At 35.3% G+C, this 57,671-nt stretch carries 55 protein-coding genes, 5 tRNA genes, 3 pseudogenes and 2 riboswitches (1 of these 65 running past the window's edge); of the genes and pseudogenes, 40 read left to right on the plus strand and 23 right to left on the minus strand.

Annotated elements, in window-relative coordinates:
* The first annotated feature begins 5 nt into the window (after positions 1-5).
* The 14 genes from COL05_RS14885 (at position 6) to COL05_RS14950 (ending at position 11,871) form a co-directional block, all read left to right on the plus strand.
* Positions 6-89: transfer RNA gene (locus COL05_RS14885), tRNA-Tyr, on the plus strand.
* 65 nt (positions 90-154) lie between these two features.
* Positions 155-229 (plus strand) — tRNA-Gln (locus tag COL05_RS14890).
* A gap of 5 nt (positions 230-234) precedes the next feature.
* Positions 235-310: transfer RNA gene (locus COL05_RS14895), tRNA-Lys, on the plus strand.
* Between the two features lie 5 nt (positions 311-315).
* Positions 316-387, plus strand: a tRNA-Gly gene (locus tag COL05_RS14900).
* A 10-nt stretch (positions 388-397) separates the two neighbouring features.
* A tRNA-Ala gene (locus COL05_RS14905) sits at positions 398-470 on the plus strand.
* Positions 471-585: 115 nt separating this feature from the next.
* The gene (locus COL05_RS14910; RefSeq protein ID WP_098669182.1) at positions 586-1,731 is read left to right on the plus strand and encodes a glycerate kinase; all 1,146 of its coding nucleotides are present in this window, start codon (positions 586-588) and stop codon (positions 1,729-1,731) included.
* A gap of 209 nt (positions 1,732-1,940) precedes the next feature.
* Positions 1,941-2,834 carry an arginase gene (gene rocF, locus COL05_RS14915; protein ID WP_048528663.1) on the plus strand — a complete coding sequence of 298 codons (894 nt, stop codon included), beginning with the start codon at positions 1,941-1,943 and terminating at the stop codon, positions 2,832-2,834.
* Between the two features lie 253 nt (positions 2,835-3,087).
* Positions 3,088-3,909 carry a diadenylate cyclase CdaA gene (gene cdaA, locus COL05_RS14920; protein WP_098669183.1) on the plus strand — a complete coding sequence of 274 codons (822 nt, stop codon included), beginning with the start codon at positions 3,088-3,090 and terminating at the stop codon, positions 3,907-3,909.
* Entirely contained in the window at positions 3,902-5,377 is a 1,476-nt protein-coding gene (locus COL05_RS14925; protein ID WP_098669184.1) for a CdaR family protein, read from the plus strand. The genes cdaA and COL05_RS14925 overlap by 8 nt, the downstream gene beginning before the upstream one ends.
* Entirely contained in the window at positions 5,370-6,716 is a 1,347-nt protein-coding gene (glmM, locus tag COL05_RS14930) for a phosphoglucosamine mutase (protein ID WP_098669185.1), read from the plus strand. The genes COL05_RS14925 and glmM overlap by 8 nt, the downstream gene beginning before the upstream one ends.
* A 286-nt stretch (positions 6,717-7,002) precedes the next feature.
* Positions 7,003-7,188, plus strand: a complete 186-nt coding sequence (locus tag COL05_RS14935; protein WP_001208183.1) for a hypothetical protein — start codon at positions 7,003-7,005, stop codon at positions 7,186-7,188.
* A 12-nt stretch (positions 7,189-7,200) separates the two neighbouring features.
* A complete protein-coding gene (gene glmS, locus COL05_RS14940; RefSeq protein WP_029439137.1) occupies positions 7,201-9,003 on the plus strand; it encodes a glutamine--fructose-6-phosphate transaminase (isomerizing) in 1,803 nt (600 codons plus the stop codon).
* Positions 9,004-9,269: 266 nt separating this feature from the next.
* Entirely contained in the window at positions 9,270-11,201 is a 1,932-nt protein-coding gene (locus COL05_RS14945; protein ID WP_098669186.1) for a S9 family peptidase, read from the plus strand.
* 103 nt (positions 11,202-11,304) lie between these two features.
* Positions 11,305-11,871 carry a DUF4256 domain-containing protein gene (locus COL05_RS14950; protein ID WP_098669187.1) on the plus strand — a complete coding sequence of 189 codons (567 nt, stop codon included), beginning with the start codon at positions 11,305-11,307 and terminating at the stop codon, positions 11,869-11,871.
* A 72-nt stretch (positions 11,872-11,943) separates the two neighbouring features.
* On the opposite strand, the gene COL05_RS14955 is transcribed toward COL05_RS14950, so the two are convergent.
* Together COL05_RS14955 and COL05_RS14960 are read right to left on the minus strand one after the other, a co-directional pair.
* Entirely contained in the window at positions 11,944-12,450 is a 507-nt protein-coding gene (locus tag COL05_RS14955; RefSeq protein WP_098669188.1) for a DoxX family membrane protein, read from the minus strand.
* A 158-nt stretch (positions 12,451-12,608) separates the two neighbouring features.
* Positions 12,609-13,910, minus strand: a complete 1,302-nt coding sequence (locus COL05_RS14960; protein ID WP_098669189.1) for a DUF5068 domain-containing protein — start codon at positions 13,908-13,910, stop codon at positions 12,609-12,611.
* A gap of 405 nt (positions 13,911-14,315) precedes the next feature.
* Between COL05_RS14960 and COL05_RS14965 the strand changes: the two genes are divergently transcribed.
* Positions 14,316-15,119: an SDR family oxidoreductase gene (locus COL05_RS14965; RefSeq protein WP_098669190.1), complete on the plus strand. Its 804-nt coding sequence runs from the start codon at positions 14,316-14,318 to the stop codon at positions 15,117-15,119.
* Between the two features lie 169 nt (positions 15,120-15,288).
* Here the strand turns inward: COL05_RS14965 and COL05_RS14970 are convergent, their stop codons facing one another.
* From COL05_RS14970 to COL05_RS14985, 4 genes are all read right to left on the minus strand, one after another.
* Positions 15,289-15,957 (minus strand): methionine ABC transporter permease, encoded by a 669-nt coding sequence (locus tag COL05_RS14970; protein ID WP_098669191.1) that lies wholly within the window; start codon positions 15,955-15,957, stop codon positions 15,289-15,291.
* Positions 15,932-16,972 (minus strand): methionine ABC transporter ATP-binding protein, encoded by a 1,041-nt coding sequence (locus COL05_RS14975; protein WP_098669192.1) that lies wholly within the window; start codon positions 16,970-16,972, stop codon positions 15,932-15,934. Before COL05_RS14975 ends, COL05_RS14970 begins: the two co-directional genes overlap by 26 nt.
* A 12-nt stretch (positions 16,973-16,984) precedes the next feature.
* Positions 16,985-17,797 carry a MetQ/NlpA family ABC transporter substrate-binding protein gene (locus COL05_RS14980; protein WP_098669193.1) on the minus strand — a complete coding sequence of 271 codons (813 nt, stop codon included), beginning with the start codon at positions 17,795-17,797 and terminating at the stop codon, positions 16,985-16,987.
* 85 nt (positions 17,798-17,882) lie between these two features.
* Positions 17,883-17,997, minus strand: a riboswitch (SAM riboswitch).
* 80 nt (positions 17,998-18,077) lie between these two features.
* The gene (locus tag COL05_RS14985; RefSeq protein WP_098669194.1) at positions 18,078-18,986 is read right to left on the minus strand and encodes an NAD(P)-dependent alcohol dehydrogenase; all 909 of its coding nucleotides are present in this window, start codon (positions 18,984-18,986) and stop codon (positions 18,078-18,080) included.
* A 145-nt stretch (positions 18,987-19,131) separates the two neighbouring features.
* On the opposite strand from COL05_RS14985, the gene COL05_RS14990 reads away from it, so the two are divergent.
* From COL05_RS14990 to COL05_RS15010, 5 genes are all read left to right on the plus strand, one after another.
* Positions 19,132-19,896, plus strand: a complete 765-nt coding sequence (locus COL05_RS14990; protein ID WP_098669195.1) for a DUF6612 family protein — start codon at positions 19,132-19,134, stop codon at positions 19,894-19,896.
* 110 nt (positions 19,897-20,006) lie between these two features.
* Positions 20,007-21,443, plus strand: a complete 1,437-nt coding sequence (locus COL05_RS14995; protein ID WP_142337510.1) for an FAD-binding oxidoreductase — start codon at positions 20,007-20,009, stop codon at positions 21,441-21,443.
* Positions 21,440-21,973 carry an MFS transporter gene (locus COL05_RS15000; RefSeq protein ID WP_098669196.1) on the plus strand — a complete coding sequence of 178 codons (534 nt, stop codon included), beginning with the start codon at positions 21,440-21,442 and terminating at the stop codon, positions 21,971-21,973. Before COL05_RS14995 ends, COL05_RS15000 begins: the two co-directional genes overlap by 4 nt.
* A gap of 78 nt (positions 21,974-22,051) precedes the next feature.
* Positions 22,052-23,773 (plus strand): DUF3981 domain-containing protein, encoded by a 1,722-nt coding sequence (locus COL05_RS15005; protein ID WP_098669197.1) that lies wholly within the window; start codon positions 22,052-22,054, stop codon positions 23,771-23,773.
* A 129-nt stretch (positions 23,774-23,902) separates the two neighbouring features.
* Entirely contained in the window at positions 23,903-25,153 is a 1,251-nt protein-coding gene (locus tag COL05_RS15010) for a multidrug effflux MFS transporter (RefSeq protein ID WP_098669198.1), read from the plus strand.
* A 33-nt stretch (positions 25,154-25,186) separates the two neighbouring features.
* On the opposite strand, the gene COL05_RS15015 is transcribed toward COL05_RS15010, so the two are convergent.
* Positions 25,187-25,633: a hypothetical protein gene (locus tag COL05_RS15015; RefSeq protein ID WP_098669199.1), complete on the minus strand. Its 447-nt coding sequence runs from the start codon at positions 25,631-25,633 to the stop codon at positions 25,187-25,189.
* A gap of 274 nt (positions 25,634-25,907) precedes the next feature.
* Here COL05_RS15015 and COL05_RS15020 point away from each other — a divergent pair, with 274 nt between their 5' ends.
* Positions 25,908-26,411 (plus strand): hypothetical protein, encoded by a 504-nt coding sequence (locus COL05_RS15020; protein WP_098669200.1) that lies wholly within the window; start codon positions 25,908-25,910, stop codon positions 26,409-26,411.
* A gap of 86 nt (positions 26,412-26,497) precedes the next feature.
* Here the strand turns inward: COL05_RS15020 and COL05_RS15025 are convergent, their stop codons facing one another.
* A complete protein-coding gene (locus COL05_RS15025) occupies positions 26,498-26,965 on the minus strand; it encodes a YusW family protein (RefSeq protein ID WP_098669201.1) in 468 nt (155 codons plus the stop codon).
* Between the two features lie 172 nt (positions 26,966-27,137).
* On the opposite strand from COL05_RS15025, the pseudogene COL05_RS15030 reads away from it, so the two are divergent.
* The 3 genes and pseudogenes from COL05_RS15030 to COL05_RS15040 all read left to right on the plus strand — a co-directional run.
* Positions 27,138-27,603, plus strand: a pseudogene (locus COL05_RS15030) (helix-turn-helix domain-containing protein); the annotation flags it as partial.
* A gap of 184 nt (positions 27,604-27,787) precedes the next feature.
* Positions 27,788-28,369 carry a TetR/AcrR family transcriptional regulator gene (locus COL05_RS15035; protein WP_098669202.1) on the plus strand — a complete coding sequence of 194 codons (582 nt, stop codon included), beginning with the start codon at positions 27,788-27,790 and terminating at the stop codon, positions 28,367-28,369.
* A gap of 58 nt (positions 28,370-28,427) precedes the next feature.
* A complete protein-coding gene (locus tag COL05_RS15040; RefSeq protein WP_142337513.1) occupies positions 28,428-29,567 on the plus strand; it encodes a YhgE/Pip domain-containing protein in 1,140 nt (379 codons plus the stop codon).
* A gap of 45 nt (positions 29,568-29,612) precedes the next feature.
* Here the strand turns inward: COL05_RS15040 and COL05_RS15045 are convergent.
* The 4 genes and pseudogenes from COL05_RS15045 to proC all read right to left on the minus strand — a co-directional run.
* Positions 29,613-30,773: pseudogene (locus COL05_RS15045) on the minus strand (peptide ABC transporter substrate-binding protein); the annotation flags it as partial.
* 341 nt (positions 30,774-31,114) lie between these two features.
* Positions 31,115-32,755: a peptide ABC transporter substrate-binding protein gene (locus tag COL05_RS15050; RefSeq protein WP_098669203.1), complete on the minus strand. Its 1,641-nt coding sequence runs from the start codon at positions 32,753-32,755 to the stop codon at positions 31,115-31,117.
* A gap of 132 nt (positions 32,756-32,887) precedes the next feature.
* Positions 32,888-32,992, minus strand: a riboswitch (SAM riboswitch).
* A 152-nt stretch (positions 32,993-33,144) separates the two neighbouring features.
* Entirely contained in the window at positions 33,145-33,978 is an 834-nt protein-coding gene (locus tag COL05_RS15055; protein ID WP_098669204.1) for an aldo/keto reductase, read from the minus strand.
* A 1-nt stretch (position 33,979) separates the two neighbouring features.
* Positions 33,980-34,783 carry a pyrroline-5-carboxylate reductase gene (gene proC / locus COL05_RS15060; RefSeq protein ID WP_098669205.1) on the minus strand — a complete coding sequence of 268 codons (804 nt, stop codon included), beginning with the start codon at positions 34,781-34,783 and terminating at the stop codon, positions 33,980-33,982.
* Between the two features lie 187 nt (positions 34,784-34,970).
* On the opposite strand from proC, the gene pnuC reads away from it, so the two are divergent.
* A complete protein-coding gene (pnuC, locus tag COL05_RS15070) occupies positions 34,971-35,597 on the plus strand; it encodes a nicotinamide riboside transporter PnuC (protein WP_098669206.1) in 627 nt (208 codons plus the stop codon).
* A 90-nt stretch (positions 35,598-35,687) separates the two neighbouring features.
* Here pnuC and COL05_RS15075 read toward each other — a convergent pair whose 3' ends face one another.
* From COL05_RS15075 to modA, 3 genes are all read right to left on the minus strand, one after another.
* Positions 35,688-36,539, minus strand: a complete 852-nt coding sequence (locus COL05_RS15075) for a GRP family sugar transporter (RefSeq protein WP_000353544.1) — start codon at positions 36,537-36,539, stop codon at positions 35,688-35,690.
* Positions 36,540-36,846: 307 nt separating this feature from the next.
* Positions 36,847-37,518, minus strand: a complete 672-nt coding sequence (gene modB, locus COL05_RS15080; protein WP_098669207.1) for a molybdate ABC transporter permease subunit — start codon at positions 37,516-37,518, stop codon at positions 36,847-36,849.
* A 5-nt stretch (positions 37,519-37,523) separates the two neighbouring features.
* Complete coding sequence (modA, locus tag COL05_RS15085; protein ID WP_098669208.1) at positions 37,524-38,330, minus strand: molybdate ABC transporter substrate-binding protein; 807 nt, start codon at positions 38,328-38,330, stop codon at positions 37,524-37,526.
* Between the two features lie 134 nt (positions 38,331-38,464).
* Here modA and COL05_RS15090 point away from each other — a divergent pair, with 134 nt between their 5' ends.
* The gene (locus COL05_RS15090; RefSeq protein ID WP_098669209.1) at positions 38,465-39,412 is read left to right on the plus strand and encodes a helix-turn-helix transcriptional regulator; all 948 of its coding nucleotides are present in this window, start codon (positions 38,465-38,467) and stop codon (positions 39,410-39,412) included.
* A 150-nt stretch (positions 39,413-39,562) separates the two neighbouring features.
* On the opposite strand, the gene COL05_RS15095 is transcribed toward COL05_RS15090, so the two are convergent.
* A complete protein-coding gene (locus tag COL05_RS15095) occupies positions 39,563-39,664 on the minus strand; it encodes a DUF3948 family protein (protein ID WP_001060013.1) in 102 nt (33 codons plus the stop codon).
* 255 nt (positions 39,665-39,919) lie between these two features.
* Positions 39,920-40,786 carry a LysR family transcriptional regulator gene (locus COL05_RS15105; protein ID WP_098669210.1) on the minus strand — a complete coding sequence of 289 codons (867 nt, stop codon included), beginning with the start codon at positions 40,784-40,786 and terminating at the stop codon, positions 39,920-39,922.
* Between the two features lie 127 nt (positions 40,787-40,913).
* Between COL05_RS15105 and COL05_RS15110 the strand changes: the two genes are divergently transcribed.
* Together COL05_RS15110 and COL05_RS15115 are read left to right on the plus strand one after the other, a co-directional pair.
* Entirely contained in the window at positions 40,914-41,882 is a 969-nt protein-coding gene (locus COL05_RS15110; RefSeq protein ID WP_098669211.1) for a DMT family transporter, read from the plus strand.
* A 21-nt stretch (positions 41,883-41,903) separates the two neighbouring features.
* Positions 41,904-42,044 (plus strand): YrzO family protein, encoded by a 141-nt coding sequence (locus tag COL05_RS15115; RefSeq protein WP_098669212.1) that lies wholly within the window; start codon positions 41,904-41,906, stop codon positions 42,042-42,044.
* A gap of 60 nt (positions 42,045-42,104) precedes the next feature.
* Here the strand turns inward: COL05_RS15115 and COL05_RS15120 are convergent, their stop codons facing one another.
* Positions 42,105-42,200 carry a DUF3948 family protein gene (locus COL05_RS15120; protein ID WP_001060007.1) on the minus strand — a complete coding sequence of 32 codons (96 nt, stop codon included), beginning with the start codon at positions 42,198-42,200 and terminating at the stop codon, positions 42,105-42,107.
* A gap of 336 nt (positions 42,201-42,536) precedes the next feature.
* Here COL05_RS15120 and COL05_RS15130 point away from each other — a divergent pair, with 336 nt between their 5' ends.
* On the plus strand, positions 42,537-43,142 hold the full coding sequence (locus tag COL05_RS15130; protein ID WP_098669214.1) for a lysophospholipid acyltransferase family protein: 606 nt from the start codon (positions 42,537-42,539) through the stop codon (positions 43,140-43,142).
* Between the two features lie 73 nt (positions 43,143-43,215).
* Here the strand turns inward: COL05_RS15130 and COL05_RS15135 are convergent, their stop codons facing one another.
* Positions 43,216-43,311 carry a DUF3948 family protein gene (locus COL05_RS15135; RefSeq protein WP_001060010.1) on the minus strand — a complete coding sequence of 32 codons (96 nt, stop codon included), beginning with the start codon at positions 43,309-43,311 and terminating at the stop codon, positions 43,216-43,218.
* A gap of 305 nt (positions 43,312-43,616) precedes the next feature.
* Here COL05_RS15135 and COL05_RS15140 point away from each other — a divergent pair, with 305 nt between their 5' ends.
* The 5 genes from COL05_RS15140 to COL05_RS15165 all read left to right on the plus strand — a co-directional run bounded on the left by COL05_RS15140 (position 43,617) and on the right by COL05_RS15165 (position 48,070).
* Positions 43,617-44,594, plus strand: a complete 978-nt coding sequence (locus COL05_RS15140) for a LacI family DNA-binding transcriptional regulator (protein ID WP_098669215.1) — start codon at positions 43,617-43,619, stop codon at positions 44,592-44,594.
* A 148-nt stretch (positions 44,595-44,742) separates the two neighbouring features.
* Positions 44,743-45,072: a PH domain-containing protein gene (locus COL05_RS15145; RefSeq protein WP_098669216.1), complete on the plus strand. Its 330-nt coding sequence runs from the start codon at positions 44,743-44,745 to the stop codon at positions 45,070-45,072.
* Between the two features lie 117 nt (positions 45,073-45,189).
* Positions 45,190-46,026 carry a YitT family protein gene (locus COL05_RS15150; protein ID WP_044790585.1) on the plus strand — a complete coding sequence of 279 codons (837 nt, stop codon included), beginning with the start codon at positions 45,190-45,192 and terminating at the stop codon, positions 46,024-46,026.
* 139 nt (positions 46,027-46,165) lie between these two features.
* The gene (locus tag COL05_RS15155; protein ID WP_098669217.1) at positions 46,166-46,522 is read left to right on the plus strand and encodes a YxeA family protein; all 357 of its coding nucleotides are present in this window, start codon (positions 46,166-46,168) and stop codon (positions 46,520-46,522) included.
* Between the two features lie 747 nt (positions 46,523-47,269).
* Complete coding sequence (locus COL05_RS15165) at positions 47,270-48,070, plus strand: TatD family hydrolase (RefSeq protein WP_098669218.1); 801 nt, start codon at positions 47,270-47,272, stop codon at positions 48,068-48,070.
* A gap of 105 nt (positions 48,071-48,175) precedes the next feature.
* Here COL05_RS15165 and COL05_RS15170 read toward each other — a convergent pair whose 3' ends face one another.
* Positions 48,176-49,825 (minus strand): DUF2334 domain-containing protein, encoded by a 1,650-nt coding sequence (locus tag COL05_RS15170; protein WP_098669219.1) that lies wholly within the window; start codon positions 49,823-49,825, stop codon positions 48,176-48,178.
* 250 nt (positions 49,826-50,075) lie between these two features.
* On the opposite strand from COL05_RS15170, the gene COL05_RS15175 reads away from it, so the two are divergent.
* A complete protein-coding gene (locus COL05_RS15175; protein ID WP_098669246.1) occupies positions 50,076-50,609 on the plus strand; it encodes a transglycosylase SLT domain-containing protein in 534 nt (177 codons plus the stop codon).
* Positions 50,610-50,620: 11 nt separating this feature from the next.
* Here COL05_RS15175 and COL05_RS15180 read toward each other — a convergent pair whose 3' ends face one another.
* On the minus strand, positions 50,621-51,409 hold the full coding sequence (locus COL05_RS15180) for a DUF4931 domain-containing protein (RefSeq protein ID WP_098669220.1): 789 nt from the start codon (positions 51,407-51,409) through the stop codon (positions 50,621-50,623).
* Between the two features lie 134 nt (positions 51,410-51,543).
* Entirely contained in the window at positions 51,544-51,666 is a 123-nt protein-coding gene (locus COL05_RS30960; protein ID WP_000709145.1) for a hypothetical protein, read from the minus strand.
* A 426-nt stretch (positions 51,667-52,092) separates the two neighbouring features.
* Here COL05_RS30960 and COL05_RS31390 point away from each other — a divergent pair, with 426 nt between their 5' ends.
* Positions 52,093-52,227, plus strand: coding sequence for an RAxF-45 family protein (locus COL05_RS31390; RefSeq protein ID WP_306475316.1), 135 nt, complete (start codon positions 52,093-52,095; stop codon positions 52,225-52,227).
* Positions 52,228-52,351: 124 nt separating this feature from the next.
* Entirely contained in the window at positions 52,352-54,232 is a 1,881-nt protein-coding gene (abc-f, locus tag COL05_RS15195) for a ribosomal protection-like ABC-F family protein (protein WP_098669222.1), read from the plus strand.
* Positions 54,233-54,483: 251 nt separating this feature from the next.
* Here abc-f and COL05_RS15200 read toward each other — a convergent pair whose 3' ends face one another.
* Entirely contained in the window at positions 54,484-54,681 is a 198-nt protein-coding gene (locus tag COL05_RS15200) for a hypothetical protein (protein ID WP_142337516.1), read from the minus strand.
* Between the two features lie 102 nt (positions 54,682-54,783).
* Here COL05_RS15200 and COL05_RS31880 point away from each other — a divergent pair.
* The 3 genes and pseudogenes from COL05_RS31880 to COL05_RS15215 all read left to right on the plus strand — a co-directional run.
* Positions 54,784-55,003, plus strand: a pseudogene (locus COL05_RS31880) (ABC transporter substrate-binding protein); the annotation flags it as partial.
* A 304-nt stretch (positions 55,004-55,307) separates the two neighbouring features.
* Positions 55,308-57,035 (plus strand): ABC transporter substrate-binding protein, encoded by a 1,728-nt coding sequence (locus COL05_RS15210; protein ID WP_142337520.1) that lies wholly within the window; start codon positions 55,308-55,310, stop codon positions 57,033-57,035.
* Positions 57,036-57,143: 108 nt separating this feature from the next.
* Positions 57,144-57,671: the 5' portion of an ABC transporter permease gene (locus tag COL05_RS15215; RefSeq protein ID WP_000860691.1), read on the plus strand. 429 nt of this gene lie beyond the right edge of the window; 528 of the gene's 957 nt are visible here — the first part of the coding sequence; it begins with the start codon at positions 57,144-57,146; the stop codon falls past the right edge of the window.

The following is a 57,671-nucleotide window of genomic DNA, read 5'->3' on the forward strand; positions in this document are numbered from 1 at the left end:
ATGTCGGAGGGGTAGCGAAGTGGCTAAACGCGGCGGACTGTAAATCCGCTCCTTCGGGTTCGGCAGTTCGAATCTGCCCCCCTCCACCATTTTCTTTAAAATAACCTGAGAGGGTTTATTTTTTTGAAAAGATAACCATACTAGTAAATATTAATGGGCTATAGCCAAGCGGTAAGGCAACGGACTTTGACTCCGTCATGCGCTGGTTCGAATCCAGCTAGCCCAGCCATTTACGAGCCATTAGCTCAGTTGGTAGAGCATCTGACTTTTAATCAGAGGGTCGAAGGTTCGAGTCCTTCATGGCTCACCATTTTCGCGGAAGTAGTTCAGTGGTAGAATACAACCTTGCCAAGGTTGGGGTCGCGGGTTCGAATCCCGTCTTCCGCTTAATTACTAAGGGGCCTTAGCTCAGCTGGGAGAGCGCCTGCCTTGCACGCAGGAGGTCAGCGGTTCGATCCCGCTAGGCTCCATCTAATAGAAAAGCTTACATCATATGATGTAAGCTTTTTTTGTGTTTGAAAAGACAACCTTCATACTTGTCGTTTAAAATGAAGAAAACATAAGAGTAAAGGGTGGGGGATAATTGTGAAAGTTGTTATTGCATCTGATTCATATAAAGAAAGCTTAAAAGCTATAGAAGTATGTGAAGCTATAGAAAGAGGTTTTGGGGCAATTTTCCCTAATGCAGAATATGTAAAGATACCGATTGGAGATGGAGGGGAAGGAACGGTTGATTCCCTTGTTGATGCTACAGGAGGGGGAATTATATCACTTCATGTGACAGGGCCGCTTAGAGAGAGTGTACAAGCCTTTTATGGTATGTCTAAAGATAAAAAGACAGCGTTTATTGAAATGGCAGCAGCATCAGGATTACAACATGTTCCGGTAGAAAAACGAAACCCACTTATTACAACGACGAAAGGAACAGGAGAACTTATACTACATGCGCTAGACGAAGGAGCTGAGCACATTATTTTAGGACTTGGAGGAAGTGCTACAAATGATGGTGGAGCGGGTATGTTGTCGGTTTTAGGAGTCAGATTTATAGATGGAGAAGGGGAAGTCATAGATCCATCTGGAGGGACGTTACATTCTATTGTCGCTATTGATTTTTCCCAAATGGATTCCCGTTTAGCGCATATAAAGATAGAAGCAGCATGTGATGTAGATAATCCGTTAGTTGGAATAAGAGGAGCATCTTTCGTATTTGGACGGCAAAAGGGTGCGGATGCAGAGATGATGAAAGAGCTGGATGAGAATTTAAAGCATTATGCGTATATTCTTAAACAGTTCTTATCTTGTGACGTATCTCAAATGTCTGGTGCAGGAGCTGCAGGAGGAATGGGAGCAGCTGTTATTGCAGTGTTAAGGGGAAACTTGCGGAGAGGAATTGAAATTGTATTAGATTATACAAATTTTGATAAGCATATAGAAGGAGCAGATTTAATTATAACTGGTGAAGGTAGAATAGATGAACAAACAGCATATGGAAAGGCCCCTGTAGGTGTTGCGGAGCGTGCAAAGCGTTTTTATATTCCTGTTATTGCTATTGGAGGATCTGTATCTCCGAATTATCCGGCTGTTCATGAAAAAGGAATTGATGCAGTATTTAGTATTACAGCGAGTCCGATGACATTAGAAGAGGCATATAAAGTAGCAGAAGAGAATGTTGAAATGACAGCAAAGAATATTGCATCAGTGTGGAAAATAGCATCGGAAAAACACTTCTAAATGCAGGAGTGTTTTTTATTATTATCTAATAATAATGATGGTAGTTGTTTCATTAAGTTAACTTTATACATAGAATAGTCTTAACATTTGGATTTTAAAGCAAATATAAGTGAATAATTTGTATATCCATACAGAAAAATGTCGAGTTGAGTCAGACTATATAAAAGATTTAAAATATTTAGTGAAGGCACAAAAGGGGGATACTATCTATGAAAAAAGAAATCTCAGTTATTGGAGTTCCAATGGACTTAGGACAAATGCGTCGTGGAGTTGATATGGGGCCGAGCGCAATCCGTTATGCAGGTGTAATTGAAAGAATTGAAGGAATTGGATATGACGTTAAAGATATGGGAGATATATGTATAGAGAGAGAAAAAGAAGTAGATGTAAATACAAGCTTAAGAAACCTTACACAAGTTGCAACTGTATGTAACGAATTAGCAAGTAAGGTGGATCATATTATAGAAGAAGGACGTTTTCCACTTGTATTAGGTGGCGACCATAGTATCGCTATTGGTACATTAGCTGGTGTTGCAAAACATTATAAAAACTTAGGTGTTATTTGGTATGATGCACATGGTGATTTAAATACAGAGGAAACTTCACCATCTGGAAATATTCACGGTATGTCACTTGCTGCAAGTTTAGGGTATGGACATCCCGCGCTTGTAGATTTATACGGGGCATATCCAAAGGTGAAAAAAGAAAACGTTGTAATTATCGGTGCACGTGCACTAGATGAGGGAGAAAAAGACTTTATTCGTAATGAAGGCATTAAAGTATTCTCAATGCACGAGATTGATCGTATGGGTATGACGGCTGTTATGGAAGAAACAATTGCTTATTTATCTCATACTGATGGTGTACATTTATCATTAGATTTAGATGGCCTTGATCCTCACGATGCACCAGGAGTTGGAACACCTGTAATTGGTGGTTTATCTTATCGTGAAAGCCACTTAGCAATGGAAATGTTAGCGGAAGCTGATATTGTTACATCTGCTGAGTTTGTTGAGGTAAATACGATTTTAGATGAGCGAAATAGAACAGCAACAACAGCGGTTGCTTTAATGGGTTCTTTATTCGGTGAAAAACTAAAATAAATGTAAGAAAAGCAACTGAGAAGTTGCTTTTTTTATTTGAAAATAGGCGTATAATAATGATTTATATTATACTGTACTGTACGATAAGAATGTTTGACATCTTACCAATTTAGATTAAAGGAGGTTGTTTGTAATTGTTGTTTGTTTCATGTATGGTATAATTAACTAGTTGTTGGAAATACATACAGATAGAGCATAAAACAATATTTCAATATATGGATAGAATTGCTCGTAAGTAGGAGGAAGGGTTAGCATGCCTTTTGAAGATACGACCATTTTGAAATATCTTAGTACGGCATTAGATATTGCCGTTGTATGGTTTATTATATATAAGCTAATTCTCATAATCCGAGGGACGAAAGCTGTTCAACTTTTAAAAGGGATTACAGTTATTATTGTCGTTCGGATGATCAGTATTTTCCTTGAATTGCGAACGTTATATTGGCTGACTGAGCAAGTATTAACGTGGGGATTTTTAGCCGTTATTATTATTTTTCAGCCAGAATTGCGAAGAGCACTTGAGCAGCTAGGACGTGGGAGTTTATTTTCGCGCACTGGAACTCATGAGGATGATGAACCTGAAATCGTTGCAACAGCGATAGCAAAAGCGACGGAATATATGGGAAAACGTAGAATTGGTGCATTAATTACTTTGTCAAAAGAGACTGGTATGGGTGATTATGTGGAAACGGGTATTCCGCTAAATGCAAACGTATCATCGGAATTACTCATTAATATTTTCATTCCAAACACACCTCTTCACGATGGAGCAGTAATTATGCAAGGAAGCACTATTAAAGCAGCAGCTTGTTATCTTCCATTATCGGAGAGTCCATTTATCTCTAAGGAGTTAGGAACTAGGCATCGCGCTGCAATGGGAGTTAGTGAAGTTACTGATAGTATTACAGTAGTTGTGTCGGAAGAAACAGGCCAAATTTCCCTAACGAAAAATGGTAAGTTACATCGTGATTTGAAGCCAGAACAACTGAAAGATATGTTGTTAACTGAATTTAGTTCGAACGAAAAAACGACTTCTTCGTCTTTATGGAATTGGAGGAGAAAGCGTCATGGATAAGTTAATGGAGAATCATTGGTTTCTAAAGGGGATCTCACTACTATTGGCGTGTATGCTTTTTATGTCAGCGACTTTAACTGAAAAAAATACGACATCAGGGATACTACCTTTTGCAAATGATGCGAAAGAAACATTAACTAATTATGCTATTAACCTTAAGTATGATGAAGAGAAATATATTGTAAGTGGTATTCCGGCAGAGGGCGTCAAAGTAAAGTTAGAAGGCCCAAAAGCAGCAGTTGCTACAGCAAAGGCGAAGAAACAATTTGATATACCAGTTGATTTGAGAGATAGCGAAAAAGGAACGTATGAAGTTTCTTTGAAAACGAACGGGCTTCCAGATGATGTGAAAGGAACAGTTCAGCCGTCAACAATTAAAATTACTCTTCATGAAAAAGCGAGAAAATATGTTCATGTAGATTTAAAATTATCAAATGAGGATCAAATGCCAGCGGGTGCTACTCTTGAAAAATCAAATATTAAACCTGATACGGTTGAGGTAGTTGGAACGAAAGAAGAAATTGAAAGTATTTCATCTGCTAAGGCGTATATTGATTTAAAAGGTGTTAATAAAACTGTTACCAAAACAGCTGAAGTTACACTATACAATAAAGAAGGAAAACGTTTAAATGTAAGAACGAGTCCATCTAAAATTAGTGTAACGTTAAATGTGGCGACGCAAGCTACGGCCAATAATACGGAAAAAACTGTTCCTGTAACGTATACGAAAAAGGGGAGTTTGCCAGAAGGATTGGCCGTTACAAATATTAGCGTTGAGCCGCGAGAAGTAACGATAGCAGGTCCAAAAGATGTATTGGATAATATACAATCGATAGAGGGGGTCGAAGTAGATCTTAGTCAATTGACAGAGTCTATAACATTCGATACCTCTGTTTTATTGCCAAAAGGTGTAACAAGTGCGAAACCGAATCAAGTGAAGGTTTCAGTAGGCGTGCAAAAAACAAAACAAACGAAAACAAGAACAATTGATGGTATATCAATTCAAAAAAATGGACTTTCTAAAGATGTTACTGCTCAGCTACTTTCGCCACAAGATGGGAAGATAAGCGTTGAAATTTCAGGAGAAACAAGTATAGTAGATAAAATAACAGCTGCTCAAATAACAGCAGCGATTAATCTGCAAAATGTATCTCCGGGGACAAAAGATGTTTCTATTCAAGTGAGCGGCCCTGGTAATATTTCAATAGAGCCGAAACAAAAAAGTGCTAGAGTCACAATTGTGAAGAAAGAAAACCCAGATAAAGAAGTACAAGGTAATGTTGAAAAACCAGGTTCAAATAATAACCAAGATAATCAAACTGAAAAACCAAAAAATCCTGAGCCTGAACCTAAGCCTGACCAAGAAAAGGAACAGGAACAAAATAAAGAACAAGAAAAAGAAACTAATCAAGAGCCAACAGTAGATAATCAAAAAGAGCCAGAAAAAGGAGCGAATCATAATGGGTAAATATTTTGGTACAGATGGAGTACGCGGGGTTGCGAATAAGGAGTTAACACCTGAATTAGCGTTCAAAATTGGACGTTTTGGTGGTTATGTATTAACAAAAGATACAGATCGTCCAAAAGTAATTATCGGCCGTGACACACGTATATCAGGACATATGTTAGAAGGCGCTTTAGTAGCAGGTCTATTATCAACTGGAGCAGAAGTAATGCGTCTTGGTGTTATTTCTACACCAGGTGTTGCTTATTTAACAAAAGCATTGGATGCACAAGCAGGTGTTATGATTTCTGCATCTCATAATCCAGTACAAGATAACGGAATTAAATTCTTCGGTTCAGACGGTTTTAAATTAACAGATGAGCAAGAAGCAGAAATCGAAGCTTTATTAGACAAAGAAGTTGATGAATTACCACGTCCAACAGGTACTAACCTTGGACAAGTGAGTGATTATTTTGAAGGTGGACAAAAGTATTTACAATATATTAAACAAACGGTAGAGGAAGATTTCTCTGGTTTACATATCGCTTTAGATTGTGCGCATGGTGCTACGTCTTCTTTAGCCCCGTACTTATTTGCTGATTTAGAAGCTGATATTTCAACAATGGGAACTTCACCAAACGGTATGAACATTAACGATGGAGTAGGTTCTACACATCCAGAAGTATTAGCTAAATTAGTAAAAGAAAAAGGTGCTGATATCGGTCTTGCTTTTGATGGTGATGGTGACCGTTTAATCGCTGTAGATGAAAAAGGAAACATCGTTGATGGCGATCAAATTATGTTTATTTGTGCAAAGTATATGAAAGAAACTGGTCAACTAAAGCACAATACAGTTGTTTCAACAGTTATGAGTAACTTAGGTTTCTATAAAGCACTTGAAGCTAACGGTATTACAAGTGATAAAACAGCAGTTGGTGATCGCTACGTAATGGAAGAGATGAAGCGTGGTGGATATAATCTGGGCGGAGAACAATCAGGTCACATTATCTTACTTGATTACATTACAACTGGTGATGGAATGTTAAGTGCACTTCAACTTGTAAACATCATGAAAATGACGAAAAAACCATTATCTGAGCTTGCAGGGGAAATGACAAAATTCCCACAATTACTAGTAAACGTTCGTGTAACGGATAAAAAACTAGCATTAGAAAATGAAAAAATTAAAGGAATTATTCGTGTTGTAGAGGAAGAAATGAACGGTGATGGCCGCATTCTTGTCCGTCCATCTGGAACAGAGCCACTTATTCGTGTAATGGCAGAAGCACCAACACAAGAAGTTTGTGACGCATATGTACATCGCATTGTAGAAGTTGTAAAAGCTGAAGTTGGCGCTGAATAATTCGATAAATGTATTGAAAAGGAGCACAAGAAGTGCTCCTTTTTCATATGTTTTATAGACAATGAAAAAATTTTCATTGACGGTTTATCCAAGTTTGTTATAAGATGGTCTTGTTCTTTTTCTCAAAGGAAATATTGTAAATTATAAAAGCGCCAGAACTACAAGCAGTGTAGTTGACGAGGTGGGGTTTATCGAGATTTCGGCGGATGACTCCCGGTTGTTCATCACAACCGCAAGCTTTTACTTAAATCATTAAGGTGACTTAGTGGACAAAGGTGAAAGTGTGATGAGAGAAAAGGAACGGATACAAACTAGCTGTATAAGTATATACGGACTTAAACCCAATCGAGAGGAAGGTGAAAGCCGTTACAAGCTTACAGGGCTAGCAATATGTAATCCGTTTTTTAGTATAAATAAAAATGGTATCGGACTATGTCGTTACATGTTCGCAGAGCAGTGTAAGCATTTGTAACGGCGACTAAACATGTGTGGAATCGTAGGATTTATTGGAGAGCAAGATGCAAAGGAAATTTTATTAAAAGGTTTAGAAAAGCTAGAATATCGTGGATATGATTCAGCAGGTATTGCAGTACAAGCAGAGAACGGTGTTGTTGTATACAAAGAAAAAGGTCGTATTGCAAAACTTCGCGAAATCGTAGATGAGAACGTAGCAGCAAGCGTGGGAATCGGTCACACACGCTGGGCTACACATGGTGTTCCAAGCAAAGTAAACGCGCATCCGCATCAAAGTACATCAAAACGCTTTACATTAGTTCATAACGGTGTAATTGAAAACTATGAATTAGTGAAAAAGGAATATTTACAAGATGTAACGTTCGTAAGTGAAACAGATACAGAGGTTATCGTACAGCTTATGGAACAACAAGTGAGCACAGGATTAAGTGTAGAAGAAGCGTTCCGTAATACGTTATCTCTTTTACATGGTTCTTATGCAATCGGATTACTTGATGCTGAAAATCCAAACATGATTTATGTTGCTAAAAACAAAAGCCCGCTATTAGTAGGTGTTGGTGACAACTTTAATGTTGTGGCGAGCGACGCTATGGCGATGTTACAAGTTACAGATCAATTTATTGAATTAATGGATAAAGAAATTGTAATTGTAACGAAAGAAAGTATTACAATTAAAAACTTACAGGGTGAAACGATTGAACGTGCACCGTTTACAGCGGAATTAGACGCAAGTGATATTGAAAAAGGAACATACCCTCATTTCATGCTTAAAGAAATCGATGAGCAACCACTTGTAATCCGTAATATAATTCAAAAGTATCAAGATGAAAATGGCGAGATTGAATTAGATCAAGACATTCGCAATGCAATTTTAGATAGCGATCGTATTTACATCATTGCATGCGGAACAAGTTATCATGCAGGTCTTGTTGGAAAACAATTTATCGAGAAATTTGCAAAAATGCCAGTTGAAGTGCATGTAGCAAGTGAATTCTCTTATAACATGCCATTATTAACAGAAAGACCATTCTTCATTTACATTTCACAAAGTGGTGAAACAGCTGATAGCCGTGCAGTACTTGTACAAACAAATGAAATGGGTCATAAAGCATTAACAATTACAAACGTACCTGGTTCTACGCTTTCTCGTGAAGCTGATTATACACTTCCGTTATACGCGGGGCCGGAAATCGCAGTTGCATCAACGAAAGCTTACACAGCACAGCTTGCAGTACTTTCAATTTTAGCAGCGGATATTGCTAAAGCGAAAGGTGAAGTTCTTGATTTCGATTTAACACACGAATTAGGACTTGTAGCAAATGCAATGGTACAACTTTGTGATCAAAAAGAAGAAATGGACGCATTAGCAAAACAATTTTTAGCAACAACGCGCAACTGTTTCTTCATCGGACGTAGCGTAGACTTCTACGTAGGATTAGAAGGAGCGTTAAAGCTAAAAGAAATCTCTTACATCCAAGCAGAAGGATTTGCTGGAGGAGAATTAAAACACGGTACAATCGCTTTAATCGAAAATGGTACACCAGTTATCGCACTTGCTACACAAGAGCACGTAAACCTTGGAATTCGTGGTAACGTGAAAGAAGTAGTAGCACGCGGAGCTAACCCATGTATCATCTCAATGAAAGGTTTAGAAATGGAAGGTGACAGCTTCGTATTACCAGCTGTACACGAAGCGCTAGCACCGCTAGTAGCAGTTATTCCATTACAACTTATCTCATACTACGCAGCACTTCACCGCGAGTGTGATGTTGATAAGCCACGTAACTTAGCTAAGTCTGTTACGGTTGAGTAGGAGATTAGTAGGTTAATAAAAAAGCTTTAAAATAAATTTATAAATTCGTACCCCTTTAGATATGTTATCTAAAGGGGTATTTTTGTGCCGAAAAAGAACACCTAAAACTGATAGGTAGACAGAATCCTATTAATTAAAGTTTGCTTTATCAGATTTGCTTTTATTTATCTGAATTTTCCACTATCATTTTAAGTATGTGTGAACAATTTTCTTTATTACGAAGAGAAGATAAGATAGATTCATGGTCATTACAAGGGGGCTTATTAATGAAAATGAAGGCAAAAACATATTTAAGTATAGAAGAGATTATTTCATTACCGACCTTATCAAGTACAAACATAAGTGATGATGGCAAAAACGTAGCATTTGTAAAGAAGTCAGCTGATTGGAAAGATAATACATATAGAAATCATGTATGGATATATGAAAAGGATAAAGAGCAGAGTTACCCACTAACAACTGGAGGTATAGATAGTACGCATCCATTATGGTCTCCAGATTCTAAGACTATTGCATACCTTAGTCCGGGCGGTAAAGGAGCTAATACAAATCAGATCTTTGTTAAATCAATAGATGGTTGTAGTGAGGTTCAAATGACTGATGAGGAAGAAGGAATTAGTACATTCAAATGGGATCCTACTGGCAAAGGTTTTTATTATGTTGCACAGTCGAAAGAATGTGCGGAAATAAAGAAACGTAAGGAACATCGGAATAATTGTTTATACTACATTGAGATAGAAAAAGTGATACAAAATGATAAAGAGGAACGCGAGATTAACGGTGTTTATCAACTAACGGACGGTAAGGGTTTTTATATACATAACTTTGATATTTCAAATGATGGGAAAAAGGTTGTATGTATGGCTACACCAAGCCTAAACGATCATATGAATGGTGATCTATACATATTAGATGTTGAAGCTAGGGAACTGCAAAAGATGAGTATAGATAAGTTGTTAGGCGGGAGTGTTTGCTTTTCTCCTGAGGGCAGCAAAATATGTTATTCAGCAAGCATAAAGGAGAAAGATTATTATAAGAAACATATAGAAGATAGAACATTAGAGATATATGATCTGAATACTGGAGAACGAATTGTACCTTTAACAGATTTTGATAGTACGGTTATGCCATTACAGTGGACGGCTAAAGGGATTTTAATGAGATGGCAGGATAAAACGAATTACCGTATTGGATTGTTGTCTGAAGATGGCACTGTGGAAATGTTAAGTGAAACAGTAGATGGGTTTATAATGGATGCCTCTATAACAAGGGATGGAAATCATATAACTTATAATAAGGCTATAACAAATGAAACCTTTGAAATTTATTTGGATGATAAAAAAATAACGAATGAAAATAGCTTTTTCGAAGGCAGGCTTAAAAGTAACAGAGAAATCATCTCATGGAGAAGTAGTGATGGTCTTGAAATAGAAGGTGTTTTATCAAACCCAGTAGAGTTTGAGGCAAATAAAAAATATCCCTTATTAGTAGTAATGCATGGTGGTCAGAATTGGGCTTCCTTTCCGATATTTTCAGACTGCTTCAATGAGAAATATCCGATTGAACAGTTTGTTGAAAAAGGCTTTATCGTTTTAGAGCCAAACTATAGAGGAAGTTCTGGTTATGGTAATGAATTTTTAAAAGCAAACTATAGAAAACAAGGATTTGCTGATTATGATGATGTTATATCTGGAGTGGATGAACTAGTTGAAAAAGGGATTGTAGATAAAGATAGAGTAGGAGTTATGGGATGGAGTAACGGAGGATATATATCAGCTTTCTGTTCTACATATAGCAGTAGATTTAAAGCTATTTCAGTTGGGGGCGGGATCACGAACTGGAGTACCCATTATGTAAATACAGATATCCCTTACTTTATTAGCATGTATTTAGGAAATACTCCATGGAATGATCCAGAGATATATAAGAAAACATCACCAATGACATATATTAAATCAGCCTGTACGCCTACGTTAATTCAACATGGGGAAAAGGATGTAAGAATTCCAACTACAAATGCATATGAGCTATATGAAGGATTAAGAGATATGGAAGTTGATACAGAATTAATTATATTTAAAGGAATGGCATATAGTTCGAATCAGCCAGGAATGAGAGTAGCTATTATGAAGCAGAACTTGATGTGGTTTTCACACTATATTCTTGGAGAAAGCATGAGAGATTTTAGTACTATATAATGGATATACGCATAGGGGTTTTTCAGTGTACAATTGGGTCAAATTGTTGTAAACTGCATGCAAACCATTATGATTATAAGGAAACGTAATTCGGAGGACTAATATGACAGCGAATAAGAATGAGTTATCTGTAGAGCAACGTGAAGAACTATTAAAAGTATTACAAGCTCGTTTTGAGAGAAATATGAACCGCCATGAAGGTCTTGAATGGGCTAAGGTTGAAGCAAAGCTAGCTGCTAATAATGAAAAATTATGGTCAATTCATGAAATGGAAGTAACTGGCGGCGAGCCGGATGTTGTTGGTTATGATGAAGAGAAGGATGAGTATACTTTCTATGATTGTTCAAAGGAGAGTCCTAAAGGCCGCAGAAGTCTTTGCTATGATCTTGCAGCATTAGAGGCAAGAAAAAAACATAAACCAGAAAATAACGTTATTGATGTAGCAACTGCCATGGGCATTGAATTATTAACGGAAGAACAATATCGAGAGTTGCAACAACTTGGGGAGTTCGATATGAAATCATCAAGCTGGGTACAAACGCCTTCAGATATTCGAGAACTCGGTGGTGCTCTATTTTGCGATTATCGCTTTGGACACGTTTTTGTGTACCACAATGGAGCAGATTCATATTATGCTGCTAGAGGATTTCGCGGTTCGTTAAGAGTTTAAATTTGGAGTAAACAAAAAAGAGCCTAATATGTAGGCTCTTTTTCTTATTTATAGTTTAAAAGTAAACCGCTACTACGCAGTTTTACTTAATTTATATGTTCCGTGGTTGTTTTTACGGAAAAGTTTTGGGAAAACATAACCATCTAATCCAATACGTCCAGCGTTCTGTCCTGCAACTAAAATGAACATAGTCAAAATAAGCAGGTTTGGGTTTACACTAACAGTTCCGCTTAATAAAAATGAAAGATTCATTATGATTCCGAAAAATGCAGCTGTTTTTGTTAATCCGCCTAAAATCAAACCTAGACCTACTAAAATTTCTCCCCATTGAACTAAAAAGCTAAATAGGTCTGCGTTTGGAAGAACAAAATGTTGAAGGAAATCTGCCCACCAACTTTGTACTGCAGGGTGGTCACCTGACGCCTGAGCGATAGCGCCCTTTAGAAAACCACTTGCGTCAAAGGATTGTCCGAAGACTTTGCCTATCCCAGCAGCGAGCCATGTATATCCTATGTAAAGTCGTAAAAATAATAATATGAAAGCAGCACGTTTATCAGTTCTTAAAAATTTGATAACCATTGAAATCCCTCCAATATTGTATTTACAAGTTTATTATATATCCATTGTGAAAAAATTCACAATGGATAAAGTGTGAACAAAAATGGTGTTTTTATACAAATAAAAAAGGCATATAACAATCCTATGTTATATGCCTTTTCTATTATATATTTAGTAATCTATTTCGGTAATGCAAATTTAACTTTTTTACCTTGTGAAATATCTTTTGCTTCTTTATTTCTCATAGGTCCTAACTCAATTTCAAAGCTTTTGTCTTTCCAAATCTTTTCATACTGCTCTTGATCTAATATATAGACTTGTAGTAACTCTCCAGATGTTCCAGTTTTAACAGCAGCATTATAGTCGTAATTTAATAGCATACCTTCATTAATTGTATATTGTGTACCATCATTCACTCTCAATGTAGAGCTTATAGGAGATAATGAAACGTCTTGAGCATCTTTGTTATCAAGCTTGAATTTCACTGTTAATAGAACAATACCATTTTTGAAATTCGCAAAGCGTGGAGCTTCGACGGAATTTGGTGTGAATTGAGTAAATTGGTATCCGTCTAATGTAACGTTAACAGCGCCTAATTCTTGGCTGTTATTAATACTTGATTTCTCTTTTAACATTTTTTTATCGCCCATGTTATTAGCTGTAGCTTTATCTTGGTAGAAAGTTTTATCTGTTGCAACCTTTTCAGCACCTTGTTTGTTTAAACTTAATGAAAAGCTTCCAGGGCTTCCGATTGGAGCATCAAATTTTCCTTTATTTGCTTGTGCAGTTGGGACTGTGACTGAGACTGTTGAGAGACTTGAAATTTTCGCTAAATCATCTTTTCCGAATGGATATGCGATATAACCAGAAATAGTTTCGCCTGCTTTTACTAAGTAATCATTTGTTGGGGCAAGCTTAGTTGGTAACTGATCTTCTTTTGGGATTAAATCTTTATAATTACTATATACTTTCTGTGCACCAGTAAATGACATGTCCAATGCTGGCATATAATAAATATCTTTAGCTGAACTATTTTTTACGCTGTAGTTCGCAAGAATAACTCCGCCCTCTGTTTGACGGTTAAACGGAATGTTAAAGTCCGTATGGAATCCATTCAACTCAACTAATGTATAACTATTCATTGATACTGAAACATCTTCAGCTTTATACACTTGTGGTTCCTTATTTTCAAAAAGAACTTTTGTTTTACCACCGGTTTCTTTTTCCATATAGGAAATCAGCTTAGAGTAATCGCTTGAGGTAGTAGCTGTATTTTCAGGCTTTTTATCTTCAGCTTTTTTACCTTCGGATTTTTTATCCTCCGTTTTACTTTCTTTCGTTGTATCCGTTTTTTCTGTTTTGCTTTCTTTTGTTGCATTTTCTTTTTGTTCTTTATTTGTCGTATCGCTTTGACCACAGCCAGTTATTACAAGAGCTGCTACGATTACTGTAGAAAATAAAGAAAGTAATTTTTTTGACATGTTTCTTCCCCCTATTTGTGTAAAACTAAACTCTCACATTAGCCCCACGTTTTATTATAAGAAAGTAAGCCAGTATTTACCAGTGTTTTTCTGAGTATTTTAATTATTTAGTTATTGTAATATATTAAAATTAGTAGAGTGTCGGCATGGAATATCGACTTTTATTTTTTATCATTTGAAATATTACATCATATTGGTATGATAGAAATAGAGATATATGGAAAGGGGACAAGGACTTAATATGTGGATGAGCTTGTAATGATTAGAAACTAGATACATAAATTTTTCTCTCATAAGTGAGAGTTTATTTAGCTATCTATAAATCATTCAAGGACTGCATATTTGGCTTGTACATCCCTTTTGTAAGGATAATGTGTAGGGAATTTTATATCTCTTATATAAAATATGCGTCCTTTAAAATTGGGGGAGTATATAATGAATCAATTAAAAAATAAAGTAGCAGTTGTGACAGGTGTAAGTCGCCTAGATGGTATAGGCGCAGCGATTTGTAAAGAATTAGCTGGAGCAGGATACGATATATTTTTTACGTATTGGACAGCGTACGATAAAGAGATGCCTTGGGGCGTTGATCAAAGTGAACAAACACAATTAAAAGAAGAGTTACTAAAAAACGGTGTTAAAGTATCGAGTATGGAGTTAGATTTAACTCAGAATGATGCACCGAAAGAGCTTATAAATAAAGTTACTGAACAACTAGGCTACCCTCATATATTAATTAATAATGCAGCGTATTCTACAAATAATGAATTCTCTAATTTGACTGCTGAAGAATTAGATAAGCACTACCTGGTAAATGTTCGTGCGACTACATTGTTAAGTAGTCAATTTGCAAGAGGATTTGATAAGAAATCTGGTGGTAGAATTGTGAATATGACGTCGGGACAATTTCAAGGGCCTATGGTTGGAGAGCTAGCGTATGCAACAACGAAGGGAGCTATTGATGCCCTTACGAGTTCGTTGTCAGCTGAAGTCGCCCACCTAGGTATAACAGTGAATGCAATTAATCCAGGTCCAACTAGTACAGGCTGGATGACTGAAGAGATAAAGCAAGGATTAAAGCCGATGTTTCCTTTTGGTAGAATTGGTGAGCCGAGGGACGCAGCAAGACTCATTACGTTTTTAGTAAGTGAAGAAGCAGAATGGATTACGGGACAAGTTATTCATTCAGAAGGTGGATTTAAAAGATAAAGTGAAACTTTAATCAGTGGGGGGCATCCCCACTGATTATTAGTNNCTTTTACGGGCAGTTGATTCCCCACCTAACTTCTTTGCTTCTGCTGAATTTTGGGGTGGGGTCTTACTGCCTGTTAAAGAGGGATAAAAAGAAGGTATCTCACCTTGGTGAGATACCTTCTTTTTAATCTTTCTTCAATCTTCGTGCAACACCATTCCCTAAAGACTGTAGCCCTTGAACGAGGATAATTAAAATAAAGACGGTTGCATACATTACTTCCGGTTCGTAGCGTAAATGTCCGAATCGATATGCTAAATCACCAAGACCACCAGCACCTACAAGCCCAGCCATTGCTGTTGCGCCAATTAAGCCAATTGTTGCGATTGTTAACCCAAGTACAAGGGAGGGACGAGCTTCTTTCACCATAACGTGCCAAATGATTTTTATAGTAGAAATGCCCATTGCTTGGTAAGCTTCAATAACACCACGATCGACTTCTAATAATGCTGTCTCCATCAATCTTGCGATATAGGGAGCAGTGAAGACGACAAGCGGTACGATGACACCTTGAACACCAATGGACGTTCCCATTAGAAACTTTGTAAAAGGTAAAATAAAGAATAGTAGAATGATGAATGGAAGAGAGCGAATGATATTAATAATTGTATTAAGGATTGGATAAATAATTTTATTTTCGTGTTGCCCACCAGGTCTTGTTAAAACAAGTGTGACGCCAAGTGGTAGTGCAATAAGGATAGAGATGAATAGTGAAATGGATGTCATTTGAAATGTTTGAATAGTTGCTTCCCATATGACTTTACCCCATTCATCCAAAAAGGACTTGTTTTCCATAATCCGTTCTACCTCCTTCTACGATGATTCCTTGTTCTTGTAAAAATGATAAAGCACGGTTGATTTCATTTTGTTCCCCTTGCATATGAATGACAAGTTTCCCGTAAGCTTCATGTTTTAATTGAGTAATATTGCCGGATAAAATATTCGGATATACTTGGAATCGTTTTGTAGCGACAGCTAATGCTGGTTCTCCTGAAGAATTTCCTATAAAAGAAAGAGTTACAATTTCACCAGTAGTTTGAAGTTCTTTTTGTACTTCTTCTGGAATCTTCGCTGCAAATGCACTATTTACAAATTTCTTCGTTGTTGCATGTTGTGGGTTTGTGAATATGTCCTTCACAGTCCCGCTTTCCACTACTGCTCCATGTTCCATAACAGCAACTTGGTCACATATACGCTGGATGACATTCATTTCATGTGTAATTAATAAAATTGTGATCCCGATTTCTTCATTAATCTTTAATAATAGGTCAAGAATAGAATCCGTTGTTTCTGGATCTAAAGCGCTCGTTGCTTCGTCGCTTAATAACACTTCCGGTTCATGTGATAGTGCACGTGCAATGGCAACACGTTGTTTCTGGCCACCAGAAAGTTCACTCGGATAGGCATCTTTTCGGTTGAAAAGATCGACAATACGTAAATACTTTTCTACTCTTTTTTCAATTTCTACTTTTGGAATGCCAGCAAGACGTAACGGTAATGCGATATTTTCATAAACAGTCACTGTTTTAAGTAAATTGAATCCTTGAAAAATCATCCCGATTTTTTGTCGTGCTTTTGCTAGTTCTTTTGTTGATAAAGTTGTTAAGTCTTGGTCGTTTACAATGATATTTCCTGTCGTTGGTTTTTCTAATAAATTGACACATCGAATTAATGTACTTTTACCAGCGCCACTATAGCCAATGATTCCAAATACTTCACCCTTTTTTACTTGAAGGGAAGTAGACTTAAGAGCTTCCACATTCCCTTTTTTTGTTGTAAATACTTTGGATACATTTTTTAATTCAATCATTATCGTCAGCTCCTACCAAGATGGTAAAGCAGAACCATCAAATTTTTTCTCGATAAATTCTTTTACTTCTTTAGATTGATAAGCTTTCTTTAATTTATTTACAACAGCATCATCTTTATTTTCAGTACGAACAACGACCCAGTTCACATATGGTGAATCTTTTCCTTCGCGGAAGATAGAATCTTTCGCAGGGTTCAATTTTGCACCTAATGCAAAGTTTGTATTAATTGCAGCTGCTTTTACTTCACTTAGCTGAGTCGGTAATTGAGATGCTTCTAATTCAACAATCTTTAAATTTTTTGGATTTTTAATTACATCTTTTGCAGTCGCTTTTTCTGTAGCCTTTGGATCAACTTTTAAAACTCCAGCTTTTTCAAATAATTTTAAAGCTCGAAGTTCATTCGTTGGATCATTTGGTACAGCGATCGCATCGCCATCTTTTAAGTCTTTTACATCTTTTATGCCTTTAGAATATATGCCCATAGGGAATGTTACTGTTGAGAATACTTCTGTTAATTTCATATTACGTTCAGATTTAAATGTGTCTAAATATGATTTCGTTTGATAGCTATTTACATCAAGGCTTTTTTCATCTAAAGATACGTTCGGTGCTACATAATCATTAAATACTTTTACATCAATTTCGAGTCCGTCTTTTGCTGCCACTTCTTTTACCTTTTCAAAAATTTGTTCATGTGGCCCCCCAGTTACACCGACAGTAATCTTTTTCTCATCTAACGCCTTCGCCTCTTTATCTGAACCTGCGCTACATGCGCCTAATAATAGTACTGCCCCGCTTACAATGCTTAATAATACTTTCTTCATCTATAATTCCCCCTCCATATACGTTCCAAAATAAAAAGCACCTCTCAAAAATAAGAGAGGTGCCGAATAGACAAAATAGGTTCCCCTCTTATCTTCCAAAACGAAAACTCGTTTTGCAGGAATTAGCACCTTAGCTTATACGTTATAAGCTCGGTTGCCGGGCATCATCGGGCCAGTCCCTCCGCCACTCTTGATAAGAGTATGTGTATGTAGTTTTTTAATATGGTACTAATAGTAAATCTTACAAAAAGAATTGTCAATGTTATTTTCTGAATATATTTTATTTTAAGGTAATCGAAACGTTCCCCTTTTTATGTCCCATTTCCACATACATATGAGCTTCAGCAATTTCTTCTAATCGGTAGGTTCTATCAATAACAGGTTTTAAATGTTCTGTTTCAGTTAGTTTTTTTAGTAGAATCATATCCTCTTTACTTACTTTTGCCATCATTCCATTAACAGATATATATTTTCCATTAGGTGTTAATGTATTTGTACAAAGGGATTTTTTATACTTCCCAACTGCATCAAAGATAATATCGTAGTGCTCGCGCCGCTTAGTAAAATCTTCTTCCGTATAATCAATTACTTTATCAGCTCCTAAAGATTGAACGAGTTCAAAATTTGAATTACTACAAACAGCCGTAACAGTCGCACCGAAATATTTAGCAAGTTGTACAGCAGCTGTTCCTACTGATCCAGAGGCACCATATATGAGAACTTGTTGCCCTTTTTTAATCCGGCCCTTTCTCAGAAAATGTAACGCTGAAGTTCCACCAAAAGGAATAACCGCTGCTTCTTCATACGTCACATTGGTAGGCTTTAATGTTATTAATCCACTTTCATGCACGCATGTGTATTCGGCATAACCACCAAGATTTAGTTCTGTTAATGAAAAAACTTGATCCCCTTTTTTAAATTGAGTTACATCTAATCCAATTTCCTCAATTTCTCCAGATAATTCTACACCAAGTATAGGGTTTCTCGGTTTTCTGAAACCTAATATAATACGCATAGGAATCCAAAATAAGAGGGGACTATTAAAACCGCGTATTCTACAATCTCCAGTTGATACACTTGTTGCGTGAATTTTAATTAATACTTCGTTCTTTTTAGGAGTAGGTTTCTCTATATTTTGAAGTTGAAGAACGTTAGGCGGTCCATACTTTGTGCAAATGATCGCCTTCATAATGACCTCCTGAAATGAATTATTGTTATTTACATCATATTTAAAGTCTTCATTAAACATGTCGCTATATAGCAAATATAGATTGAAAATTATATAGATTTCATAGGAAAAGAGGTGATATTATTTTGGGAAAGGGGGCGACATTATGAAAAAAATTATTTTTGTTTCAAGTTTAGTACTTGCAATCAGTCTAGGGGTAGGGTGTAGTAATGAGAAAACAGCAAAGACGGATGAACCGAAAAAAGAAGCCGTGCAAAAAGAAAAGGAATTAGCAGCGAAGGATGTTTTCAAGAAAACGAACGAAGCTTTTAAAAATGAAGAACATGTAACGATGACATATGATGTAGGGATAAAAGCTGAAGGAACAGAGATTGATATATTAAAGGCTAAGATGCAATTAGAGCCAAAGACAAAGAATTCTCGTTCTGAAATGAATATTTCTGGTACAGATGTTGTAGTGTATACTGTGGATGGTAAAGTTGCTGGTGAGGTGAAAAAACCTAATACAGGAGAAGTTATAACCGTGCCAGAGGAGCAATTAAACGCTGGTGGAATGAAGGCGACTCAAGATATTATAGATAAGTTAGAAGTACCAGAAGTAGTTTTAGATAAAATGAAGATGGAGAAAAGCGGAGATAAATATAAACTGAAATTTACATTAAAAGGGCAAGAAACAGAAAGTATGTTAACTAGCATGGATGAAACGCAGAAGAAAATGTTACAAGCACAAAATGCGAAGATAGAAGAAGTGGATGCAGAATATATCATTACAAAAGATTTTAAATATGAATCAGCAAAGATAGACATGATTATGAGTAGTAATGGCAAGGATAAAGCACACATTATTACGAATGCAAAATATACGTCGTACGAAAAGTTTGATCCAATACAATTGCCAGCAGCAAAGTAACAGTTTTGATGAGGGGGACCTAAAATAAGGTGCCCTCTTTTTTTATACTTTCTTCTTAGGAAAATATGTACAATATGAAGAGGGAAAATTGTAGAAGAGGAGAGTGTCGTTTGAGAAAAAGAAAGATAGCGATGGTCATTGTAGCATATACTGTTTTGTTTGCAACGTCTGTACATACATATAAAAAACAACTTGATCATCCCATGATGAGTGATGTAGGTAAATTGCTTCCGACAAAGATAAAACGTGTTGAAAGTGCTACGGATGAGCACTCGTTAATAAAATTAGTGCAAGATGCAAATGTTTCTGGGGAGAAAATTTCTATTGCTGGTATGCAACATAGCCAAGGCGGACAGACATATTATCCGAACGGTACGATGCTTGATATGAAAGGGTACAATGAAATATTAGAGTTTAATCCGGCGGAGAAGAGGATTAGAGTGCAAAGTGGTGTTACATGGAATGACATTCAAAAGAAAATTAATCCGTACGGTCTTGCGGTTCAAGTGATGCAGTCTCAAAATATTTTTACTGTTGGTGGTTCATTAAGTGTAAATGTACATGGACGTGATATTCGTCATGAAGCATTGATTGATACAGTAGAGTCATTTAGATTGTTAATGGCAGATGGTACAGTGCGTAATGTAAGTAGAGAAGAAAATGCTGATTTGTTTCCGTATGTAATTGGGGGATACGGATTGTTTGGTGTGATTCTAGATGTAACACTAAAGTTAACAAACGATGAATTGTATGAAACGCATACGAAGGTACTAGATTATAAGGAATACTCTTCATATTTTAAGAATAAAGTGCGAAGGGATGAGGATATACGTATGCATTTAGCGCGTATTTCTGTTGCTCCAAACTCATTTTTAAAAGAGATGTATGTGACAGATTATACATTGGCGCAAAATCAAAATATGAGGGAAGAATACAGTGAATTAAAGGAAGAAAATATTATAGCTGCACCGAAATTTTTGCTTGGGTTATCGCGTTATAGCGATTGGGGAAAGAACACGTTTTGGGATATACAAAGAAGTTATTTTGAACGTACAAATGGTAAGTACGAAACGCGAAATAATGTTATGAGGTCAGATAGTGCTTTTATGGAATATGAAAATCCGAATAGGACAGAAGTGTTGCAAGAATACTTTGTGCCCGTAGATTCTTTCACAAAATACATAGATGATTTACGTAACACATTAACTGAAGAAGAGCTGAATTTGCTTAATATTACGATTCGTTACGTGGAAAAAAATGAAAATGCAGTTTTATCTTATGCGAAAGATGATATGTTTGCACTGGTTCTTTTAATTAATCAAGGGCGTTCTGAACATGAGATAAAGAAAACAGAGAATGTTATTCAGAAAATGATTGATGTTACGTTAAAGCATAACGGTAGTTATTATTTACCGTATTATTCTTATCCAACGAAAGAGCAGTTAAAGAGAGCATATCCTCGTATAGAAGAATTTCTTCAGAAGAAAAAAGAAACGGATCCAAAAGAGAGATTTGTGAATTTATTTTATAGGGAGTATACGAAATGACATATAAAAGGTTTGTGGCGTCACAAAGTATTATTATGATGGCGGGAAGTATGGTATTTCCTTTTTACATTCTATTGCTTCGGAATGTTGGAAATAGCTTCTCGCAGTTTGGCTGGGCGTATGGCTTATTTGCCTTAACTTCAGCTCTAGTATATCCGTTAGTTGGAAGAATATCTGATAGAGTTGGTGACAGAAAGTTATTAATTATATACGCCTGGTCTATGGCTGTGTTAATGCTTTGTTTCCCCATTGCAACAGAAGTATGGCATGTATATATTCTTCAAATTTTAATGGGTATTTTAGGAGCTGTGCAACGTAATACAGAGAAGACATCGTTAGCGCGAAAGGTTGTGCAAGAAAATGCTGGTTATGAGATTGGAAAATATCATGTTTGGACATCAATTGGAGGAGCAGTAGCAATTATTGCAACGGGATATTTAGTAGATTTCTTTACGATTGGTACGATTTTTTATATTGCATCTATCTTATATGTAGTAAGCGGAGTTGTATTAAGTAGTAAAAAAATATAACCATTCCCATTTTTACCTGAATACCCTTTATTTGTTATACTAAAAGGGAAGACAAAAGAAAAGGGGACATTGCCTTTGATGAAATTTTTAATTTTAGCTATTCTCACTTTGTTTTTGATTCCATGGACGAGAAGAAGCGGTAGTAAGCTTCGAGCAGTGGATAAGAAAGGAGATGAGAAGGTTGTAAAGGGTAAGAAATCATCCATTTTAGTTATTCCAGTTTTATTTTGGATAGGTATTGCAATCTATGAATATTTTTGGCTAATTGATGATCGAGCAGATTCAATTCTTACTCATTATTCTGTCGCAGTAGCAATTTTAATTGGGCTTGTTTTATTTTCACAAAATCAAATAGGGAAATTAGAAGGTACGTTAAAAGGGCTTCTAATGTTTGTTTTACTCGCAAGTTACGGCTATTTTGGTTATTTGCACGATATAGTAATCTCGCAAACGAAATATGACTCTGTTGTAAAGGTAGAGAAAGATATTTCAGAGCCATTTACTGAAAATGATCAGCCGTTTACAGTGCCGCCAAAGACAGCGGAAAATAAGATGAAAAAAGTATTTGGAGATATTCCGAAAGTAGCTTATTTTGAGCTAGGAGAATTAACGCCACAAATGGTAAATGGCGAGGCTTTATATGTAGCACCAATTGAAGTTTCAGGCTTTTTTAAAGCACGTAAAGCAGAGACCATTCCAGGATACGTAACGATGTCAGGTACGAACCCGGATGCGGAAGCGAAACTGCACCTTGGTTATAAAATGAAATATGTGCCAAGTATGTTCTTTGGGAATAATTTAGAGCGTGTTGTAAGGAAAGCAGAACCAAATCTAATCTTTAAAGGGAAACCTAAATTTGAAGTGGATGATAAAGGGAAACCGTATTATACAATGACGTATGGTGAATTTATTTCAGGAAGATCTGGATTTGAAGTAGAGGGCGTTGTAGTAGTAGACGCACAAACAGGTGAAGTGAAAAGATACGATAAAGGAAAGGCACCTAAGTTTGTTGATGGCGTATTAAATCACGAGACCGCATCTACATTAAATACGTATTTCGGTAAATATATTCACGGATTTTGGAATACAAAATTCTCACAAACTGATATGAAGATCCCGACTGAGTGGGGAACGAAAGAAGGAGTTACACCAATCTTCGGTAAGGATGGAACGTTATATTACTTTACTGATTTCACCTCTCCGAAAGAAGGAGTAGATTCTGCGTTAGGTTACTCGCTTATTGATGCGCGTACAGGTAAGTTATATTACTATAACGGAAAAGAAGTGAAGGGAATTATGGATGGTTCAGCTGCTTCGGAAGTAGTGGATAATTCCTTTAAGAGAGAGAAATGGCATGGAACGATGCCGGTTATTTATAACGTGTACGGTAAACCTTCTTGGATTGTACCTGTTATTGATGACGGAGGATTAGTACGTGCTCATACAGTTATCTATGCTTCTAATGCAAAAATATTTGCAACAGGTTCGACGCAAAAAGAAGCGCTTGAGAATTATAAAAATGCGCTGAGCGGAAGTGGAGATTCATTTAGACCAACTTCAAATGGTAAAGAGGCACAAAAAGAAGGCGTTGTACAACGTGTATATAAAGAAAAATCAGGTGAAAATACAATTGTGTACGTACTGTTAGAAAATGAACAAAAAGTATTTATGATACCTGTGAAAAAATTCCCATATGCTATGTTTACAGAAGTGGGAGATCCAATTCAAATCACATATTTAGATACAGGAGAGGCGATGTCTTCCGTATCTAAATTTGCAAATAGCAATTTGAAAAAGTAAAGCGATAGAAATTTTATCGCTTTTTTTTTTACAGTATAAAACAGGAAAATGCGCTATACTTGACGTATGTTTATGTTGTAACTATAATTGTTACGATTTAGTGTGTATAGGAAAGGGTGAACAGAAAAAGTGAATGGAGTTAATCAAGAAATATATAAACCTGTAAAGACAAATAGGTTATGGATGATTCTTGTACTAGGGACACTTACGGCGATTGGGCCATTATCTATTGATATGTATTTGCCTTCTTTACCGAAATTAACGGATGATTTACAGACAGGTGCATCCCTTGCACAGCTTACCTTAACAGCTTGCTTACTTGGACTTTCAGTAGGGCAATTATTTGTCGGTTCAATTAGTGATATTTACGGAAGGCGCAAACCTCTTATTATTGCTCTTATTATTTATGTTGCTTCTTCTTTACTTTGTGCTATTGCGCCATCTATTTGGACTTTAGTGTTATTACGCTTCTTACAAGGAGCTTCAGGATCGGCTGGGATTGTTATATCACGTGCAATGGTACGTGACATGTATTCAGGTTCTGAAATGACGAAGTTTTTCTCGCTGCTCATGTTAGTAAACGGAGCGGCGCCTATTTTGGCACCGATTATTGGAGGACAATTGCTACAGTTTACAACATGGCGCGGTGTCTTCATCGTTCTTGGAGGAATTAGTGTATTCATGTTAATATCAGCTACTTTCGTATTACGTGAAACATTACCTCCTGAAGAGAGAGAAACAGGTGGGCTGTCAGGGACGTTGGCGACGTACGGAAAACTATTAAAGGATCGTCTGTTTATGGGATATGCATTGTCTCAAGGGCTAGTAACGGCGGCAATGTTTGCATACATTTCGGGCTCACCATTTGTGCTGCAGAACATATACGGAGCATCACCACAGCAATTTAGTTTGTTTTTTGCAATCAACGGTATCGGTATTATTATTGCTAGTCAGGTAACAGGTCGTTTAGCGGGGAAAGTGAATGAGAAGACATTATTTGTTGCTGGTATTATTATTGCAGCTGTTGGTGGTTTATCTTTATTACTGACAATCGTACTAGGAATAGGTTTAATTGGTGTTTTATGTTCGTTATTCCTTGTCGTATCAAGTGTCGGGGTTGTATCAACAACTGGATTCTCGTTAGCGATGAGAAATCAGAAACAAGCTGCAGGAACAGCATCGGCTCTATTAGGTTTATTACAATTTATTTCAGGAGCACTTGTTGCACCGTTAGTAGGTATTGGCGGAAGCAACACCGCATTACCGATGGGGATTGTAATAGCTCTTTGTGAAATTGGTGCGGTGTTATGTTATTTGTTTATGGCCAGAATAAGTGAGAAGCAGTTTGAACTGCAACAAAGACAAAATTTAGAGGCTTAACAAAAAAGAACTGATTCAAAGGAAATATTTGAATCAGTTCTTTTTTTCATTTCTTTGAAATACCTCATACATATTATTCATGATCGTATCATATAAAACAGCAAGGTTATCCCACACCCAGCGATTACTATCGACTTCTTTTTCCCCGCAGTCGATAATATCGGTATGGTCGGTAATTTTATACGCTTTTTTAACGATAATAGGAGCAATTTTCGGTATACGTGGGATTTCTTTTAAGATATCTGCGAAGTTTCCAATGTAGACATGACCAATGATTTCGATTGTTAATGATTTATCTGATATATTTAGCACGGTATGAAATTGATTTGTATGTTGTTGTTTTAAATATTGGGCTAACTTAAATGGAGCGTGTTTCTTTTTTAATACGCGGCGAAGGCTCTCTGTATTTTCGATATGAAGTGATTTTTCGCGAATAAGGACACGAATATCTTCTCCCATAAAAGGCATTGTGTTGTACATAGATGATTCTCCTTAAAAACTTACATATGTTTGCGTTATGCATATGTAAGTCTAGCATGGTTTGTTCTTTATATGTGCTTACAGTTTTGTAAGGTGATGTAGTAAAGCAATGCAAAAGTTATTTGTATAAAGTGACGATACTGTGACAAACATGTTGGTATATATGTTACGATGTCGTCTTAAGTGTAAAAAGTAGGATGTTCTCGGTATAATAACAAGTGGAGATAAAAGAAACTATAATGAGTAGTAGTTGTAGATAAAAGGAGAAGAAGAGATGAAGAAGGTTTTGGGTATTGCTGTAATGGGAAGTATGCTCCTTCTAGCAGGGTGTAATGGAAATAAAGATACGAAAGAACCGAAAGAAAAGGTAGAGCAATCTACAGAACAAACCGAAGAGATGAAAGAATACCGTGCAGTACATGAAAAATACGATATGAAAATGAATAAGGAAATTAATAACGCGTTACAGCTATTTGAAGTGGCAAAGGAAAAAGGCGGTAAGGAAATAACGAAGGCTACATATAAAGAAGATGTGCAAAAGGTAACAACGAGCATGTTAGAAGATATTGATCATATACGAAAAGAAATTCGTGTTCCGAAGTCGAAAGAGCAAGAACATGAGGTATATGTTGGTTTCTTGAATGAATCGGAACAAGCGATGAAAAAATTACAGAAATTAGCTAAAGAAGAAGATTCATCGTTGATTCGTGATATAGAAATTAACTTTGCAACAGCATCGACATACTATAAACGTTTTCAAGCAGAAACGAAAAAATAACCTTGCCTGTGCAAGGTTATTTTTTCCAGGTGGCGGAGAAATTTTTCTCTACAGCCTGATAAAGAAGTAGGCAACCGCCTACTTCTTTATTTTATTTCTCTTTTATATTCTTTTTTCGTTCCATCAGAGAAGACAACTTCTAAATCAAACTTCTGGTAGTCTTTATCAAGTTTGAACACATTTACTACTTGATCGATTACTTCTTGGTCAGGCGTATCTTTATCAAATTTTAATTCTTGTAGAAGTGGGCTTAATTTTGTAATAGCCTCGTCTCCTGTTAATTTTACATCTGCTTTATGATCTTCGAGTTTTGCTTCCATTTTCTTATCAGCTGCTACATTTTTATAATCAGCCTCGTAGTCTTTCTTTGTATCTTGGTAGTCTGCCTTTAAATCAAATTCATTAAAGTTTAGTTTTAAATCAGCAGGAGCTTCATTCTTTGCCTCTTCTGTAGTCTTCTTATTAGAAGTCGTGTCTTCTTTTGCAGGAGCTTTACATCCTGTTAATACAGGTACTAGCATAAGCGCTAATAAAGCTGATAATAAAATTCTCATTATAATTTCCTCCTTATGTAAATTTATTCTATACAAGTTTTTCCCAAAATCATGTAATTATGTATGTGTTGCAAATAAATTATTAACTTGTAGCCACAAAGTTTAATACGCAATTTAAATCAAAACTGATTGGTATGTATATGGTAAATTAAGGTTGTGAGGAGGTACTAAAATGCATGAAGAATATAAAGAGATGATAAAAAAAAGCAATTGAATATATAGAGAATCACTTACATGAGGAGCTTACAACAGAAAGCGTGGCATCTCACAGTGCGGTATCGATGTATCATTTTCATCGTATTTTTCAAAGGTATATTGGGATGAGTGTAACGGATTATATTCGAAAGAGAAGATTAACTCATGCTCCGCAAGCTTTAGTGTCAACGGAGAGGGCTGTCATTGATATTGCAATGCAATACGGATTTTCCTCACAAGAGGCATTTACGAGAGCTTTTAAAAGAATGTTTCAATTGCCACCGAAAAAATATCGAAAGTACTTCCAGTCATTTTATATAGAAAGAGAGGGTGTTTCAATGCAAAAAGGTATACCGAAGGGATGGATCTTAAGCGGAAGTCATCCAGCTGAATATGAGATGGGTTTAGACTATGAAGTCGCCCATCAAGGAAAAGTATCTGCATAAGCTATCTTTGGTCAGGGCATATACTTTCTTTGACGTGGAGAACATATTTGATGTTTGGGTTTATATTTATAATGCGTTTTGGTTCCGTACAAAAAGATGGAGAAGAGGATTATTGACAATAATTAGAAAAGGTATATAATCTAAATGTAAGTGATCACTTTCATTAGAGAGAGAGGTTTTTATGGCGCGCTCAAATACAGCAGAAAAAATCATCCAAGCAGCAATTGAATTAGTGAAAGAAAAGGGATATACGGCGGCAACAACGAAGGAAATTGCAATGCGTGCTGGTGTTAATGAAGTAACGATATTCCGCAATTTTAAAAGTAAGAAGGGTGTTATTGAAGCGGCGGTTGCTGAATTTTCATATGTACCGCATTTAAAACATTTTTTACAAACAGAAATTGTATGGGAATTAGAAACGGATTTAAAGAACTTAGCAAGGCATTATCATAAATTTTTAGATGGGGTAAAAGATATTATTGCTATTGGTATACGTGAGGCTGGAGAATTTCCTGAATTAGACGGAGAAATTGCTAAAATACCACAAGGGCTAAAGGAAGAATTAAGTATCTATTTTGCAAAAATGCAGGAAAAAGGAAACATTATTGATACGAATATTGAAGCACAAGTAATGAACTTTATCTGGATCAATTTTGGATATTTCTTATCTAAATTACGTTTTGCCGATCGCCTGACAGAAGTTGATGATGAGAAATTTATTGAAAACAATATTGTTTTATATGCTAGGGCATTAAGACCCTAGTATTTATTTAAAATAAAATGCAAGTATGTACTTGCTTGCTGTATAGGAGAGTGAGAAGATGGAAGCATTAAAACAATTTTTAAAAAGACCTGGTACGTATATAGGAATGGTGGTGGCGTTATCGTTTCAACTTATTTTCTTTTGTGTTTGGTTAACGGCATATGATGGAGTGAATGAAAGAACTGATCAAATGCGTATCGCTATTGTGAATGAAGATGTCAATATAGGTAGTAAAATAGCGGAAGGCTTACAGAGAAATTTACCATTTCAAGTGAAAGCAGAACGGTCTGTGGAAAAAGCAAACAAAGAAATGAATGACCATGTGTACGATATGATTATTGAAATTCCTGCTTCTTTTTCAAATGATATAAATGAAATAGGAAAATCAAATTTAAACTTCCACATTAATCAAGCAAATGCCATGATGACAAAGCAAATGATGGAAGGAGCTGCAAAACAAATTCGAGATAATGTAAATAAAGAGATAACAAGTTATAAGAAACAAGCGGTTGTCGGAAAGCTACAAGCTGTAGGACCTGAGAATGTAGAAGTGATAAAAGGGTTAACCGAAGATTCAATTGGTTTTACAGTTCATAAAGTAAACGATGCAAAAGGATTTTCAGTTAATATGGTACCGCTAATGATCGTATTAGCTTCATTTGTAGGAGCAATGATCATGAGTATGGAATTATCAAAAGTTGCAAATGAAGTAAGGAGCGGTTGGAGTAATTTCGTATCAAGGCAAATCATTAACGGTACAGTATCAATTTTACTTGCATGTATTACAATTGGTTTGATGAAAGGTTTCCAAATTGAGATGCACGAAACAGTATGGAGTGTATGGATATTTCAAGCGATAGTCTTCTTCGCCTTTCTTTCATTAACACAAATGTTTCTAACTGTGTTTGGAAACGCAGGGATGATTTTTAATATCATCTCACTATCGCTACAACTTGTAAGTTCGGGTGTCATTGTACCACATGAGATGCTCTCTAAAACATATCAAACAATCGGCGAATTATTTCCCGCAACCTATGCAGCAAATGGCTATTATACAATAATATTTGGAGGAGTTAGTTTGAAGGAAAATATTATTTCATTATTAGTCATTATATTAGTTACACAATTGGTAGCAGTCATTACTGTATCTATAAAAGGAATAGTAAAGAGAAGAAGTCATCTAGTTAAAGAAGTATAAAATAAAAAAGGTATCCTTGATTGGATACCTTTTTATTAGCAATTATTATTTTGTAACTTCTGTCCACTTGTAGTTAAATTCACCACCGAAGTCAGTTGTTACAAGTCCTTTAATGAAAGAGCGTTGTAAGTAAGAACGACCTTGTTGGTATAAAGGAGCGACAGCACCGTCTTGTAATAAGATTTTTTCAGCTTGCTTCATTGCTTCAAAGCGTACCTTTTCATCTCCAGCTAAATCTGTTTTCACTTTATGGATTAGCTCATCATACTCTTTGTTAGAGTATTTATCGAAGTTATAAGCACTATCTGTTGTAAATAAATCTAAGAATGTAATTGGGTCAGCGAAGTCAGGGCCCCAGCCATCAATTCCGATTTCATAGTCACCACTTAATAGTAGTTTTAATTGTTGTTTACGTGGTTGCGGTTTTAAATTCACTGTTAATCCATCTAGATTCTTTTCTAGTTCACCTTTTAAATATTCACCAGTCTTTTTAGCTAAAGCATTATCACTTGTTAATAGTTCGATTGTTACTTTGTCAGTACCAAGTTCTTGTTTCGCTTTTTTTCAGTTTTCTTTTGCTGTTTTCACATCATCTTTGACTAGGTTTCCGTTTTCTTTACGGAAGTCGTTACCTTCTGGACTCTTTGCGAATTTCGCAGGAATCATTCCTTCAGCTGGAACAGCACCGTTATTTAAAATTGTTTCTACGTATGCTTTTTTATTCATTGCTCCGTTAATAGCGAGGCGTGCATGCTGGTTTTTTAATGTTTCATTTTTTTGATTGAGTCGTAAAAATTGAATGCCAACTTCAGCGCGGTCTTTGAAGTTTGGATCGCTCTTATATTTATCAACAAACTCCGCATTTAAAGCAACGCGATCAATTTGTCCTGAATCATATAAGTTAACTTCTGTAGACTTATCTTTAACGACATTGAAGTTGATTTCTTCTAATTTTACGGTTTTAGCATCCCAATAGTTAGGGTTCTTCTTCAATTGGAAGCCTTGCTCGTGCTTCCAGTTATCCAATGTGAAAGCGCCGTTGTAAATTAAATGATTTGTTTCTAAACCATATTTATCGCCTTGAGATTTTAAGTAATCTTCGTTAATTGGTAAGAACGTTGAGAACGTCGTTAAACTTAAGAAGTAGGGAACAGGACGGTCTAGTTGTACTTCTAACGTTTTATCATCAAGAGCTTTGACTCCTAAGAAGAAGAGAAAACCTATTATATATATGTGCATGTAGGTAATCAGGTGCTCTATATGTGTATATATGCTAAACTATAATCTATCATTATATGTTTCAGCGTAGAAGACATTATATTTTGATGGTTAAATATTTATTTTATTTTATTATTTAGAATATTAAAACTAGAAAGAACTATATGTCAATAATAAAAATAGATTGTTAATTTCTTAGAATAATATATTAAAAAAGCAGATTTCCTCATGTTGGGGAACCTGCTTTTCATATATTTTGCTAAAAAAACAATTGGTGTGGACTCATAATGAGTGGGGATGAAGAAAGCCTCACTCATTAAAGCTTGAACTTATTTTTCAATTTTTGCCCACTTGAAGTTTAATTGACCTGCAAAGTCTACTTGTACAATTCCTTTCACATAAGAACGTTCTAAATAAGATTCACCCTTTTGGTAAAGAGGGGCAATGACAGAGTCTTTAAATAATATTTTCTCGGATGCTAGTAATGCTTCCCAGCGAGCTTTTTCATCACCGGCTAAAGTTGTTTTCACTTTTGCTATTGTTTCATCGAACTCCTTATTAGAGTAATGATCTAAGTTATAAGGGTTATCTGTTGTAAATAGCTCAAGGAATGTAATTGGATCAGCAAAGTCAGGGCTCCAGCCGTCAATTCCAATTTCATAGTCACCTTTTAATAAAAGTGAAACTTGTTGTTTACGTGGTTGCGGCTTTATCTTCACTGTTAAGCCATCTAAATTCTTTTCTAGTTGTCCTTTTAAGAATTCACCAGTTTTCTTCTCAAGGTCACCGTCACTTGTTAATAGTTCTAACGTTATTTTTTCAAATCCAAGCTCTTGTTTAGCTTTTTTCCATAATTCTTGTGCAGACTTTGTATCAACCTTTGTTAAATCGCCATTTGCAGCACGGAAGTCTGTTCCGTCAGGTCCTTTTGCAAAGTTTTTCGGCACGAGACTAGAGGTTGGTGTAGAGCCATCGTTTAATAACGTATTTACAAAGGATTTTCGATCAATTGTTTGATCGATTGCTTGGCGTGCAGAAACGTTTTGAAGTATTTTGTTTTGTTGATTCATACGTAAAAACTGTACCCCTACGTTTGGACGTTCTTTAAAGTTAGCATCCTTTTTATATTTATCAACGAAGTCAGATGTTAGTTTTATACGGTCTAATTGTTTTGACTCGAATAAATTTACTTCTGTAGACTTTTCTTTTACGATGTTAAAGTTGATTTCTTCTAGTTTGACAGTATCTTTATCCCAATAGGTAGGATTTTTCTTGAATTTAAAGCTTTGTTCGTGCTTCCAATCGCTTAGTGTAAAAGCTCCGTTGTACAAGATTGTATTGTCTTCTAAGGCATACTTATCACCTTGTGCTTTAAAGAATTCCTCGTTAATTGGTAGAAATGTTGGGAACGCTGTTAAGCTAATAAAGTAAGGAACAGGGCGTTCTAATTCTACCTCAAACGTATGGTCATCAATTGCTTTTACACCAAGTTGATCGGCTGGAAGTTCTTTGTTGTTAATTTTTGTTGCATTTTTAATATCAAAGAATAGAAATGCATATTCAGAGGCTGTTGCTGGATCGACAGCTCTTTGCCAAGCGAAGACAAAATCTTTCGCTGTAACGGGAGTGCCATTTGACCATTTTGAATCTCGCAGGTGGAATGTGTATTTCGTTTTATCACCACTTACTTCATGAGATTTTGCAACACCAGGGACAGGTTTGTTACCTTCACCAAGATTATACAAACCTTCAAATACGTTTCTCATTACTTGACCAGAATCAGTATCTGTAGCACGAGCTGTATCCATTGTTCGTATTTCAGTAGGTGAAGATAAGTTTAAAACCTGTTTACTAGGCGCCTCGTCTTTTGCATTTGCTCCACTTGCTTCGTTTTTATAACTACCGCAACCAGTTAATAAAATACTTACTCCTACAACTGATGCAATACCGGGTACAAACTTCTTTTTCATTTGATTTTCCTCCTAAATAATTAAGTTTGGATGATGATGAGGGAAATGAAAAATAAAAAATCCCTCTTTTCATATTGAGAAAGAGGGATTTTTACGTACAAGTTATGCACCCGTATATAAACGAAGTCCCTCATTCTATCTTTCAAGCATAAAGCTTGCAGGAAGTGGCACAGTATTCAAAATGAACCTGTTGCCGAGGTTTCAAAGGGCCAGTCCCTCCACCTCTCTTGATACAATGAGTAAACGAATAAACTTTATTAATTTTTGTGTTTCTTTGATAATTCAAAATCTTACACCTTTGATAATAAAGTGTCAACCGGATGGAATATAGTTTAAATTTTCAGTTTTATTGAATAGAAAAACCACTGCATATGGCAGTGGTTTTTCTATTAGAAGTTAAAGTTATCTGGATCTGGACCAACGCGACGATCTTCATTTAGAGCTTGAATTGCTTTCATGTCATCAGCACTTAATTCAAAATCAAATATATTTGCATTTTCAATAATACGATGTTCTTTAATAGATTTAGGGATTGTTACAACTTCATTTTGTAAATCCCAGCGTAAAATAATTTGTGCAGTTGATTTATTATGTTTTGTTGCAATGTCTTGTAATGTTGGGTTGTCTAGCAGTTGGCCTTGCATTAATGGTGACCAAGCTTCAAGTTGGATGTTATGTTCTTTACAGAAAGCATGCAGCTCTTCTTGTGCTAAACGTGGGTGATATTCCACTTGGTTGACCATTGGCTTAATTTCAGCAATTTCAAATACGTCTTGTAAGTGGTGAATATGGAAATTACTCACACCGATAGCGCGAACATGGCCATCTTTATAAAGCTTTTCTAATGCTTTCCATGATTCGGTATATTTCCCTTTTACAGGCCAATGTACTAAATATAAATCTAAATATTCTAGACCTAATTTCTCTAATGTAGTTTCAAATGCTTGAAGTGTTGTTTCATATCCTTGATCGCTATTCCATACTTTTGATGTAATAAATAATTCTTCACGTGAAACACCTGATTCACGGATTGCTTGGCCAACGCCTTCTTCATTTTGATAAATTGCTGCAGTATCAATGCTGCGGTAGCCATTTTTAATTGCTGCTTTTACAGACTCAATTACTTCTGAACCATCTTCTACTTTAAAAACACCTAAACCAAACCAAGGCATTTTTACACCGTTATGTAATGTTGTATAGTCTTTTAAACTTGTTAAACTCATATTAGTTCCCCCTAGCTTTTTTGTTTGTTGCTTCTACTGCTTTTTGAATTGCCTCTGAAAAATTATATTCATATAAAGCTTTGAGACCTTCAGCTGTGGAACCACCTGGTGTTGTTACTTGTTCGCGGAGATTAGCTGGGTCTTGTGTTTGTTCAAGCATAGAAGCAGAGCCAGAAATCATTTGAATGACAAGGTGTTTGGCAGTGGCTTCATCGACCCCATAACTTTTTGTTGCTTCAATTAGGCTTTCAGCAAAGTAATAAAGGAAAGCTGGTGCACTTCCAGTAACAGCAGTAAGCTGATGAACTTCTTCCTCAGTGCAGAGTTGTGAAGTACCAATGCCTCTTAAAAGCAGTTGCAAGGTTTCCTGATGCATCTCGGTTACTGATTGTCCCGTTGTATATAAGGAGATAGACTTTCCAATTTCAGCAGCTGTATTTGGCATAATCCAAGCAACTGGTGTCCCCCCGGGAAGTCTCTCTTCTAAATAAGATGGACCAATACCAGCAGCTACCGTTACGACAAGTTGATTCGACAGTAGCTGAGATAATTCTGCTAATAATTCTTCATGTGCAGAAGGCGGCATTGCTAAAACAATCGTATCAACAGATGTAACATGCTGCTTCCAATCTGTTGTAGTAGACACATTATATTGCCCTTGTAATTGCTTTAGCTTTTCTACGTTGCTTCGGTTAGAAACGATAATTTCGTCGATGTATTCTTTGCTCGTTTTAAGTAATCCAGAAAATATAGCTTCTGCCATACGACCAGCACCAATAAATAAAATTCGATGTTTAGTTAGCATATCCTCTATTCCTTTCTAGTGGAGATATGTTATAAAAAACGATACCATTTTTAAGAGAATTTTGTAAAAAGAAAAGACTTCCCGTAGGTGGAATGGATAACAAAAATCAGGGAAATCATGGTAAGTGTAAGGGCTATTCCTTATACTGGTGATAGGGAATTTATTATACATCTGGGGAGAGATGATCATGATTAGAAGTCCGCTTTTTTTAGTTGTTTCTAGTATTATTTGCGTATTGGTTGGATTTTATATTCAATCGAGTTATATTGAAATTTTTGCATCGGTTATGGGGATTATTAATGTTTGGTTATTAGCGAGGGAAAAGGTATCTAATTTTTTGTTTGGCATGATTACGGTTGCGGTATTTCTATATATTTTCATTACACAAGGTTTATATGCAATGGCAGTATTAGCAGCCTTTCAATTTATATTTAATGTATATGGTTGGTATCATTGGATTGCACGTAGTGGGGAGGAAGAGGTAAAAGCAACAGTTCGTTTAAATATAAAAGGGTGGACGATTTATATACTCTTCATGTTAGTTGCTTGGATTGGTTGGGGCTATTATCAAATCCGTTATTTAGAATCAACAAGTCCATATTTAGACGCTTTAAATGCTGTACTAGGATTAGTAGCTCAATTTATGTTAAGTCGAAAAATTTTAGAGAACTGGTATTTATGGATTTTGTATAACGTGATTAGTATTGTGATTTATATTTCCACAGGTTTATACGTCATGCTAATATTAGCTGTTATTAATCTCTTTATATGTATAGCTGGTTTACTAGAATGGAAGAGCAATTATAAAAGATAAGGGCATGTAAATAATTATATTTAGAAAATAATCAAAAGAGAAAACCCCTGAAGCACATATGCTTCAGGGGTTTATTAATAGAATATAAGTTTATGCTTTTGTCATACCTAGTAATACAGCACCGCCGATAATTAAAACACTACCTAGTGCAATAAAGATCAATTGACGTTTTGTTTTCTTTTCACCTAAGAAGACAATCGCACCGAATGTTGAGATAACGATTCCAGTTTGAGATAATGGGAAGCTTGTTGCTACTCCGACACGTGGTAATGAAAGAAGTAAGAATAAGTTTCCAGTTCCCCATAGTAAACCAGATAGAGCATTACGGATTGCATATTTGTTAAATGGTTTATGTTTAGATGTCAGTACAACCGCACCGACAAACATACCAACTGCTTGTGGTAAAATAGCAGACCAACCATCGATATTATACCAACGAATAATAATTACATATACAAGGTAGCCGAAAGTAGAAACAATTAAAGTAAGAAGTCCTTTTTTCAATTGTCCTGGTGGCTGAGCATTTTCTTTATCATCTAATGATGTGAATACAACACCAACTACGATTAATAGGATTGCAATCGTTCCCAGAATGATTGTTGTAGTAGTAGTCCACTCACGGAAAGCGATAACTCCAAAGATAGAAGTGGCAACAAGTTGCATACCAGTAGAAATCGTTACAGTAGTAGAAACACCTAACTTTTCAACTGTTTTTAATTGGTTTACTTGACCTAAAGCCCAGAATAAACCTGAAATAAAACCAACAATCAAGATTGTCATTGTTAGAGCTGGTTGAGTAAATACATACATAATTGTTGCGAAGAATAGAGCACCGATTGTCATACCTACCGTTTGGCTATATGCACCACCGCCCATTTTTACGCTTACTAATAAAATGTTTCCCCATGCAATTGCAGGAAGAAGCGCTAATAAAATGTCCATTACAAGACTCCCTTCGATTTGCTATACCAATATAATTACATATCGTTCTAACGATCGGTAATGCTCCACTGATAGAGTAGAAGATTACCGATCGCTAAAACGGGATGAAGAATTTACGATATAAATGCGTTTTCATTTCTTCATTTTTTCAAACACCTACATATAATAACAGGAAATTGCCTATTTTAGAAAGTAAATTCAAATAGAATGTATATTTAAATAAAAGGTAAAATTCAGTTATTTCCCGATAGCATATTTTATTTCCTGAGAAATAAAGAAGCAGCTTCGAAAAAAGCTGCTTTAAGAGTTAGTTAGTAATTCTTTTGTTAATAAGCTGAATACATAGTAGAAATAGGAGTGACATACTAATAGTGATAACGACAAGTGTCCAGGCGAGCTGCATATTACTTGCATCAATCGCCATGTAAATTGCAGTTGGGATAGTCTGTGTTTTACCAGGAATGTTCCCAGCAAACATGAGTGTAGCACCGAATTCACCGAGCGCGCGAACAAAACTCAAAATCATTCCGCTTAGTAAAGCAGGAAATGCAAGTGGAAGTGTGACGTGTAGAAAAACTTGATATTCACTTGCGCCAAGGTCACGAGCGCTTTCTTCAATTTGTACATTCGCGATAGAAAACCCTGTTTTTGCTGATTGGTACATGAGCGGAAATGCAACAACTGTAGAAGCGATGATCGCAGCAGTAGATGTGAACATAATAGACTGCTGAAATATTGATTCTATCCACGTTCCAATGGGACTATTATTTCCAAAAATGATAATGAGAAAAAAGCCGATTACAGTTGGCGGAAGTACCATTGGTAATAAGAAAATCGTTTCTAGTATTACTTTATATCTCCATGAGGAGCGTGCCAGCGCTCGTCCGATTATCGTTCCTAAAATGGTAACGATAATGGTGGCACATGCGGCTACTCGTAAAGATAGAAAGATTGGTGATAAAATAGTATCAAAGCTCATGGCAATTATGATAGGACTGTAAATCCATATTTCTTAAAGATAGATTGTGCATCTTTTGACTGCAAATACTCATAAAATGAAGTCGCCTCTTTCTTATGCTTAGATTCTTTTATAACACCTAAAGGATAGTGAATTGGCTCATGAGAAGTAGCAGCTGCTGTCTCACCAATCTTTACTTTGTCTGAAATAAGAGCATCTGTTTTGTATACAATACCAGCATCTACATTACCTGTTTCTACATATGTTAACACTTGCCGAACATCTTTTGTAAATACGATTTTATTTTGAATGTCATTCCATAGATTTTCATTTGTAAGAGAAGCCTTTGCATATTTTCCTGCAGGTACTGATTCAGGTGTACCAAGTGCGATTTTCTTAATTTTTTCATCTTTTAAATCTTGAATTTTTGTAAGAGAACTATCTTTTGGGACGACTAAAACGAGTTCATTTCCAAGAAGATTCTTCCCTTCCTTTTCATTAATGAATCCTTTTTTTACAAGAGTTTGGAATTTATCTTCGGCTGCTGAGAAGAATAAATCAGCAGGTGCGCCCTGTTCGATTTGTTGTTGAAGTGCACCAGAAGCACCGAAATTAAAAGAAAGTTTAATATTAGGTTCTTGTTCTTTATATTTTGTTTCAATTTCTTTTAATGCATCTTGTAAGCTTGCAGCTGCAGATATAGTAAGTTCAACTGTGTTTCCTTCTTTAGCAGTTGATTTCTCTTTCTTATCTCCGTTTGTACATGCAACGCTAAATATAAGAAGAAAAGAAAGTATAAGCGCCCCTATGGATCGTAATATAAACTTGTTCATAAGAAAATCCCCTTTCGTTTTGACATATTTAATTATAACTAATTATAACTAAATATAACTAGTTATAATTGAATATAATTTGAACGATGTAGTTGCTCTTAAAATATAGGAGAAATATTCTTTTCTTTGTTACAATGAAGGAAGAAAGTGAGGAATCGTCTATGGATCATCATTCCTACACAACGGAAGAAGTAGCGAAGCGATTAAAAGTATCAAAATTAACAGTATACGATTTAATTAAAAAAGGAGAACTGCCTTCCTATAGAATTGGTAGACAGATGCGCATCGATGCAATGGATTTAGAACAATATATAAAACAAATGAAAACAGGGAAAATACAAGGTACTTCTGTAAAGAGCGAAGATAGTAGAGGCTTGGATACATGTATTATTAGTGGACAAGAACTAACGTTAGATATGTTGGCAAAACGTATAGAAAATCGCCTGCCAAATTCAAATATATTAAGAGCATATCAAGGTAGTTTAACGAGCTTAGTAAAAATGTATCAAGGAGAAGGAAGTATCGTTAGCTTGCATTTGTTTGATGGCGAAACGGGTACATATAATGTTCCTTACGTAAAACGTATTTTAGTTGGACAACCATGTACGATGATTAATTTATTAGCAAGGAACGTTGGGTTTTATGTGCAAAAGGGAAATCCAAAAAATATAAAAACATGGGCTGATTTATCTCAGTCATCTATACGATTTGTAAATCGAGAAAAAGGCTCTGGTATTAGGGCATTAGTCGATGAACAATTGCGCATTCAAAAGTTAAATAAAGAACGTATAAGTGGATATGAATGGGAAGAATCAAACCATCTTGGTGTTGCCACGCAGGTCGCAAATGGAAAAGCTGATGTGGGGGTAGGATCAGAAAAGTTTTCGCAAATTGTAAATGTAGACTTTATTCCAATCATGAAAGAACAGTATGATTTAGTGATTTTGAAGAATAAAGAAAATGAAGAGTTGATTGAAGCCGTGAAAGACATTCTGCAATCGGAAGAATTTCATAATGAATTAACAGCAATTGGCGGATACGATATGACGAAAACAGGTCAAATTATATATGAAATAAAGTGAAACTTTAATCAGTGGGGGTTTTTTTCATCCCCCATTGATTATTAGTTGAACCAATCGGACNNCCCATTAAAGCGGGATAAACTAAAAAGCTGCTTGTCTATAAGACGAGCAGCTTTTTCTATATATAAAGGGGTTTGGGGAAACAAAGTGTTAAACAAGACCTTGAGCAAGTGTGTAAATGAAAGCTGTAAGAAGAGTCGCTCCACTTGCAAGTCCGAAGAAATCTGATTTGTTAAATGTAATGTTGTTCATTATAATCTCTCCTTATTTGTTTAATGTAGTTGCAACAGCCTTTGCATCGACAAGTGCGGATAGCACCATGCCCATTGTATTTAAAAATTTGTTTGATTTCATTTTGTTCATCATGCGTATCCGCTCCTTTTCGAATTGTTGTTGCCCTGCTTTATATCTTAATTATAGGAAATATGATCGCCTGCAACTATCGAATTAGCTTACGAAAGACTTACACTTTTGTAAGAAAAAAAGACATCCGTGTAAGAATGTCTTTTAAAGCATGTTGATGTGATGATGCTCTTCGATTGTTTTTAAAAAGCTACGCATTGAATTCGTCATATAGCTATCTTTACGGCGTATGAAAACTGTTGAAATACTGCCGTATTTTTCAGGGATTGCATGACAATGTACTTTCCCGGCTTTAGAAAGATGGTGGACAGCAGACTGTGGTACGAGTGTAATTCCAAGGCCAAGTGCCACACTATTTAATATTGTCTCTAATATATTAAACTCCATAATTCTTTTTGGCAGCAAACCCTCGTCTTTCAGCCATCGTTCTAGTTTAGAACGGTATCCACATCCTTGGTTAAAAACGAGTAGAGGCGTTGTTGTAAATTCTTCTATATGAAAAGCTTTATTTTGTGTTACAAGCATTAACTTTTCTATACTAACATCGTATTGTTCAATTAGTGGATGTTTAATAGGTCCTGATATAAAAGCACCATCTAATTGGTGATCCAGTACTTCTCTAATTAATTCTTCTGTTAGGCCTGCTTGTAATGATAAATCGACATTCGGATAGCTTTTATAGTAAGAAGATAAAATGGTAGGTAATGTACTTACTGTTTCGACAGTACCGATTTTTAATATGCCAGAGGGTGTTTCACTATCTAAAAAAACTTGCTTTAGCTCATCGACATCTTGCAAAATTTTATTAACATAAACAAGCATTTTTCTTCCTTCAGCTGTTAGAGTCATGCCTCGTTTATGACGATAAAAGAGGGGCGTTTTTAGCTCATTTTCTAGTTGTTTAATGCGTGCTGTTACATTTGATTGTACGTAATTTAATTCCTTTGCTGCGCCGCTTACACTGCCTTGATCGGCAACGCTTTGGAAGATTTGTAAGTCTCTTAATTCCATTTTATGCTCCTCCTCGATGTTAACTATCATTATAAATGATAGTTAACATCATTTTGAATCATTTTACGTGATATATTTTTTCTTTTACAATTCTCTTTGTGTAAATAGAAAGAAGTGGGGGATTGTGGTGAGAAGAGGTCAAATAATAATAGGTGCTTTCGCATGTTTAATAGCAAGTATGTCATGGGGAGCAATGTTTCCAGTTGCTGATCATGCGTTAGAATACATAGATCCATTTTACTTTTCGCTTATTCGCTATGGAGCGGTGGCGATCGTACTGATTGTATTATTGTTAATGAAAGAAGGAAAACGGGCATTTCGTTTAGAGGGAAGAGGAAAGTTACTCGTCTTTTTCGGAACGATGGCGTTTACTTTATATAATGTACTTGTATTTTTAGGTCAAATGTTAATGGGAAAATCAGGCGTCATGGTAGCCTCTATTATGGAAGCACTTATGCCGATGATTTCTATTTGTATTTTATGGGGATATAAGCATGTAAAACCGAAAAAATATATGATAACGAGCATGATTATCGCTTTTGTAGGGGCTGTATTTGTTATTACAAAGGGCGACATGAGTTTCTTTTTAACATTGAAAGATAACATGTTTTCACTAGCATGTATATTTGTTGGAGTTGTAGGTTGGGTTATTTATACGATGGGTGGTCAAACGTGTAGCGATTGGTCGACATTACGTTACTCTACATTGACGTGTGTATTCGGTACGACGGTTACAGGAATTATAACGGTACTTATTACGTCGCTTGGATATGTTTCAGTTCCGAGTATGGGAACGATTTCTGTCGTGAAATATGATTTGTTATTTATGATGACATTACCGGGAATTGTAGCATTACTTGCTTGGAATTACGGTGTGAAGATTTTATCATCTATTAATGGGATTTTGTTTATTAACTTTGTGCCCATTACGACTTTAATAATTATGATGATGCGAGGATACCAAATAACGACGTTTGATATTATAGGAACTTTACTTGTTATTGTAGCACTTATTCGCAATAACGTTTGTCAGAGAAAAGAAGAAAATATAAATAAGGAAATGTTACAAGAAGAGCAATTACGTCAAGCTGTTTAATAGGCAATTGGAGGATTTCACATGTTAGAAAGTTTATTGTTTTTCTTCGCCGTTGGAGTTGTTTGTGAGCTTGCAGCAATTAATCGAAATGGTCGTAAGAAGATAAAACAACAAGCTGAAATGATACAGCTTTTAAAAGAGTTAAAAGAAAGAAACATTTAAAAAGACGACCGGGCATAGACGGTCGTCTTCTTCTATATAAAGGGGAAAGGGGACACAAAGTTATACAAGCGTAGCAGCGTAAATAAAAGCAGTAAGAAGAAGAGAGCCGCTAGCTAATCCTAAAAAATCTAATTTGTTAAAAGTGATGTTATTCATGATGCATTCTCCTTACTTGTTTAATGTAGAAGCAACAGCTTTTGCATCGATAAGAGCGGAAAATACCATGCCCATTGTATTTAAAAGATTGTTCGTTTTCATCTTGTTCATCATATTGATCCGCTCCTTTTCGAATAATTGTTGTTTCTTTCTGACTTAATTGTATGAAATATCGCAAGAAGTAACTATCGAATTAGCTTACAAGAAAATTACATTTTTGTAAGAATTGAAATTTAACAATTAATACTTATTTTTATTACCAACTCCTAAAACTTAGTGTTATAATTGTGGTAAGAAAATGACTATACTTCGGATGTTTAGAAAGGAACGAAACAAATGTATAAACCAATTACATTTTTGTTGAAATATATATTTAAAACAGCTGGGAAAGTAGAAGTGCAAGGAAGAGAAAAATTACCAGAAGGCGGTCCGTATGTTGTTGCGTGTACACATACAAGCTTTATGGATGTGTTAATGTTAGCGACAGGGATGTATCCGACCGAAATTCATTACATGGCCAAAAAAGAATTATTTGAAGGGAAATTCAAAAATTGGTTCTTTAAAAATGTAAATGCATTCCCTGTAGATCGTGCAAATCCAGGACCGAGTACACTTAAAATTCCATCACGCTTATTAAAAGAAGGAAAAGTCGTAGGGATTTTCCCAAGTGGAACGAGATCAACAGAAGACGTTTCATTAAAAGCTGGTGCTGTGACAATTGCGATGCGTTCTAACGTTCCATTAATACCGGCAGCTTATATTGGCCCATCAAGTGTAAAAGAATTAATAAAAGGGAAAAAGGCGCAATTGATTTTTGGAGACCCAATTCAAATTGATGCTGAAGAACAAATAGATCGAAAAACAGCTATGAAAATGATGACAGATCAATTGAATGAGAAGTTTGAGGAGCTAAAGGAAGCTTTGCAATCAAATCAAAAGTAAGAAAAGACGACCGGGCATAGACGGTCGTCTTTTCTATTACTATTTATAATAAAGGGGAAAGGGGACACAAAAGTTATACAAGCGTAGCGGCGTAAATAAAAGCAGTAAGAAGAACTGATCCGCTAGCTAGTCCTAAAAAATCTAATTTGTTGAAAGTAATGTTATTCATCAGACATTCTCCTTACTTGTTTAATGTAGAAGCAACAGCTTTTGCATCGATAAGAGCGGAAAATACCATGCCCATTGTATGTAAAAAATTGTTTGATTTCATTTTGTTCATCATATAAATCCGCTCCTTTTCGAATAATTGTTGCCCTGTTTCTGACTTAATTGTATGAAAAAAAGCAGAGAGTAACTATCGAATTAGCTTACAGGAAAATTACACTTTTGTAAGAAAAACGAATGGAGGTGTAATGATGAGAAGGTTTGACATATGTTTATGGAATTTATTAATTTAAAAGTAGAGGTGAGTGTATGGCTAATATTAAAGATATTGCAAAGATGGCGGGAGTTTCAGTTACGACTGTTTCGAGAGTATTGAATGATCATCCGTATGTAAGTGAAGAAAAAAGGAAAGCGGTTATGGAGATAGTTGAGAAGTTGAATTACTCACAAAACGCAAATGCTGTTCATTTATCAAAAGGAAAGACGAATATTGTTGGGGTGATTCTCCCTTACATTAATCACCCGAGCTTCGATGCAATGGTAGGGGGAATGATGGAGGGAGCGTTAACTCATAACTACAGGGTACTGCTTTGCCAAACGAATTATAATAAAAAAGAAGAAATGAAAAGTTTACATATGTTAAAAACGAAACAATTGGATGGTCTTATTATTTGTTCACGTGCGAATGATTGGGAAATGATAGAACCGTATGCTTCTTACGGCACAATCATTGCTTGTGAAGATAATGATATTTCAAATATCTCAAGTGTATATACAAATCATTCGGCAGCTTTCCAGCTAGGAATGAATCACCTTATTGAAAAGGGTTATAAAAAAATTGGTTATTGTACGGGGAGAAAGCTAGGACCGAGTAGTCAAAAGCGTTTTGATGTGTATAAACATCAATTGCAATCTATAGATGAAGAAGTGAATGAAGAATGGATTTTCACAGAATGTTTTACATTAGAAGATGGTGTGAGAGTGGCTCATAAATTAAAGGAGATGCAGCATCTTCCTGAAGCATTAATAGTAGCAGGAGATGAAGTTGCGATTGGGGTTATGACGGAAGTTGGGAAATTGGGTATTCAAGTTCCTGAGGATTTAGCGATTATTGGTTTAGATAACCAACCTATTTCGCAAGTGTTGCAACTTACAACCATTGATCAAAATTTGAAGGGGATAGGGAAAGCAGCTTTTGAAATGTTTTACCGGCAAATAAGTGACGAGAATTCTAAACTAGAAAAGGTGGAAATTCCATATGAACTTGTGGAGCGATCTACAGTGTAATTTTAATCCGTTATGTGCATAAGTGCATAACGGATTATTTTTTTGAAATACCTTTGACAGGAAACGCGTTTCATACTTTATAAAGGAGTTAAACCGGTTTGTAACAATCCATGGATTCTTTTCAAGAATAGTATTTGGAGGGATATGCATGAATGAATTTTTATTAAGTATAAAAAAGTATTTAGAGAATGACGAAAATATTTTAGCCTTTGTGGTGGGGATCTTTGAGAAGGATAATTTCACGTTATGTTATCAACATGGAATTTTTGTTGTCACTACTAGACGTCTCCTGTTTTACGGGAAATTTCCTTACTATCCTTCAACATTTAAAGAGTACTCATATTTGCATATAGATAGCATAGATTTCCGTCCGTATTTTGAATTTACTTGTAATCATGAAACGGTTAGAGCTAAGTATATTCAGCAAGGGAATGTGGAGCGATTTGTCCATACAGTGAGAACAAATATGAATAATTAATCACCCCTTCGTTTAAACATAATATCTCAATTTTCAAGAGGTGAAATGCGCAATAAAAACAACTTCTAAACCTCTAGGAGATAGTGATACAATGTCAAATGGGGGAGGGTATGAACTATGGTTAATCAACGTATAAAGGAAATAACACTAATTACAATTGGTTCATTATTATTCGCAATTGGTATTAATTACTTTGCAATTCCAAACCGTCTATCAGAGGGTGGAATTATTGGTTTAACGGTTGTTACGTACTATTTATTTGATTGGTCGCCGGGGATTGTGAACTTTGCTATAAATGCAATTTTACTAGCTGTTGGTTATAAATTTTTTGATAAGAAAACGATGGTTTATACAATTTTAGGGATTGTAGAAACATCCTTGTTTTTATATGTTACAGAACATATTGAGTATCATGTAAATAGTGATACGTTATTAGCGGCACTATTTGCTGGTGTATTTGTCGGTATCGGATTAGGCTGTATGTTCAAAGCTGGAGGTACATCAGGGGGATCGGCAATTTTAGCACGGTTAGCAAATCAATATTTAGGTTGGAGCGTCGGTAAGGGTGTACTTATTATTGATATCGTTGTAATTGCTGGTTCCGTATTTATAATAGGGCAGGAAAAAGCGATGTACACACTTGTTGCGGTATTTATCGGAGCGAAAGTGATTGATTTCATTGTAGAAGGAATGGATACAAAAACGGCTGTTACAATTATTTCAAATCAACCAGAGTTAATACGTGAGGCTATTACGAAAAACATGACACGCGGTGTCACTGTATTAGAGGGGCGCGGCGGATATACTGGTAAAAATAAAGAAGTTTTATATGTTGTTATTAATAAACAAGAGCTTGTTAAGCTAAAGCAAGTTATTAGTCGAGTGGATGAAGATGCTTTCGTTGTTATCCATGATGTACGTGATGTACTTGGTGGAGGTTTTAAAGCGAGTTAAAAGGTGAACGAGTAAATTCGTTCACCTTTTTTTAATTCTTACAAAAGTGTAAGTGTAATGTAATGAGATTCAATAGTAGATGGTATTTCTTCTTTTTAAAATGGATGTATATATATCCTGCAGAGGAGGAATGTTTATTATGAAGAAAAAAATGATCACTACTATAATAGCGATGATAGTCATAGTAATAATGTTACTACCTACGAAACTTGGACCGGTTATCGATAAATATAATCCGCTTTATAAGACGAAAGAATACTATACGGTTGTGAATACAATTGGTCAGCATATTGGTGATGAGTGGTATGAATATGAATTTATTGCATTTGACGAACGTGGAAGAGAACAAAAAATAAAGAAGACTGTTAAGCATATGTTAAAGAGAGATGAAACATTAAAGGTGTATGCAAAAGGACGTTACGGCGAGGCAATTGAAGAAATTGAAGCGATAAATATTCCTATTAATGCAAAGAGTAAACTTTTAGCGATGAGATAGCGAAATATACCCCTACCTATTTTTTGTCGAAAATAAAAATACTAGGTAGGGGTATATTATAGGTTCGTAAAAAAGCCTTAGTCCCTAAGGACTAAGGCTTTTTTTATTATATAAAGGGGAAGGGGGTACATTGTAGTAGCATGAGTGAAAGGGATAAGAAGGGTAGCTACTAGCAATGTAATTTGGTTATGTGAGTATTCTTCTTATTTGGCTTACTTGCTAACTTTATTGTACGAGATGTAAGTAAGAGAAACTATCGAATTACATTACACATAGCTTACAAACATGTAAGTCTTCTGTAATGTAATTCGATGGTTAAAAGATAGCTTATTTTATATAGTGTAATTAGAAAGTTTCACTGTATTACTTTCTGTTTGTAATGTTAATGAAGAATGAAAAACCAACTACTTTTTAATAAGCCTCATCTGTTATGTAGATGGGGCTGTTCTTTTAAACCTTACAACATTGTAAGGTTTACGTAAGTTAATTCGATAGTAAATTTGTCATATTTTTTGCATAATAGATACAAATAGATAAAAATAATTAGGGATATAGTAAGAAGGGAGAAGAATGGGATGCGTAAAGAAGAAGTAGTGAAGTTTCCAATTAAAGATTTCTGTAGCTACTTTACTGTTGCCGTAGTATGTATTGGATTATTTGATATCATAACAAACTTAATTGTTAAATAATATAGATGAAAAAACAAGAAGGGAGTTCCTTTCTTGTTTTTTTTATGGGGGAATAAAAATGAAGTGGATTGATAGTCATATACATGTTGACCAATATAAGGATGTAGAGAAAAGTAAATTACTTAAAGATGTGGAAAATAGTAAAGAGATAGAGGGGCTTATTGCAGTATCTATGAATTATCAATCATGTAAAGAAACTTTATCTTTAGCAAAGCGATATCCCTTTGTTCATCCAGCAATAGGTTTTCACCCAGAGCAACTGATTCATAAAGAAGAATGTGAGCAAATTTATAAATTAATTGAAGATCATGTAGAGGACATAGTTGCGATTGGTGAGGTAGGTTTGCCGTATTATGTAAGAAAAGAAGATGAGCACATTGCTATCAATTCATATATTTCGGTGTTACAACGGTTTGTTGAACTAGCTAGTAAATATGATTTACCAATTATATTGCATGCAGTGTATGAAGACGCTGATATTGTATGTGATTTACTGGAGAAATATAAAGTTTCACGTGCACACTTTCATTGGTTTAAAGGAAGTGAAACAACAATGAAACGGATGATGAGGAATGGTTATTACATTTCTATCACGCCAGATGTTTTACATAAGGAGAAAATTAGAAAAATCGTTTCGTATTATCCACTTGAATATATGATGGTAGAAACGGATGGACCGTGGGAATTTCAAGACGATGTTATGACGCATCCGAGAATGATTAGAGAGGTACTAAAGGAAATTAGTGTTATAAAAAATATGTCTGTTGATAAGGTTACAGAAACAATATATGAAAATACCATTCGATTTTACCCCGCTATTTGCCGGGCGGTAAGATTCCCACCTCAAAATTCAGTGTAAGTAGAGAAGTTAGGTGAGGGTTGATAATCAAATGGTATATTCATAATATGCCACATTTTAATTTAAAATACAAAACCACCAAGCATTCTGCTTGGTGGTTTTGTATTAGGATTCTAATTTTTTCCCGCGTCTTAATAAGAAAAGAAAGACAATGACAAAGAGGCCAAGTATAAGGAAGAATCCATATTGTTTTATATAATCCATTATGTCGTTTGCGCTTGTTGGTTTTTCAACGTGAATGCCGTCTTTATTAGTAGTAATATGAATATCTTTCATTTTCACTTCATTTGTTTCTTTTTGTAAATCAATCCATTCTATATTTGGAATGCTCTCTAGTTCCTTTAATACTTCTTTTAATGGTTTCACACCTAAGTAAGGATGATAGAATGCACCAATAACTCCATCGGATAATTTAGCAACAGATACAGCACGTTCCTTCATCTTTGCAATAGTATGTGGCTTATCTTCTTCAATAAATCCGACTGTTTCAGGAATTAATTTCATCCCGTGTAAAAATGATGGAGTACTTGTATAAAATGGTGAGTGCATAGATTTCCAAGTTGTGTCACTTAACTGTAGTTGTCCTACGTAAGTTGAAAAGTACCTTGATAATATTGCATATCCTTTTTGAGACATCGTGTAATGAGGTGCTTCAAATGCGACAGGATATAGTTTTGCATCTACAAGTTCTTGAATACCTTTTTCAATATGATCAGTCGTATATTTTTCTTCAAATTCTTCCCCTTTTTTTACATATGCATTATATGCTTCTATATTAGGGAAATCATCTTTTGTTTTTGGTTTTTCATGATTTGGTTGACGAATTGGTTGGTCTGTTTTGACATCCCAAAATTCAAAACCTTCACCAGTTTCACTATCATAAAATTGGTGCGTATAACCATGCATAATAATTGCTGCACCATCATTTTGCATAGAGCGTAAAAGATCGACTAGTTCGGGTTTCTCTTTTAAATGTATTGTTTTTCCTGTGTCTGGATCTTTATATACCGGTATGACCGTAATCATGTAAGAAATTTTTTTCTCTTTTAGTAATGTAGCAATTTCTTTTAATTGATTTATATCTGCTGCTGGATGGACGTCCTCAAGACGTAAATAAGCCTCTACTTTAGTTGTCGTTGGCTTTTGTCCGAAATAAGAAAATAACATTTCACCTATGTAATGGGATATCCAGTCGAAGAGATTTGGCGTTGCAATGTAATAAGATGTTTCATGCTGAACGATTAGTGGGTTCTTACTATTTGAGCTTAAAGCGTTAGCAAGAACAGTTCCATTTGTATCAAAAGATTGAATTAATCGTTCTTCTTCTAACGTGTTCTTTAGTTTATTACTTGGATATTCGATTTCATTCACTCGTACATCATTATCCTTTAGAGTAATGAAAGAAAAGCGATTAGATAGTTGTTCAACATTTTGCCCTAGCAATAATACTGGGCCTGAGAAATTTTCTATAAGTTGTTTTGCTTCAGTAGGAAACTCTTCTTTTTGTTCACCGATATAAACAATATGTGTATAAGAAGATGAATTAGTAATTTCATTAGCTTTTTTTAAACTTTTTGTAGTTATATCGTTTGTAAAATGTCCTAATTGAGTATTAAGGATTTGAATATTATTTGTAATTTTATCGTCTTTTGTACTATATAAAACAAGTACTTTTGGTTTTGATGACGTTTGTGCAGAGGTGTGGATAGGGATAAGAAGTAAAATACTGAACAAGAGTATTATGCACTTTTTCATTTAGTCTGCTCCTATTCTATATGTAGAGTTCAATTTACAATTATATACAAGAAATACGTTGTAGTCTATGAAAGTTACATTTTTGCACGTATTTACCAGCTGTTTTCTCACAAAATCGGTCTAAAGCATGATGATAATATGTATAGTTATTTGCTATGATAAAAGGGTAAGAGAATGATAGAATGTGGGTAATTGTAAAGGGAAGAAGGCTGAAAGGGGACAAATTTCAGCGGAGAAAGAGGTAGAGGTAGTGAAGAAATTCTTTGTAGGATTTTTAGTTGTTCTTGGGGTGTACTTATATTTCCAAGGAAAGTCTGAAGGAATGGGCAAATTAGTAAATGAGACAAGCTATGTTGATTCTGAAGAAGCAAAACAGATGAAACAAATTATTATAGAGGAAGCAAAGAAAGTCAATCTTCCAGAATGGATACCTCTTACAATTGCCGAACATGAAAGTCGATTAAATCCAAGAAGTGTTGGAGATAATGGAACTTCATTCGGATTGTTTCAATTGCATCGCGGTGGTGGGCTTGCACCAGAGCATTTAACTGATGAAGAGTTGAAAGATCCACGTATAAATGCGCAAATTGCAATGCCGCATTTAATGAAAGGATATAAGCGCGGGGTGCAAAAAGGTTTGACTGATTTTGCATTACTAAAATATATAGCAAATACATCTGGATGGCCAGGGAATTTAGGGCCGGAGTGGACGGATAATAATATGAAGTATAACGTCGGATTAGAGGATGTGTACTATCGAAATAAAGGTGTAATTAAAGAGTAGGTTTTTGAGACCTACTCTATTTTTTGTGGATAATCGCGTTGTTTTGTGAAATACTCTGCTAGTTGTATTTTCACCTCTTCTAGCTTTGTAGAAACTTGCGGTATTTTATATCCTACATACAATGGTGAAACCACAAATCTAGGAACAACTTTACAAATGATTTTTCCGTTTACGTGATAGAAGAATAAGTTATAACTACTACATCCTTTATGGAAATCTGTCAGTATGTAACGTACAGTTTGCTGAATGTAATTTGCCAATTCATCGATGAATTCAACATCTTCAATGATGATATTAAACTCAGTAAAACCGATAATAGGGCGATCTGAAATATTGAGTTCAATGCGCTCGTTTTTTTGTACAATTACTCCTTGGAAGTTGTCCTGTTCAACATTATCGAGATAGTCTACATATTTCATTCCGATAATCTGCATGTGTGCATGATGCAAACTTCCGCCGGAGAATGGACCATGATTTTTGTATAAAATCACAGATGTGAATTCTTCATTCTTCTGCAAATCTAACCAATGTTTAATGGAAAAATGAATTAGCGATTTCATATGTTCTTCTGTATATGTCGCAATATGATCTTCACAATTATCTGTTTCTACTAGCACCGTTTGAAATGTATCTTTTAATGTAGGGAATTTGTTTTTTAGCCAAATAATTGATCCTTCAGTTGTTAAAATATCCGTTAAATTTTCTCTGTCACAAAAAGGACATGCCGCGCTTCTATTCCGGATGCTTTCTGGTTTTTGTTTACCGATATCGTTTAAAAAGTATAGTTGTTGTGTATCCATTTGTATATATGCCCCTTTAAAATATGTGTAAAAATCCCGCTTAATACATTCGGGAAAAGGAGAAGAAAATCCTTTAAAGGGAATCGGAAAAATAAAAAACAAGATATCCTCATTAAGATAGGGTACCTTGTCTTTTATTTTTTCTTTAATAATGTGTATGGATAATATAAATCGTTTTTATTGTGCTTCTTTTTTCTATTTTTTATTGTGTATAAGGCAATTGCTGTACTTGCGATGACAATAATGGCTTTCTTCATATTCGTTTACCCCTTTTTTATTGTTGGTTTAATTCTTGGCTAACTGCTTTTGCATCAACTAGAGCGTGTAAAATCATTTTTACCATGTTCATCATATTCTCTCACTCCTTTTTATAGTTCGTTTAGTTCTTTTACAACTGCTTGTCCGTTCACTAATACCTCAAAGATTGCTTTTACGATTTCTTTCATCATGATTGTTTCCTCCTTTTGTTGTCTCTCTTGTTTACATCTTTATTGTATAGGGAGGCATCTTTTTGTACTATCGCTTTCCATTACGTGAACATAACAGTTTTGTAAGATTTGATGTCACTTATTGAAATGTTTAGTCTATCTTCATTATTTTCAGAAAAATGACTATTCAAACATGAAATGGGAAAGTATAATAAAGAAGTAAGTATTAAATTCCGTACGAAAGAGGTGAATGAGATGAAATGTTCTTTAGCTGCACGTGCCAAATTTTTAGATTTTATCTATTTTTGTCGTGCGATTTTTCATGATGTAGTTGTTAACGGGATACGTCTGCCCTTTTTTAACAATTGCATAGTAGCTATTGAACGATAGAAATCTCTTCACCCATTTTTAATAAACGTGTGAAAAGGGAGCTATTTGGCTTCCTTTTTCTATGTCGAAAACCATGGGGAATGTTTCTTTCCCATGGTTTTTTATATTGAAAGGAGTACGGAAAATGACAATTTGTAGTGTAAATAATGTAACGAAATCTTTTGGTGGAAACATCATATTTGAAAATATATCGCTTGAAATAAAGAACGGTGAACGTGTTGGATTAGTTGGTCGAAACGGTAGTGGGAAGACTACAATCTTTCAACTTCTAACTGGAATGGAAAGTTTGGATGCAGGAGCCATTCATATGAAGAAAGGTACACGTATTGGCCATGTGGCGCAAATTCCAAAATTTGATGAAGGTATGACTGTATATGATGTATTGAGTTCTGCTTTTAAAATAGAAAAGGAATTAGAAAGGGAAATGCATGCTTTAGAAAAACATATGGCGGAAGAACAGGAATCGTCTGCTTTACAAAGATTAATGGAGAGGTACGGAGTAATCCAAGAAAAGTTTGCATTCCTTAGTGGTTATGAAATAGAAGCGAATATTATGAAGGTAGCGAATGGTCTACAGGTGACAGAACTATTTCCTCGATCATTTCTGGAGTTAAGTGGCGGGGAGCAAACAAAAGTCAGCCTTGCATACATGCTGTTGCAGAAACCAGATTTACTTTTATTAGATGAGCCAACCAATCATTTAGATTTATTTGCGGTAGAATGGTTAGAACAATTTTTGAAAGAATACAATGGAACGGTTATGGTCATTTCACATGATCGTTATTTCCTTGATGAAGTTGTAACGAAGATTTTTGATTTAGAAGATGGAGAGATTCACGTGTATCATACAAACTATTCTCAGTTTGTTGAGGAAAAGGAAGAACGATTGCTTCAGGAGTTTCAAGCTTATCAAGAACAGCAAAAGAAAATAAAGAAAATGAAAGAAGCAATTAAGCGACTACGTGAATGGGCAAATCAGGCGAATCCTCCGAATGAAGGATTGCATAAGAGAGCGAGAAGTATGGAACGTGCACTCGAACGTATGGAAAAACTAAAGAAACCTATTTTAGAGCGAAAACAAATGGGACTTCAGTTTGAAGGGCAAGAGAGAAGTGGGAAAGATGTTGTTGTAATGAAAGAAGTGAGTAAGGGATTTGCTGACCACCCCTTATTTAACGAAGTGAATTTACATGTTCGTTTTCAAGAGCGTGCGGCCATCGTTGGTCGTAATGGTGCAGGAAAGACAACACTACTAAAATTATTATTAGAAGAAATAGAACCAGACGCGGGGGAAATTCGAATTGGTAGTAGTGTGAAAATCGGTTATTTATCACAGCATGCGTACGGAAATATGAAGAGTAATGTATTAGAAGCTTTTAGAGAATATGTAGCTGTAACAGAGGGAGAAGCGAGACATATATTAGCTAAGTTTTTATTTTATGGTCCAGCGGTGTTTAAGAAAGTAACACAACTGAGTGGTGGAGAAAAAATGAGGTTAAGACTTGCGCAACTTATGTATCAAGATATCAATTTTTTGATTTTAGATGAGCCGACAAACCATCTCGACATTGAATCAAGGGAAGTTTTAGAGGAAGCTCTTGAACAATATAATGGAACGATTTTAGCTGTTTCACATGATCGTTATTTTTTAAATAAGTTATTTGAAAAGACGTATTGGATTGATGAGCGTAAATTATTTGAGTTTGCAGGGAACTATGCATGGGCTCGCCAAAAGTGGGAGGAAAAGCTCGAGAAACAAGTAACAAAGCAGAAGCACCAAGGAAGAAAAGGTATGGAAACAGCTCCTGTAAAAAAGAAAGAATCTAGGAATGTTGAAGAGATTGAAACAGAGTTAATGCATGTAGAAGAAGATATATATACACTTGAGTGTAAGATGGAACAAGTAGTTGATGTTGAAATGCTTGAACAATTGTATGAGGAAAAAATGAAGAAAGAGTTGTTACGAGCGGAGTTATATAATGAGTTAGAGAATATTGTGGAGTGAAAAGTAGAAAGCGAATTCCTTTCAGTTTTGCTGAAGGAATTCGCTTTTTTATCTCGATATTTTACTGTAAAAGAAAAAGAAAAAGAAAATATGTGTTTCACGTGAAACAGTACATTTCATAAATCTTTGTTTCGTAATTTGTATAAATTTTAAAACATAAATGGTATTAGGAGATTTTTGCATCGATTAATTATTTCCCGAGACATAAGTATGTGAAACAGAGGCTCATAATTGGAAATAAAAAAACAGAGTTACAGCTTCACACGCTGAACTCTGTTTTCTTTTTGTGTGGCATCTTCCCTTGTTGAAATGATAATAGCGATCCCGAGCATAATAAAAAAAGCTAAAAAGAGGACGAACTTTGGGAAGAATGGGAATAGTAATAGCGCCCCGACTATCATAATTGTTAATAATACGTAGTGCAGGACGTATTGGAATAGGTTGTCCATGTTTTCGCCCCCTTTTTGGTAATTGGTTATTAGTATTCTATGTTTCATGCTGAACGAATAGAAGTGAATTTTTAATTTTTTTATAAGAAATAAAAGAGAGCGATTGAAGAGTTTATTTCAACAAGTAAACGAAATTATGATGGGATACTATAATCCGAAAGTAGATGAATTAGCTAAGCAAGCATTAGAAACGTTGGATATTGAAAAGCGAAAGGAAATTTATAAAAAATTATATCAAGAGTTAAGCGAAGCCCCGCCTGTAATCTTCTTGAATAATAGCAAAATGGTGTCTACACATCATGCACGAATTCAAGGATTATAAGAAGGTGACTATAACGGAGTTTTATTAAGTTTACCTAAATTAAAGATAGAACAATAATTTTAAAAAAATTCTCAAAATATTTATTTAGAAAGAATTGACAAAATATAACTGAAGATATAAGCTAATAACCATAAAGTCTATAGGAAAGGTCGGAATAGGATTGTTACCCCTCAAAAACATCTATTTTTTTACGATTAAAACCGACTTTTCCGATTGGTTATAAAATGTTGCTGTGGGAGGCATACATAAGGCAAGCAGTTCATAAGGTTTAATTATTAAAAAAAGAAAAGTTAGGGTGGGGACAATGAAGAAAAAGACAAAAAAATGGGCTGGTGTATTTTCGGTATTACTGAGTAGTTCGCTTGTGTTATCTGCTTGTGGGGGACAGGAAGATACGGCTTCTACAGAACCGGTAAAAAAGCAGGATTTAAAAGACGCTAAGATTGAATCAATTCCAGCTACAGATAAAAAGAAAAGTCCAGAGAAAGCAAATCAACGAAAAGATACTTTTATTACAGCCATTTCTAAGCCAGGGGGAGTTTTCCTTCCATATTTCCAAGAGAATGGTTGGGATGGAAATGTAACGTCTGTAATTTTTGCGTCATTAGTAACAACAGACAAACAAAGTAAACCTGTTCCGGATCTTGCAGAAAAATGGGATATTTCTGCTGATCAGTTAACATATACATTCCACTTACGTAAAAATTTAAAATTTAGTGATGGGTCACCTTTAACAGCGGATGACGTAGCATTTACACTAACACTTCTTCATGATAAAGCGTATGAGGGTGGAATGGACATTGCTCAGTATGCTGTTAAAGGCGGGAAAGAATATAAAGAAGGAAAAGCAACTTCTATTGAAGGAATTCAAGTTGTTGATCCGCAGACAATTAAAATTACAACTGAAAAAGTTAATTCACAGGCGCTAACGAATTTAGGTGGCCCAGTGCTATCAAAAGCTTACTATGGAAAAGATTATAAACAAAATACAAGTTTAGACTATTTAAAAGCATTATATGGGCAACCAATTGCAGCGGGTCCATATAAATTTGAAAAATATGTTCCAGGTCAAGAAGTACGCTTCGTTGCTAACGAACACTATTATGCAGGAAAACCAAAAATTAAAAACTTTATTTATAAAATTACATCAGGTGATACTGGATTCCAATTATTCCAAACGGGTGAACTGGACTATAGTGGATTTAGAGCGAACCCTGAAAATATAGATCAATTAAAAGGATTAGAGTTTGCAAATATTAATCTTGAATCATCAAGTGATATTGCTTATATCTATGTAAATAATAAGAAACCGTATTTGAAAGATAGGAAGGTACGTCAAGCACTTACTTATGGATTAGATCGTAAGAAGTATGTGGATACAGCTTTACAAGGATATGGATCGGTTGCTAACGTACCAATTGCGCCAGTTTCATGGGCATATACAGAAGAAGGTATTAATAAATATCCACACGACGTAGAAAAGGCTAAAAAATTATTGGATGAGGCTGGTTGGAAAGTAGGTTCTGACGGAGTTCGTGAAAAAGATGGTCAAAAATTAAAATTAACATACTACGCATCAAATACAGGTAAAACAAATGATATCTTTATTCCAATTGCAAAAGAAAGTTACAAAGAAATCGGTGTTGAATTAAATCCAGAGTTGATGGACTTTAATACGATGCTTTCAAAAGTAGGGAAAGGTGACTACGATTTAGCGGCAGTTTCAACACCAGGAATTAGTGATCCAAGTGAAGTTGTAAGTGATTACTTATCAACCAATCCAAAAAGTGATACGGGTTATAACAATCCGAAAGTAGATGACTTGATTGTAAAAGGTATAGGGACGACAGATATTGAAAAACGTAAAGCAATTTATAAAGAACTGTATAAAGAGTTAAGTGATGATCCACCAGTTATTTTATTAAACTATCGTAAACTACTTTATGCTCATAATGCGCGTATAAAAGGAATTGATCCAGAAAAGTACGATGGCATCAGTTCCAACTTACCAGTGTTATCTATTGAACAATAAGGATTGACCTAAATAATAGAAGACGTTTTTTCACACAGCAATGGAATGGTAGCTGTTTTGAAAAAATGTTCTTCTATTTTTAAGTAAATAGGATTGGGGAGACAAAAGGTGAAAACATATATCATTCGTAGGTTCCTTCAAATGATCCCTACATTGTTTGGTACATCTATTATTATTTTTTTCTTATTTGCACTTTTGCCCGGAGATTATATTGATTCAAATCCAAAGTTAACACCAGAGAGAGCCCAAGAATTAAGGGAATTATACGGCTTAAACAAACCAATTATTGAAAGGTATTTTCATTGGTTAGTGAATGCTTTGCATGGTGATTTTGGATTTTCTTTACAGTACCAAGAACCGGTAACTTCATTACTTAATAAATTCATTTGGAATACATTTATTGTTGCTGTTGCAGCTTTATTTTTCACTTGGATTATTGCTCTTATCATTGGGGTTATTTCTGCAACAAAGCAACACTCTTGGTTTGATAGATTGGTAACAATCGGTGTCTTTGCAGCAATGTCATTTCCATCATTCTTTATTGGACTATTTTTAATTAAATTATTAGCAGTTGATTTAAAGTTATTACCTATTGGTGGCATGATTGATATTGGGAGTAATTCAACAGGGATAGCA

The organism is Bacillus sp. AFS059628 (genome assembly GCF_002571225.1).
In the GTDB taxonomy this organism is placed as follows: Bacteria; Bacillota; Bacilli; order Bacillales; family Bacillaceae_G; genus Bacillus_A.

Coding starts and splice junctions, on each gene's coding strand:
- rocF (WP_048528663.1), top strand. CDS start 1,941: ATGAAAAAAGAAATCTCAGTTATTGGAGTTCCAATGGACTTAGGACAA.
- cdaA (WP_098669183.1), top strand. CDS start 3,088: ATGCCTTTTGAAGATACGACCATTTTGAAATATCTTAGTACGGCATTA.
- COL05_RS14925 (WP_098669184.1), top strand. CDS start 3,902: ATGGATAAGTTAATGGAGAATCATTGGTTTCTAAAGGGGATCTCACTA.
- glmM (WP_098669185.1), top strand. CDS start 5,370: ATGGGTAAATATTTTGGTACAGATGGAGTACGCGGGGTTGCGAATAAG.
- COL05_RS14935 (WP_001208183.1), top strand. CDS start 7,003: ATGAGAGAAAAGGAACGGATACAAACTAGCTGTATAAGTATATACGGA.
- glmS (WP_029439137.1), top strand. CDS start 7,201: ATGTGTGGAATCGTAGGATTTATTGGAGAGCAAGATGCAAAGGAAATT.
- COL05_RS14945 (WP_098669186.1), top strand. CDS start 9,270: ATGAAAATGAAGGCAAAAACATATTTAAGTATAGAAGAGATTATTTCA.
- COL05_RS14950 (WP_098669187.1), top strand. CDS start 11,305: ATGACAGCGAATAAGAATGAGTTATCTGTAGAGCAACGTGAAGAACTA.
- COL05_RS14955 (WP_098669188.1), bottom strand. CDS start 12,450: ATGGTTATCAAATTTTTAAGAACTGATAAACGTGCTGCTTTCATATTA.
- COL05_RS14960 (WP_098669189.1), bottom strand. CDS start 13,910: ATGTCAAAAAAATTACTTTCTTTATTTTCTACAGTAATCGTAGCAGCT.
- COL05_RS14965 (WP_098669190.1), top strand. CDS start 14,316: ATGCGTCCTTTAAAATTGGGGGAGTATATAATGAATCAATTAAAAAAT.
- COL05_RS14970 (WP_098669191.1), bottom strand. CDS start 15,957: ATGGAAAACAAGTCCTTTTTGGATGAATGGGGTAAAGTCATATGGGAA.
- COL05_RS14975 (WP_098669192.1), bottom strand. CDS start 16,972: ATGATTGAATTAAAAAATGTATCCAAAGTATTTACAACAAAAAAAGGG.
- COL05_RS14980 (WP_098669193.1), bottom strand. CDS start 17,797: ATGAAGAAAGTATTATTAAGCATTGTAAGCGGGGCAGTACTATTATTA.
- COL05_RS14985 (WP_098669194.1), bottom strand. CDS start 18,986: ATGAAGGCGATCATTTGCACAAAGTATGGACCGCCTAACGTTCTTCAA.
- COL05_RS14990 (WP_098669195.1), top strand. CDS start 19,132: ATGAAAAAAATTATTTTTGTTTCAAGTTTAGTACTTGCAATCAGTCTA.
- COL05_RS15000 (WP_098669196.1), top strand. CDS start 21,440: ATGACATATAAAAGGTTTGTGGCGTCACAAAGTATTATTATGATGGCG.
- COL05_RS15005 (WP_098669197.1), top strand. CDS start 22,052: ATGAAATTTTTAATTTTAGCTATTCTCACTTTGTTTTTGATTCCATGG.
- COL05_RS15015 (WP_098669199.1), bottom strand. CDS start 25,633: ATGTACAACACAATGCCTTTTATGGGAGAAGATATTCGTGTCCTTATT.
- COL05_RS15020 (WP_098669200.1), top strand. CDS start 25,908: ATGAAGAAGGTTTTGGGTATTGCTGTAATGGGAAGTATGCTCCTTCTA.
- COL05_RS15025 (WP_098669201.1), bottom strand. CDS start 26,965: ATGAGAATTTTATTATCAGCTTTATTAGCGCTTATGCTAGTACCTGTA.
- COL05_RS15035 (WP_098669202.1), top strand. CDS start 27,788: ATGGCGCGCTCAAATACAGCAGAAAAAATCATCCAAGCAGCAATTGAA.
- COL05_RS15040 (WP_142337513.1), top strand. CDS start 28,428: ATGGAAGCATTAAAACAATTTTTAAAAAGACCTGGTACGTATATAGGA.
- COL05_RS15050 (WP_098669203.1), bottom strand. CDS start 32,755: ATGAAAAAGAAGTTTGTACCCGGTATTGCATCAGTTGTAGGAGTAAGT.
- COL05_RS15055 (WP_098669204.1), bottom strand. CDS start 33,978: ATGAGTTTAACAAGTTTAAAAGACTATACAACATTACATAACGGTGTA.
- proC (WP_098669205.1), bottom strand. CDS start 34,783: ATGCTAACTAAACATCGAATTTTATTTATTGGTGCTGGTCGTATGGCA.
- pnuC (WP_098669206.1), top strand. CDS start 34,971: ATGATTAGAAGTCCGCTTTTTTTAGTTGTTTCTAGTATTATTTGCGTA.
- COL05_RS15075 (WP_000353544.1), bottom strand. CDS start 36,539: ATGGACATTTTATTAGCGCTTCTTCCTGCAATTGCATGGGGAAACATT.
- modB (WP_098669207.1), bottom strand. CDS start 37,518: ATGAGCTTTGATACTATTTTATCACCAATCTTTCTATCTTTACGAGTA.
- modA (WP_098669208.1), bottom strand. CDS start 38,330: ATGAACAAGTTTATATTACGATCCATAGGGGCGCTTATACTTTCTTTT.
- COL05_RS15090 (WP_098669209.1), top strand. CDS start 38,465: ATGAAGGAAGAAAGTGAGGAATCGTCTATGGATCATCATTCCTACACA.
- COL05_RS15095 (WP_001060013.1), bottom strand. CDS start 39,664: ATGAACAACATTACATTTAACAAATCAGATTTCTTCGGACTTGCAAGT.
- COL05_RS15105 (WP_098669210.1), bottom strand. CDS start 40,786: ATGGAATTAAGAGACTTACAAATCTTCCAAAGCGTTGCCGATCAAGGC.
- COL05_RS15115 (WP_098669212.1), top strand. CDS start 41,904: ATGTTAGAAAGTTTATTGTTTTTCTTCGCCGTTGGAGTTGTTTGTGAG.
- COL05_RS15120 (WP_001060007.1), bottom strand. CDS start 42,200: ATGAATAACATCACTTTTAACAAATTAGATTTTTTAGGATTAGCTAGC.
- COL05_RS15130 (WP_098669214.1), top strand. CDS start 42,537: ATGTATAAACCAATTACATTTTTGTTGAAATATATATTTAAAACAGCT.
- COL05_RS15135 (WP_001060010.1), bottom strand. CDS start 43,311: ATGAATAACATTACTTTCAACAAATTAGATTTTTTAGGACTAGCTAGC.
- COL05_RS15140 (WP_098669215.1), top strand. CDS start 43,617: ATGGCTAATATTAAAGATATTGCAAAGATGGCGGGAGTTTCAGTTACG.
- COL05_RS15145 (WP_098669216.1), top strand. CDS start 44,743: ATGAATGAATTTTTATTAAGTATAAAAAAGTATTTAGAGAATGACGAA.
- COL05_RS15150 (WP_044790585.1), top strand. CDS start 45,190: ATGGTTAATCAACGTATAAAGGAAATAACACTAATTACAATTGGTTCA.
- COL05_RS15155 (WP_098669217.1), top strand. CDS start 46,166: ATGAAGAAAAAAATGATCACTACTATAATAGCGATGATAGTCATAGTA.
- COL05_RS15165 (WP_098669218.1), top strand. CDS start 47,270: ATGAAGTGGATTGATAGTCATATACATGTTGACCAATATAAGGATGTA.
- COL05_RS15170 (WP_098669219.1), bottom strand. CDS start 49,825: ATGAAAAAGTGCATAATACTCTTGTTCAGTATTTTACTTCTTATCCCT.
- COL05_RS15180 (WP_098669220.1), bottom strand. CDS start 51,409: ATGGATACACAACAACTATACTTTTTAAACGATATCGGTAAACAAAAA.
- COL05_RS30960 (WP_000709145.1), bottom strand. CDS start 51,666: ATGAAGAAAGCCATTATTGTCATCGCAAGTACAGCAATTGCCTTATAC.
- COL05_RS31390 (WP_306475316.1), top strand. CDS start 52,093: ATGAAATGTTCTTTAGCTGCACGTGCCAAATTTTTAGATTTTATCTAT.
- abc-f (WP_098669222.1), top strand. CDS start 52,352: ATGACAATTTGTAGTGTAAATAATGTAACGAAATCTTTTGGTGGAAAC.
- COL05_RS15200 (WP_142337516.1), bottom strand. CDS start 54,681: ATGGACAACCTATTCCAATACGTCCTGCACTACGTATTATTAACAATT.
- COL05_RS15210 (WP_142337520.1), top strand. CDS start 55,308: ATGAAGAAAAAGACAAAAAAATGGGCTGGTGTATTTTCGGTATTACTG.